The organism is uncultured Halomonas sp., from assembly GCF_947501415.1.
In the GTDB taxonomy this organism is placed as follows: domain Bacteria; phylum Pseudomonadota; class Gammaproteobacteria; order Pseudomonadales; family Halomonadaceae; genus Halomonas.
In genome coordinates, this window is record NZ_CANMVL010000002.1 from 57,672 (window position 1) to 115,342 (window position 57,671).

The 57,671-nt window shown below is 63.6% G+C and carries 51 protein-coding genes (2 of these 51 cut by a window edge); 9 read left to right on the forward strand and 42 right to left on the reverse strand.

The genetic code is table 11. The features are described from left to right. The 18 genes from Q0894_RS01040 to Q0894_RS01125 form a co-directional block, all read right to left on the reverse strand. A protein-coding gene (locus Q0894_RS01040; RefSeq protein WP_299230716.1) for a polysaccharide deacetylase family protein crosses the window boundary here: on the reverse strand, positions 1 to 264 show its 5' end (the start). 720 nt of this gene lie to the left of the window's left edge; the window shows 264 of its 984 coding nt (coding positions 1-264); the start codon lies at positions 262 to 264; the stop codon falls past the left edge of the window. Between the two features lie 26 nt (positions 265 to 290). Beyond that, positions 291 to 1,064: an SDR family oxidoreductase gene (locus tag Q0894_RS01045; protein ID WP_299230718.1), complete on the reverse strand. Its 774-nt coding sequence runs from the start codon at positions 1,062 to 1,064 to the stop codon at positions 291 to 293. Between the two features lie 150 nt (positions 1,065 to 1,214). Continuing rightward, entirely contained in the window at positions 1,215 to 2,132 is a 918-nt protein-coding gene (locus Q0894_RS01050; RefSeq protein ID WP_299230720.1) for a Gfo/Idh/MocA family oxidoreductase, read from the reverse strand. After that, on the reverse strand, positions 2,129 to 2,929 hold the full coding sequence (locus Q0894_RS01055; protein ID WP_299230722.1) for an SDR family oxidoreductase: 801 nt from the start codon (positions 2,927 to 2,929) through the stop codon (positions 2,129 to 2,131). Before Q0894_RS01055 ends, Q0894_RS01050 begins: the two co-directional genes overlap by 4 nt. Continuing rightward, positions 2,926 to 3,627: an acylneuraminate cytidylyltransferase family protein gene (locus Q0894_RS01060; RefSeq protein WP_299230723.1), complete on the reverse strand. Its 702-nt coding sequence runs from the start codon at positions 3,625 to 3,627 to the stop codon at positions 2,926 to 2,928. Before Q0894_RS01060 ends, Q0894_RS01055 begins: the two co-directional genes overlap by 4 nt. A 130-nt stretch (positions 3,628 to 3,757) precedes the next feature. Further along, positions 3,758 to 4,813, reverse strand: a complete 1,056-nt coding sequence (locus tag Q0894_RS01065) for a sugar phosphate nucleotidyltransferase (RefSeq protein ID WP_299230725.1) — start codon at positions 4,811 to 4,813, stop codon at positions 3,758 to 3,760. Between the two features lie 29 nt (positions 4,814 to 4,842). Further along, positions 4,843 to 6,048, reverse strand: coding sequence for a UDP-N-acetylglucosamine 2-epimerase (neuC, locus tag Q0894_RS01070; RefSeq protein WP_299230727.1), 1,206 nt, complete (start codon positions 6,046 to 6,048; stop codon positions 4,843 to 4,845). Next, positions 6,045 to 7,061: an N-acetylneuraminate synthase gene (gene neuB / locus Q0894_RS01075; RefSeq protein ID WP_299230728.1), complete on the reverse strand. Its 1,017-nt coding sequence runs from the start codon at positions 7,059 to 7,061 to the stop codon at positions 6,045 to 6,047. The genes neuC and neuB overlap by 4 nt, the downstream gene beginning before the upstream one ends. After that, complete coding sequence (locus tag Q0894_RS01080) at positions 7,058 to 7,681, reverse strand: NeuD/PglB/VioB family sugar acetyltransferase (protein WP_299230730.1); 624 nt, start codon at positions 7,679 to 7,681, stop codon at positions 7,058 to 7,060. The genes neuB and Q0894_RS01080 overlap by 4 nt, the downstream gene beginning before the upstream one ends. Positions 7,682 to 7,720: 39 nt before the next feature. Then, a complete protein-coding gene (locus Q0894_RS01085; RefSeq protein WP_299230732.1) occupies positions 7,721 to 8,731 on the reverse strand; it encodes an NAD-dependent 4,6-dehydratase LegB in 1,011 nt (336 codons plus the stop codon). Between the two features lie 621 nt (positions 8,732 to 9,352). After that, positions 9,353 to 9,607, reverse strand: coding sequence for a (Na+)-NQR maturation NqrM (nqrM, locus tag Q0894_RS01090; RefSeq protein WP_132045376.1), 255 nt, complete (start codon positions 9,605 to 9,607; stop codon positions 9,353 to 9,355). Between the two features lie 360 nt (positions 9,608 to 9,967). Further along, positions 9,968 to 11,200, reverse strand: coding sequence for an NADH:ubiquinone reductase (Na(+)-transporting) subunit F (gene nqrF, locus Q0894_RS01095; RefSeq protein WP_132045374.1), 1,233 nt, complete (start codon positions 11,198 to 11,200; stop codon positions 9,968 to 9,970). 68 nt (positions 11,201 to 11,268) lie between these two features. Further along, on the reverse strand, positions 11,269 to 11,886 hold the full coding sequence (gene nqrE / locus Q0894_RS01100; protein ID WP_132045372.1) for an NADH:ubiquinone reductase (Na(+)-transporting) subunit E: 618 nt from the start codon (positions 11,884 to 11,886) through the stop codon (positions 11,269 to 11,271). Position 11,887: 1 nt separating this feature from the next. After that, complete coding sequence (locus Q0894_RS01105) at positions 11,888 to 12,556, reverse strand: NADH:ubiquinone reductase (Na(+)-transporting) subunit D (RefSeq protein WP_299230741.1); 669 nt, start codon at positions 12,554 to 12,556, stop codon at positions 11,888 to 11,890. A gap of 2 nt (positions 12,557 to 12,558) precedes the next feature. Beyond that, on the reverse strand, positions 12,559 to 13,377 hold the full coding sequence (locus Q0894_RS01110) for a Na(+)-translocating NADH-quinone reductase subunit C (RefSeq protein WP_299230743.1): 819 nt from the start codon (positions 13,375 to 13,377) through the stop codon (positions 12,559 to 12,561). After that, positions 13,377 to 14,603, reverse strand: coding sequence for an NADH:ubiquinone reductase (Na(+)-transporting) subunit B (locus Q0894_RS01115; protein WP_299230745.1), 1,227 nt, complete (start codon positions 14,601 to 14,603; stop codon positions 13,377 to 13,379). The genes Q0894_RS01110 and Q0894_RS01115 overlap by 1 nt, the downstream gene beginning before the upstream one ends. Beyond that, positions 14,603 to 15,952 (reverse strand): Na(+)-translocating NADH-quinone reductase subunit A, encoded by a 1,350-nt coding sequence (locus Q0894_RS01120; protein WP_299230747.1) that lies wholly within the window; start codon positions 15,950 to 15,952, stop codon positions 14,603 to 14,605. Before Q0894_RS01120 ends, Q0894_RS01115 begins: the two co-directional genes overlap by 1 nt. A 269-nt stretch (positions 15,953 to 16,221) precedes the next feature. Then, entirely contained in the window at positions 16,222 to 17,685 is a 1,464-nt protein-coding gene (locus Q0894_RS01125) for a glyceraldehyde-3-phosphate dehydrogenase (protein WP_299230749.1), read from the reverse strand. Positions 17,686 to 17,897: 212 nt separating this feature from the next. On the opposite strand from Q0894_RS01125, the gene mfd reads away from it, so the two are divergent. Both mfd and Q0894_RS01135 read left to right on the forward strand, forming a co-directional pair. After that, positions 17,898 to 21,347 (forward strand): transcription-repair coupling factor, encoded by a 3,450-nt coding sequence (mfd, locus tag Q0894_RS01130; RefSeq protein ID WP_299230751.1) that lies wholly within the window; start codon positions 17,898 to 17,900, stop codon positions 21,345 to 21,347. A gap of 149 nt (positions 21,348 to 21,496) precedes the next feature. Continuing rightward, positions 21,497 to 22,528: a L,D-transpeptidase family protein gene (locus Q0894_RS01135; RefSeq protein WP_299230753.1), complete on the forward strand. Its 1,032-nt coding sequence runs from the start codon at positions 21,497 to 21,499 to the stop codon at positions 22,526 to 22,528. Positions 22,529 to 22,706: 178 nt separating this feature from the next. Here Q0894_RS01135 and Q0894_RS01140 read toward each other — a convergent pair whose 3' ends face one another. The 8 genes from Q0894_RS01140 to Q0894_RS01175 all read right to left on the reverse strand — a co-directional run bounded on the left by Q0894_RS01140 (position 22,707) and on the right by Q0894_RS01175 (position 32,998). Continuing rightward, positions 22,707 to 22,970 (reverse strand): Lpp/OprI family alanine-zipper lipoprotein, encoded by a 264-nt coding sequence (locus Q0894_RS01140; protein ID WP_132045355.1) that lies wholly within the window; start codon positions 22,968 to 22,970, stop codon positions 22,707 to 22,709. 179 nt (positions 22,971 to 23,149) lie between these two features. Continuing rightward, positions 23,150 to 23,764, reverse strand: a complete 615-nt coding sequence (locus tag Q0894_RS01145; RefSeq protein ID WP_299230757.1) for a L,D-transpeptidase — start codon at positions 23,762 to 23,764, stop codon at positions 23,150 to 23,152. Positions 23,765 to 24,089: 325 nt separating this feature from the next. Then, positions 24,090 to 25,682 (reverse strand): ABC-F family ATPase, encoded by a 1,593-nt coding sequence (locus tag Q0894_RS01150; RefSeq protein ID WP_299230759.1) that lies wholly within the window; start codon positions 25,680 to 25,682, stop codon positions 24,090 to 24,092. 314 nt (positions 25,683 to 25,996) lie between these two features. After that, a complete protein-coding gene (locus Q0894_RS01155; protein ID WP_299230761.1) occupies positions 25,997 to 26,428 on the reverse strand; it encodes a hypothetical protein in 432 nt (143 codons plus the stop codon). 225 nt (positions 26,429 to 26,653) lie between these two features. Beyond that, positions 26,654 to 27,127 (reverse strand): NYN domain-containing protein, encoded by a 474-nt coding sequence (locus Q0894_RS01160; RefSeq protein ID WP_299230763.1) that lies wholly within the window; start codon positions 27,125 to 27,127, stop codon positions 26,654 to 26,656. A gap of 5 nt (positions 27,128 to 27,132) precedes the next feature. Continuing rightward, positions 27,133 to 27,594, reverse strand: coding sequence for a DUF6586 family protein (locus Q0894_RS01165; protein WP_299230765.1), 462 nt, complete (start codon positions 27,592 to 27,594; stop codon positions 27,133 to 27,135). Then, on the reverse strand, positions 27,591 to 30,221 hold the full coding sequence (gene topA / locus Q0894_RS01170; protein WP_299230767.1) for a type I DNA topoisomerase: 2,631 nt from the start codon (positions 30,219 to 30,221) through the stop codon (positions 27,591 to 27,593). Before topA ends, Q0894_RS01165 begins: the two co-directional genes overlap by 4 nt. Positions 30,222 to 30,460: 239 nt before the next feature. Continuing rightward, the gene (locus tag Q0894_RS01175) at positions 30,461 to 32,998 is read right to left on the reverse strand and encodes a DUF3141 domain-containing protein (RefSeq protein ID WP_299231203.1); all 2,538 of its coding nucleotides are present in this window, start codon (positions 32,996 to 32,998) and stop codon (positions 30,461 to 30,463) included. A gap of 307 nt (positions 32,999 to 33,305) precedes the next feature. On the opposite strand from Q0894_RS01175, the gene lipA reads away from it, so the two are divergent. Next, a complete protein-coding gene (lipA, locus tag Q0894_RS01180; protein WP_299230769.1) occupies positions 33,306 to 34,373 on the forward strand; it encodes a lipoyl synthase in 1,068 nt (355 codons plus the stop codon). Between the two features lie 199 nt (positions 34,374 to 34,572). On the opposite strand, the gene lipB is transcribed toward lipA, so the two are convergent. The 11 genes from lipB to Q0894_RS01235 form a co-directional block, all read right to left on the reverse strand. Further along, the gene (gene lipB / locus Q0894_RS01185) at positions 34,573 to 35,241 is read right to left on the reverse strand and encodes a lipoyl(octanoyl) transferase LipB (protein WP_299230771.1); all 669 of its coding nucleotides are present in this window, start codon (positions 35,239 to 35,241) and stop codon (positions 34,573 to 34,575) included. Then, positions 35,241 to 35,552, reverse strand: coding sequence for a DUF493 domain-containing protein (locus Q0894_RS01190; protein WP_299230773.1), 312 nt, complete (start codon positions 35,550 to 35,552; stop codon positions 35,241 to 35,243). The genes lipB and Q0894_RS01190 overlap by 1 nt, the downstream gene beginning before the upstream one ends. A gap of 307 nt (positions 35,553 to 35,859) precedes the next feature. Next, positions 35,860 to 37,071 carry a D-alanyl-D-alanine carboxypeptidase family protein gene (locus Q0894_RS01195; RefSeq protein ID WP_299230775.1) on the reverse strand — a complete coding sequence of 404 codons (1,212 nt, stop codon included), beginning with the start codon at positions 37,069 to 37,071 and terminating at the stop codon, positions 35,860 to 35,862. A gap of 43 nt (positions 37,072 to 37,114) precedes the next feature. Next, a complete protein-coding gene (locus tag Q0894_RS01200) occupies positions 37,115 to 38,080 on the reverse strand; it encodes a septal ring lytic transglycosylase RlpA family protein (RefSeq protein WP_299230777.1) in 966 nt (321 codons plus the stop codon). After that, a complete protein-coding gene (gene mltB / locus Q0894_RS01205; protein WP_299230779.1) occupies positions 38,080 to 39,147 on the reverse strand; it encodes a lytic murein transglycosylase B in 1,068 nt (355 codons plus the stop codon). The genes Q0894_RS01200 and mltB overlap by 1 nt, the downstream gene beginning before the upstream one ends. A 37-nt stretch (positions 39,148 to 39,184) precedes the next feature. Further along, the gene (gene rodA, locus Q0894_RS01210) at positions 39,185 to 40,345 is read right to left on the reverse strand and encodes a rod shape-determining protein RodA (protein WP_299230781.1); all 1,161 of its coding nucleotides are present in this window, start codon (positions 40,343 to 40,345) and stop codon (positions 39,185 to 39,187) included. Positions 40,346 to 40,386: 41 nt separating this feature from the next. Continuing rightward, the gene (mrdA, locus tag Q0894_RS01215) at positions 40,387 to 42,270 is read right to left on the reverse strand and encodes a penicillin-binding protein 2 (RefSeq protein WP_299230783.1); all 1,884 of its coding nucleotides are present in this window, start codon (positions 42,268 to 42,270) and stop codon (positions 40,387 to 40,389) included. A 27-nt stretch (positions 42,271 to 42,297) separates the two neighbouring features. Continuing rightward, positions 42,298 to 42,765 (reverse strand): 23S rRNA (pseudouridine(1915)-N(3))-methyltransferase RlmH, encoded by a 468-nt coding sequence (gene rlmH / locus Q0894_RS01220; protein ID WP_195688298.1) that lies wholly within the window; start codon positions 42,763 to 42,765, stop codon positions 42,298 to 42,300. Continuing rightward, positions 42,762 to 43,124, reverse strand: a complete 363-nt coding sequence (gene rsfS / locus Q0894_RS01225) for a ribosome silencing factor (RefSeq protein ID WP_132041512.1) — start codon at positions 43,122 to 43,124, stop codon at positions 42,762 to 42,764. The genes rlmH and rsfS overlap by 4 nt, the downstream gene beginning before the upstream one ends. 99 nt (positions 43,125 to 43,223) lie before the next feature. Beyond that, positions 43,224 to 43,853: a nicotinate-nucleotide adenylyltransferase gene (gene nadD / locus Q0894_RS01230; RefSeq protein WP_299231205.1), complete on the reverse strand. Its 630-nt coding sequence runs from the start codon at positions 43,851 to 43,853 to the stop codon at positions 43,224 to 43,226. A 47-nt stretch (positions 43,854 to 43,900) separates the two neighbouring features. Next, positions 43,901 to 45,211 (reverse strand): glutamate-5-semialdehyde dehydrogenase, encoded by a 1,311-nt coding sequence (locus Q0894_RS01235; RefSeq protein ID WP_299230788.1) that lies wholly within the window; start codon positions 45,209 to 45,211, stop codon positions 43,901 to 43,903. Between the two features lie 111 nt (positions 45,212 to 45,322). Between Q0894_RS01235 and Q0894_RS01240 the strand changes: the two genes are divergently transcribed. Genes Q0894_RS01240 through Q0894_RS01250 form a run of 3 tightly spaced genes read left to right on the forward strand, consistent with a single transcriptional unit; the run spans position 45,323 to position 48,544 of the window. Continuing rightward, entirely contained in the window at positions 45,323 to 46,192 is an 870-nt protein-coding gene (locus tag Q0894_RS01240) for a hypothetical protein (RefSeq protein ID WP_299230789.1), read from the forward strand. Further along, a complete protein-coding gene (locus Q0894_RS01245; RefSeq protein WP_299230790.1) occupies positions 46,179 to 47,105 on the forward strand; it encodes a GGDEF domain-containing protein in 927 nt (308 codons plus the stop codon). Before Q0894_RS01240 ends, Q0894_RS01245 begins: the two co-directional genes overlap by 14 nt. A 35-nt stretch (positions 47,106 to 47,140) precedes the next feature. After that, positions 47,141 to 48,544 (forward strand): bifunctional DedA family/phosphatase PAP2 family protein, encoded by a 1,404-nt coding sequence (locus tag Q0894_RS01250; protein ID WP_299230791.1) that lies wholly within the window; start codon positions 47,141 to 47,143, stop codon positions 48,542 to 48,544. A 166-nt stretch (positions 48,545 to 48,710) separates the two neighbouring features. On the opposite strand, the gene Q0894_RS01255 is transcribed toward Q0894_RS01250, so the two are convergent. From Q0894_RS01255 to mpl, 3 genes are all read right to left on the reverse strand, one after another. After that, entirely contained in the window at positions 48,711 to 49,334 is a 624-nt protein-coding gene (locus tag Q0894_RS01255; protein WP_299230793.1) for a LysE family translocator, read from the reverse strand. A 73-nt stretch (positions 49,335 to 49,407) separates the two neighbouring features. After that, positions 49,408 to 50,046, reverse strand: a complete 639-nt coding sequence (locus tag Q0894_RS01260) for a flavin prenyltransferase UbiX (protein ID WP_299230795.1) — start codon at positions 50,044 to 50,046, stop codon at positions 49,408 to 49,410. Next, positions 50,039 to 51,418: a UDP-N-acetylmuramate:L-alanyl-gamma-D-glutamyl-meso-diaminopimelate ligase gene (mpl, locus tag Q0894_RS01265; protein ID WP_299230797.1), complete on the reverse strand. Its 1,380-nt coding sequence runs from the start codon at positions 51,416 to 51,418 to the stop codon at positions 50,039 to 50,041. Before mpl ends, Q0894_RS01260 begins: the two co-directional genes overlap by 8 nt. A gap of 370 nt (positions 51,419 to 51,788) precedes the next feature. Between mpl and Q0894_RS01270 the strand changes: the two genes are divergently transcribed. Then, on the forward strand, positions 51,789 to 53,045 hold the full coding sequence (locus Q0894_RS01270; RefSeq protein WP_195688413.1) for a 6-phosphofructokinase: 1,257 nt from the start codon (positions 51,789 to 51,791) through the stop codon (positions 53,043 to 53,045). A gap of 150 nt (positions 53,046 to 53,195) precedes the next feature. Here Q0894_RS01270 and Q0894_RS01275 read toward each other — a convergent pair whose 3' ends face one another. Continuing rightward, positions 53,196 to 54,929 (reverse strand): bifunctional protein-serine/threonine kinase/phosphatase, encoded by a 1,734-nt coding sequence (locus Q0894_RS01275; protein ID WP_299230801.1) that lies wholly within the window; start codon positions 54,927 to 54,929, stop codon positions 53,196 to 53,198. A gap of 248 nt (positions 54,930 to 55,177) precedes the next feature. Here Q0894_RS01275 and ppa point away from each other — a divergent pair, with 248 nt between their 5' ends. Continuing rightward, the gene (gene ppa / locus Q0894_RS01280) at positions 55,178 to 55,708 is read left to right on the forward strand and encodes an inorganic diphosphatase (protein WP_299230802.1); all 531 of its coding nucleotides are present in this window, start codon (positions 55,178 to 55,180) and stop codon (positions 55,706 to 55,708) included. 130 nt (positions 55,709 to 55,838) lie between these two features. Here the strand turns inward: ppa and Q0894_RS01285 are convergent, their stop codons facing one another. Further along, the gene (locus Q0894_RS01285) at positions 55,839 to 57,053 is read right to left on the reverse strand and encodes a DUF2333 family protein (RefSeq protein ID WP_299230803.1); all 1,215 of its coding nucleotides are present in this window, start codon (positions 57,051 to 57,053) and stop codon (positions 55,839 to 55,841) included. A gap of 280 nt (positions 57,054 to 57,333) precedes the next feature. Here Q0894_RS01285 and dsbD point away from each other — a divergent pair, with 280 nt between their 5' ends. Next, a protein-coding gene (gene dsbD / locus Q0894_RS01290) for a protein-disulfide reductase DsbD (protein ID WP_299230805.1) crosses the window boundary here: on the forward strand, positions 57,334 to 57,671 show its start. Its footprint extends 1,528 nt past the window's final position; only the first 338 of its 1,866 coding nucleotides appear in the window; the start codon lies at positions 57,334 to 57,336; the stop codon falls past the right edge of the window.

Sequence of the window (57,671 nt, forward strand, 5' to 3'; positions counted from 1 at the left end):
GCGAGCGTTGAGCAACGGCAGGACGTGGTCGATATGGTCCATGTAGCCATCGTCGAAGGTAAGCAGTAGCGGATTTTCCGGTAATGGCACCGCCTCGGGACCGACCGCGGCGATCAGCTGCTCCATGTCGATGACCGTGTAGTTCCTCTCGATATGGGCTAGCTGACCACGGAAATTATCCAGCTCCAGGGCCTTCAGCTCGGGGTAGCGAGAACCGGCAAGTGGCCTGACGTAGTGATACATGACGATGGTAAGGTTCTGCATTGTCCTGCTCCTTGGAGATCGGTCGTTCACCAGGCACTCAACCCACCGTCGATGAACAGTTCCTGACCAGTGACGTAACGAGAGGCATCCGACGCCAGATAGATCAACGGTCCTACCATGTCCTCATGGCGAGCCATGCGTCGAAGGGGGATCCTTTCAGAGTACCGCTTGACGAACTCGTCATTCTGGCCGCTCTCGACACCCCCGGGCACCAGGGTATTGACCCGAATGCCATGTACGGCCCACTGGGTCGCCAGGTAGCGTGCCAAGCCGGCCACACCGGCCTTGGAGGCGGCATACACCGCTGGCGTATTAATCTGTAGGCCGAGGTACTCCGCCCCCTCGTAGATGCGCGCATCGGCGCCGAGATGGCCGTAGATAGAACCGGTGTGAATGATGCTGCCACCACGCCCCTGGCTGATCATCTGCCTCCCCACGGTGCGTGATACCAGAAAGAGACCATCCAGATTGACGCGCATGATGTGCTGCCATTCGGCAAGGCTGTACTCCTCGCTGGGAGCAAAGAATGCCTCCAGGTCATCAGACTTGCTGGCAGCATTGTTGTGCAGGATATCGATACCGCCATAGGAGCTGACGACTCTATCGACGACGTCGATGACCGCGGCCTCGTCGGCGACGTCACAGGTATGGCCCTCACAGCGGCGCCCGGTGGTGTCACTCAGCTCTTCTGCGTAGCGTGCAGCCGCTTCACCATTGAGGTCGCAGACCACAACGTTCGCCCCGAACTCGGCGAGCACTCGACAGAACTCCCGCCCGAGGATGCCCACGCCTCCGGTCACCAGTGCTACCCTGCCTGTTAGATCGAACAGCCCTCGATATTGTGGATTCCCTCGATATTGCGGCTCCCTTCGATCTTGTTGCAGCTTCATAGTGTCTCCAGAATAGAGTCTCAAGGAATTGGCGCTGGTGTGTTCTGCCAACTGAGTGACTCACAGCGCATCCAGATAGCATTTGCGCCCTTCGCGCAGGGCCTGACTGCCTGCAATAAGGGTTCGGATTGTGTCTCGGGTATCGTCGGGGGCTATGCCGGGCGTTCCAGTCTCGATCATGCGCGAGAACTCCCAGAGCGCCCGACGAAACATGCTGAAGTTATCGGAGATGGTGTGATGGGAGATTTTTTTCTTCCCCATCACGTCCACCTTGAAGACCACAGGGGAGTCACCCAGGGCATCGATGATGATCGGCGTATCGTCGGCGAGGCGTATCAGCACCGACTCATGACCAAGGTTTAGCGGTTCCACCGAGACCGGCCGCGATGGCAATAGCGAAAGGATGGCCTCCAACAGGTGGATGCCATATTTTTCCCAGCCATTGATGACGGTTCCCCGCACCAGCGAGAGCTTGCCATGATCGTTCAGGCGATAGCGCAACTCGTCCAGCTCCATCGCATAGCGCATGGCCGAGCAGGACATCAGTCGGCCCGATTCAAGATAGGGACTGAACGCTTGCAGTTCGTGCTGATTCAGGGTCAGAGGCTTGTCGATAAATACCGGCAGTCCCGCTTCGAGGAACGGCCTGGCCAGGTGGAGATGGCTCTCGGGGTCGTCACGGGCGATGATTACTGCATCGACCTCGCCAAGCATGGCATCGGGTGATGAAACACCATGCGGGATTGATGCGGTATGGCACAGCGCCATGGTAATGGCTTCGCTCTGTGTCCAGGCATGTGTCACACGAAGATTACCAACGCCGAAATCGGCGGGGTGGCGTCGACTCAGATAATCATGAATGCCCGCCCAGCCTGCTTCCACCAGGCCACTGCCAGCGTAGCCATTGATGATTGACGAGAAGGAGAACGGGTGGCCGTTCCCTTCGCTGAGGCCGATGATACCAGTGCGTATCGTCATCTGGCCTTCTCTTCATGTTGAAGCGTCTCTTGTCGGGACGTCTCTTGTTGAAGCTCAGCCTGATCCCCGTTGATCCTATACTTCTCTGGTGCCCTACCCTGCAGCCAATCGATTCCTTCGTGATCCGGAAGTAATGGGATTTCATGTCCCAGCCAGAAGAAACGCCCCGTGGGGCCATCCTTGCCCAGTCGCAGCAGGTAGTCGATCGTGGGATGGCAAACAGAGGGGTCCAGATCTGCGGCAGGTGCCATCCCACTGCGCACCGGGCCCGGACTCATCAAATTGATCTTGATGTTGCGACTTGCATACTCATTTGCCGCTGTTATCGTCAGGGCATTCAGGGCGGCCTTGGAGGCACTATAAGCCCCATAACCGGCGAAGCAATTGAAGGGCGCCCCGGAGGTAATATTGATGATGCGCCCGAAGTCATGCTCATGCATTAACGGTAGAAAGTGTCGCATGATGCCTAGGGGCGCCAGGGCGTTGACCTGCAGCGACTCCGATAGCGCTTCATCTGTGAGCTCGGTGAGCGAGGCGGGTAAGTTAACACCGGCATTGTTGATGATGTAGGGGATATAGCCGTAACGCGTGGATATGGCGTCAAGCACTCCCTGCAAGCCTGAACTTGACTCCATATCAGCGACAATGGGTGTCACTGCAGGGAGTTGTTCTACCAGCTTCGATAGCTTGCGTTGGCTTCTGGCCAGGGCCAACACTTCAAACTCCTCGCAAAGATGATGGCAGAGTGAGGCACCTACTCCGCCCGTTGCCCCGGTGATCAGTACGATATCTTTCATTGCATGTTCTCCCTCATCAACGAAGCAATGGCGAAGTCCATCTGATTATCGATATCGATGGAGCGTTCAGCAGGCATGATGACGGCGCCACGCCGCCCATAGAGCAAACTCTGCCCTTCCTCTTCGAAAAGACGACCGGGGTAGAAGACGTAAACGGCACCGTTGAGCTGGTAGGCCGAGGGCAGTTCCTGACGGGGACGCCAGGGGTTCGCCCCCTCGATAAAGGGGCTAGGCGACGTGCCATCGAGCCGCCAGGCACGATGTGGATTAAGATCGGCCTGCTTGAAGGTCGCTACCGAGTCGAGGTGATCTTCCACCATCCGTACCAGGCACTGGTGAATGTCTTCGTTGGCACGCAGCGGACAGGTGGGCTCGAGCAGGATCATGATATCGGCGGGCTCACCTTCCCGGCGAAGGGTAGCGTAGAGGTCTCGCAGGGCATCGATGACCAGTGCATCATCCGTCGCCAGGTGATCTGGTCGACGGTAGACCTCAGCACCAAAACACTCCGCGACTTCGGCGATCGCATCATCGTCGGTCGATACGATGATGCGATCGATCTCCTCTACCGCTCGGGCCGCCTCGATGGACCAGCCGATCAGGGGCTTGCCTGCCAAGGAGCGAATATTCTTGCCGGGTACGGACTTGCTGCCCCCACGGGCGGGCACAACCGCAATCACTCTGTTACCGGTTATCATGGCGGGTCCCTTACTATTCAGGGGTGGAGCAGATGTGGGGCAGATGCGGAAAGTTGCCACTATTCCGCGATGTCGCATAGTCACACACTTCAGAGCGAGAGTTTCAGCACAAATGATCAGCTCAAGTGTTTCAGCCCAGGCGCGACATGGTTTCGCAGTACTGTTGCCACTCACCGGTGTCCAGCCACGCCTTGTCGCTGATGGGAAAAACGCCGACTCGTCCGCCACGCGCCTTGACCTCCTCGATCAGGTCGGTCAGGTGATAGAACTCATCCCTGGGGACCAGATCCAGCACGGAGGAGCGCAATACATACATGCCGGTGTTCACCATGAAGTTGTAGTGAGGCTTCTCGCGCATGGCGCATAACTGTCCATTGTCGACGATGTCGCAGATCCCATAGGGGATATCGTAATTGCGAACAGAAACCACCATAGTGATATCGTTGTTCTCATTATGGTGATGTTCCACCAGACTGGCGTAATCCGTCTTGATGATTACATCGCAGTTGGTAACGACCAGATCACCCTGCAACTTTCCCGCTAACGCATGGAGTGCACCGCCAGTGCCAAGTGGCTTGTCCTCATAGAGGTAGTTTACCTTATAGTCAGGCTCCAGCTCTTCAAAGTAGGCCTGTATCATCTTCGACTTGTAGTTGACGGATACATAAAAGTCGTTAACGCCACACTCGGCGAATGAACCCATGATAAGCTCAATGGCCGTCTTGTCCCCAACGGGGATCAGAGGCTTGGGCAGCACGCTGGTAAAGGGAGCCAATCGCGTTCCCTTGCCTCCTGCCATCACTACCACGGGTAATGTCAGCGGCTGTGTGGGGAGCTTTTTCTCGCCGTTGTTGAAGACCTGCTCCCAGAACAGCACATCGACGATATTGTGCTCATCATCGATCACCGGTACGGAAGTGTAATGCCCTTCCCGCATCCGTTGTTTGACCTCGGCGAGCTGATAGTCGGCCTTGACGTAGTAAGGTGTTGAGTTGTAGACATCACCGACGTTGCCATCCATGTCACCGCCACCGAGGATCCAGCGTCTTATATCCCCATCGGTGAGGGTGCCCGCGAATCGATCCGCATCATCGATGACATAGAGGATCTTGCACTCCGTCTCTTCCAGTTGATGCAGTGCGTCCAGTATCTTGCGTGGCTTACCGATCAGCAGTGATTCAAACATGGTCATTGCCCTCTTGTGGCCTGCACGCCTTACTCGCCAATGCTGATGTCATGGAACCGCTTCTGCAGCAGTTGCGGAGTGAGTTCGACGGTGGCCAGCATGTCCTTGATGCGCCTGGAGGTACTGCCATCGCCGAAGCGGTCGTATGGGTTGTGCATGTCGAGTAATCCGTCCTTGAAGTCAGCATCCAACGCACGGCGAATCCCCTCCCGAATCGCCTCGGCATCATTGCTCGTGGAGATCACGTTGGCTGCCGCGATGCGCCCTTGCTGGCGTTTTCCTACATTCACCACCGGTCGGCGAAATGATGGCGCCTCGACCAGGCCGCTGGAGGAGTTGCCGACCACCAGATCGAGATGGCGCAGGCAACCGTGGTAGAGCCGCTGGCCCAGGTTGTCGAAGAGGCGGCCCTGCTGCGGGTTGGCCTCGCACCAGGCCTGGAGTTGCGCATTGATGGCCCTGCCCTGGGTGTCGGCATTGGCCTTGGTAAAGACGCACTGCAGTCCCTCGAATGAGGCCAGCGCTTCCAGAAGTGCTGTCACCTCGCCACGGGCATCGCCATGGGTATCGCCTGTAACGGGGTGATAGGTCACCAGGGCGGTGGGGCGTTCCGGGTCGAGGCCCAGGGTGTCGAACAGTGCACTTCGCCCGATGCTTTCACTGTGATGCAGATGATCCAGGCCCGGCGCCCCCAGGTTGAACACCCTGGCGGGATCCTCCCCCATCTGAATGATTCGCCGCCGGTAGGCTTCGGTCGCCGGAAAGTGGAAGCTGGCCAACTTGGTGACGGCATGCCGGAAGTACTCGTCAACCGCCCCGCTGCTGGTCTCCCCTCCATGTAGGTGGGCCACAGGGATACCATGCGCCACCGCCGCCAATGCGACGGGAACAATCTCGAATCTGTCGCCGAGAAGCACGACCATATCGGGTCGGTCGGCGGCGAGGGCTTGTCCACACTCCAGCATGGCAAGCCCCATGGCCGTGGTCATGGCCGTTCGGGTATCCGATGAGAGCAGGATCTCCATGCGCCGGTGGATGGGTAGTCCGGTTTTCTCGATGTCCTGCACCGTCATGCCGAACTCCGGTGACAGGTGGGTGCCCGTGACGGCCAGCATCAGCTCCAGATCTGGATCGTTATCGATCTCACGCAGCAGCCAGTAGAGCAGCCCGAAATCGGCACGGGTCGAGGTCAGTACCCATAGTCGTCTTGCGGTCATAAGGCGTCTTGCGGTCATGCCAGGTCCCCCCACTCGATCAGCTGGTCGACCTCGATCGTGCGTAACGCACGACGCCCGACGACAACATCGAGAAGCATCGGTGACACCCCGGTGCCTGGCCGCTTGAGGGTGAGATGCCGAGTAGTAATCACCTCGCCTTCGGCAATCGTGTACGCCGCCACGATGGACTTGCGCACACTGCCGATATTGGCGATCTCACAGGGAGCGGGCCGCTTGATACCGTCGCCGATGGCCTGCTCCACATGGCGGACCGCCTGCACCATGCGCCTGAACTCCGCGGGTGGCAGTGACGCCGCGTGGTCGGGGCCCGGCAGAGCGGTATCGAGGGTAAAGTGTTTTTCGATGATTCTGGCGCCCATGGCAACGGCCGCAATGGGGATCTCGATACCGGCGGTATGGTCCGAGTATCCCACTTCTCTGCCGAATGCTCGGGCCAGGGTCGTCATCGCCGACAGGTTGATCTCATCGTGAGGTGCCGGGTATTGGGTGACGCAGTGAAGAAGGGAGACGGCTCCCGCGCCTGCTGCGTCCAGGGTCGTCAACGCTCCCTCGACCTCGGCGAGATGACACATGCCCGTCGAGAGGATCACCGGCTTGCCGTAGGCCGCAATATGCTTGAGCAGCGGCAGATTGGTGATCTCACCGGAGGGTATCTTGTAGGTGCGCATGGCCAGGGCGTCGAGAAACGCGGCGCTCTCTTCGTCGAAGGGGCTTGCCAGGAATTCGATCCCACGCGTCTCGCAGTGGGCGTGAATGCAGCGGAAATCGGCCTCCGACATTTCCAGGGCCTTCAGCATCGCGTACTGCGTGTCCTCCCCCGGCACCGACTGCTTCTGATAGGCGGCCTTGTGCGCCTGACGCGTGACCAGCCGGTCGGCCTTGAAGGACTGGAACTTTACCGCATCGGCGCCACTCTCCTTGGCGGCGTCGACCAGCTCCAGGGCCATCTGCAGATCGCCATTATGGTTGACGCCGGCTTCGGCGATGATGAAGGTTGGCGCTCTGTTCATTGGATTCTCCTGGCCGGTGTACCCACATAGATGCCGGGCTGCTCGATGCTGCGAACGACGGTGGCGCCGGCACCGACGACGCAGTCCGCACATAGCCTGATGCCAGGAACAAGCGTTGCACCCGCCCCTATCATGCCATTGTCACCGACCGTCACATCGCCGCAGAGTACCGCCCCGGGTGCCACGTGCACGTTGTCACCGAGACGGCAATCATGGTCGACCGAGGCACGGGTATTGATGATGCAGCCCCGTCCGAGCCGACTCCCTGTCACCACAACGGCACCATCCATGATCTGGGTTCCCATGCCGATGATGACGTCCTGGTGCACGATCGCGCCCCTTGCCTGAATGGTGGGAAAGCGGTAACCGCGTAACGCTAACCGCCCCAGAACTGCCATCCTGGCATGACCCGTTCCCACCTTGCCGATGCCCAGGGCAAGGTCTCGAACGGACAACAGTGGCGCTTCAAGCAGGGCACTATCTGGCCCCATATACGAGGCCTTGGCATGTTCCACGGGCTCGAGGTCGGTATAGCCTGTTACTCGATGGCCCAACGCTTCGAGCACTTCATGCACAACGCGGCCATGGCCGCCGCCCCCCACAATGATGAAATCGGACATGGCGATTACCATCTTGTTGTTTGTTGAATCATCGTCAGGTCAGATGTTGTAGGTGTGGGTCTTGTAGTGCGCCAGATTGCCCGGGGTGGTAAACCAGTCGATGGTCTTGCCGAGCCCTCGACGCAAGCCATCGACACCACCATAGGCCGGAACATGTCCCAAGTAGTGCTCGGCCTTTTCCGTTTTCGCCCACAGACGTTCGACCTCGCTGGCTTCTGGCCGCAACCTGACGTCATCGGTATGGATACGCACCTCCACCCCCATGATGTCGGCGATAAGCCTGACCGTATCCTCGATGCTGATCTCGAAGCCGCTACCGATGTTCACCACCTCTCCGAGCACGTCGTCGCACTCAGCCATCCTGATGAATCCGGCCACGGTGTCGTCGACATAGCTGAAGTCGCGGGTGGGGTGCAGGGCACCGAGCTTGAGGTCTCGCTGCCCGGAAGCTATCTGCGTGATGATGGTAGGAATCACGGCCCTGGCCGACTGCCTGGGGCCATAGGTATTGAAGGGCCGAATCACCGTCACGGGAGTCGAGAACGAGCGGTAGAAGGAGAGCGCGATCTGATCGGCCCCGATCTTGGAGGCAGAGTATGGCGACTGCCCCTGGAGGGGGTGCTCCTCATCGATGGGCACATACCGCGCCGTGCCATAGACCTCGCTGGTCGAGGTGTGCACGACCTTCGACACCCCCAGATCGCGTGCTGCCTGCAGAACGTTCAACGTACCCGTGATATTGGTATCGACGTAGGTTGCCGGTGAGTGGTACGAGTAGGGAATGGCAATCAGGGAGGCGAGATGCAGCACGACATCACAACCCTCCATCGCCTTGCGAACACCGTGGGGGTCACGAATATCGCCGGAAATGACCTCGATATTCTCCTTAACGCTGCTCGGGGCTGAATCCAGCCATCCCCAGCTGTTAAAGGAGTTGTATAGAGCCAGGGCCTTGACCTCTACCCCCATCGACACAAGCGTCTCTGTCAAGTGTGACCCGATGAATCCATCCGCACCGGTAACGAGCACCTTTGAGCGTTGCAATTGCATGATACTGTCCCTTTGTCACACTTTTTTCGTTAGACCCTGATTACGTTAGCCCCTGGTTTCGCCAGCCCCTGGTTTCGTTAGCCACCGGGCAAGAATGACCATGTCAGAGGCTTAGCTGTTGTGGCGTAGCTGCAGAGACGTAGCTGTTGAGGCATAACTACAAGGGTTTAACTGCAGAGGCGCTATTTTCACTTCCACGCTACCGCCCGGGAGTTGCCCCAGGCCGTCCCCGATACCTCACCTCATTACAGGCGTAAACCTAGTATTTCCACGCCTCGGGCCGCCGGGCCATACAAGCCTGACCTTCCATAAGGGCTACAAATTAAATCGTTCTGTTCACATAAGATTACACAGTTTTGCCCATAGTTTCACACACTATTTTCCTCATGCTTTTCGGAATGGATGTTTATCAGTCGCCCATGCGGGGATATGAAAAATCTCATCTCTGCTCGATGAAAAAGCTGCCGCCGCCTTGCCCGCTCGACAAAACGACGCCCATAAACGACCCCCATAAACGACAAGCGCCGCCCCTTGCGGATCGGCGCTTGTCGTTTCAATGTCGCAATTGCCAGAGAAGCTCTGGCGCTGCAGGTAAGGAAGAGGCTAAAGGATGCGCGGGGCTCAGCGACGGGTGGCGTCGTACCCCAGGTCGGCACCGCGGCTCTCGTCGCTGCGCCGGCGGGCGCTGCCGCGCTTGCGGTTTTCCTCTTCACAGACCTCGTCCTTGCCACCGCAGATCTCGCAGCCATCCTTGAGGCCGAGCTGGTTGAGTCCGCCGCAGGAGCCGGCGATGGGCTTGCGGCCCATGATCACGCCGACGGCCATGGCCGCCATGATCAGCAGCATGAAGGCCAGGGCAATAAGCCAGATAGTCATCAGGATCTCTCCTTGGGTGGTGCCCTGCCATCATCGGCTGGGCGATTCACCCGGTAGCATTTGGTCATACACAGCAGACAGTGCAAGTCGCCTCACGTTCCAGCTATACCTGCCCGATATCATTAGAGTTACCGCAGGTTGTTGGTTCAGCAGCTCGGGGCTAACCTGGCGACAAACCCCGGAGCGCCGGACCGACGAGGAGGCGCTGTAAATACCTCCCTGTACGCTACCGACGCCTTCCCTGGCGTAGGACCTCCTCTTCGGCTTGTCCCCAGCGCCCCTGATTCAGAGAACTTATTCTTCATACAACGAGGGCCGACCTTCTGGCCGGCCCTCCTTGTCGCCTGACGGCGGGTGGGATCATCCGCCGAAGTCGTCCAGCAGGATGTTCTCGGGCTCCACCCCGAGATCGAGCAGCAGCTTGATCACGGAGGCGTTCATCATGGGCGGCCCACACATGTAGTACTCGCAGTCCTCGGGAGCCGGATGGTCCTTGAGGTAGTTCTCGTAGAGGACGTTATGGATAAAGCCAGTGGGGCCTTCCCAGTTGTCCTCGGGCTGCGGGTCGGAGAGCGCCAGGTGCCACTCGAAGTTGTCGTGCTCCTCGGCCAGCTTGTCATACTCTTCGTTGTAGAAGGTCTCGCGCCAGGAGCGCGCACCGTACCAGAAGGTAATCTTGCGCTTGGAGTCGAGGCGCTTGAGCTGGTCAAAGATATGGCTGCGCATCGGCGCCATGCCGGCACCACCACCGACGAAGACCATCTCGGCGTCGGTGTCCTTGGCGAAGAACTCGCCGAAGGGCCCCATCACGGTGACCTTGTCGCCAGCCTTGAGGCTGAAGACGTAGGTCGACATCAGGCCGGGCGGGTGGTCGGTGTTGGGCGGCGGGGTGGCGATACGGATGTTGAACTTGAGGATGCCCTTCTCTTCCGGGTAGTTCGCCATGGAGTAGGCGCGGATGACTTCCTCGTTGCTCTTGTGGGAGATGTCGAACAGCCCGAACTTCTCCCAGTCACCGCGGTACTCCTCCTCGATATCGAAGTCCTTGAAGGCGATATCGTAGGGCGGTGCCACCAGCTGCACATAACCACCGGCGCGGAAAGCGACTTCCTCGCCCTCGGGCAGCTTGAGGTTGAGCTCCTTGATGAAGGTGGCGACGTTGGGGTTCTCGATGACCTCGCATTCCCACTTCTTGACGCCGAAGACCTCCTCGGGCACCTCGATCTTCATGTCCTGCTTCACCGGCACCTGGCAGGAGAGACGCCAGCCCTCCTTCTTCTCGCGCATGGTGAAGTGAGACTCTTCGGTGGGCAGGATGGCGCCACCGCCCTCCTCCACGCGGCACTTGCACTGGGCACAGGAGCCACCGCCGCCACACGCGGACGAGAGGAAGATGCCATTGGCGGCCAGGGTATTGAGCAGCTTGCCCCCGGCCTGGGTGGTGATGGTGTTCTCGGGATCATCGTTGACCTCGATCTGCACGTCACCGGTGCTGACCAGCCTGCTGCGGGCGGCCAGGATGATCAGCACCAGGCCGATGACGACCACGGTGAACATGACCACGCCGAGCAAGATAAGTGATGTATCAACCATGTCGGTTTCCTATTGCTTTCGTTGCCTGGTACCCGGCACCTCTCGGTGCCGGGCAAGGACGACCTGCTTCAGAGTTGGATGCCGGAGAAGGACATGAAGCCCAGCGACATCAGGCCCACCGTGATAAAGGTGATGCCCAGACCCTGCAGGGAGCCGGGAACGTCGCTGTACTTGAGCTTCTCGCGGATACCGGCCAGGGCCGTGATGGCCAGTGCCCAGCCAACCCCGGAGCCGAAACCGTAGACCACGGCTTCACCGAAGTTGTAGTTACGCTCGACCATGAACAGCACGCCACCCAGGATGGCACAGTTCACGGTGATCAGCGGCAGGAACACGCCCAGGGCGTTGTAGAGTGCCGGCACGTACTTGTCGAGGAACATCTCCAGGATCTGCACCAGCGCGGCGATGACGCCGATGTAGCTGAGCAGGCCCAGGAAGGAGAGGTCGATGTTCTCGGCCCCGCTGATGCCGGTCCAGGTCAGGGCGCCTTCCGAAAGCAGGAAGGTGTAGACCAGGTTGTTGACCGGCACGGAGATGGTCAGTACCACGATCACCGCGATGCCCAGACCGAAGGCCGCGGAGACCTTCTTGGACACGGCGATAAAGGTACACATGCCGAGGAAGAACGCCAGTGCCAGGTTCTCGACGAAGACCGAGGCAACGAATAGGCTCAGATAATGTTCCATGTTACACCGCCTCCTTCGGTTCGGTGTTGGCCTTGATCTTGAACTCGTTCTCCTCGACCTGCTCCGGATTGAGGCTGCGCAGCACCCAGATGATCAGGCCGATGATGAAGAACGCCGACGGCGGCAGCAGCAGCAGGCCGTTGGGCACGTACCAACCACCGTTCTGCACGGTTTCGAGCACGGTGAAGCCGAACACGCTGCCGGCGCCGAACAGCTCGCGGATAAAGCCGACGGTCATCAGGATAAAGCCGTAGCCCAGGCCGTTGCCGATGCCATCCAGGAAGGAGAGCTTCGGGCTGTTCTGCATGGCGAAGCCTTCGGCACGCCCCATCACGATGCAGTTGGTGATGATCAGACCGACGAACACCGAGAGCTGCTTGGACATCTCGTAGGCGTACGCCTTGAGGATCTGATCGACCACGATCACCAGCGAGGCGATGATGGTCATCTGCACGATGATGCGGATGGAGGACGGGATATGATGACGGATCAGCGACACGAACAGGTTCGAGAAGGCCGTCACGAAGATCACCGCGCAAGTCATGACCAGCGATACGCTCATGCTGGTCGTCACCGCCAGGGCCGAGCAGATGCCCAGTACCTGAAGCGCGATGGGGTTATTCTTGAACAGCGGCGTCGTCAGGACGCCTTTCGGGGTAGCTTCCGACATGATCAGGCTCCTTCCGTTTCGAGTTCAACGTCGGCGCCCTGGGCCTCGTCCTGGCTAACGCCGGAACGGAACTTGGCCAGGTAGTCACCGAAGCCCTCGGGGCTCAGCCAGAACTGCAGCATATTGGTGACGCCGTTGCTGGTCAGGGTCGCACCAGAGAGGGCATCCACCTCGTTCTCGCCGCTGGCGCCGCCCTTGGCCAGGTGGATCGCCGGCGCGACGGCATCGGCCGCGTCGAAGATCTCCTTGCCTTCCCACTGAGCCTGCCAGCGCGGGTTGTTCACCTCGCCACCCAGACCCGGAGTCTCGGCGTGCTCGTAGTAAGTAATGCCGACGATGGTGTTGCCGTCCCCTTCCACGGCCAGGAAGCCGCGCATCAGGCCCCACAGGCCCTGGCCACGGATCGGCAGGATGATCTGCTCGGGATCATCCGGGTTGCCGACCAGGTAGACGGTGGAGTAGGTCTCGACACGGGTCAGCCCCGCCGGGTCCTTCTCGCCGGAGAGGGTCCGTGAAGCGGCCGGGTCACGACGCGCCTCGAAGGCGTTGTAGGTGGCCGGATCATGCTCCTCGGAGTACTCGCCGGTCTCCAGGTTGACCACGCGCGGCGTGATGCTGGATTCGAAGGTCTCGTTGACATCCATGCCGGGCTCGTAGAGGTCGGCAACGTTGAGGATGTTGGTCTTGCGATCCAGCTCCTGGTTGAACTGCTGCTTGGAGCGCAGTGCCACCGCGGCGGTAGAGACGATGACCGAACACACGATGCAGAGTGCGAACGCCACCGTCAGGATCTTCTTGATGGAGTTGTTGCTCTGTGCCATCAGGCAGTCTCCTCGGCCGGCACACCGGTGCGCTTGAGTCGGCGCTTGATGTTGGCCTGAACAAAGATATGGTCGATGAGCGGCGCGAACAGGTTGGCGAACAGGATCGCCAGCATGATGCCTTCGGGGAAGGCCGGGTTCACGACGCGAATCAGCACGGTCATGACGCCGATCAGGGCGCCGAAGATCAGTCGACCCTGGTTGGTCATGGAAGCAGAGACCGGGTCGGTGGCCATGAACACCATGCCGAAGGCGAAGCCGCCCAGCACCAGGTGCCAGTACCAGGACATGGCGAACATCGGGTTGGAGTCGGAGCCGACCAGGTTGAACAGCGCGCTGGTCGCCACCATACCCAGGAAGACACCCAGCATGATCCGCCAGGAGGCAATGCCCGTCCATAGCAGCACGACCGCGCCGATCAGGATCGCCAGGGTCGAGGTCTCACCCACCGAGCCGGGGATGAAGCCCAGGAATGCATCCCACCAGCTGAATTGCTCGGTCAACGCGCTCATGCCGTCCTGGAAGGCGACCGACAGGGCGGTAGCCCCGGTGAAGCCATCGGCTGCCACCCATACCGCGTCACCGGAGATCTGCGCCGGATAGGCGAAGTAGAGGAAGGCGCGGCCGGTCAGTGCCGGGTTGAGGAAGTTCTTGCCGGTGCCGCCGAAGATCTCCTTGCCGATCACCACACCGAAGGTGATGCCCAGCGCCACCTGCCACAGCGGGATGGTGGCCGGCAGGATCAGCGCATAGAGCACGGAAGTGACGAAGAAGCCCTCGTTGACCTCGTGGCCACGCTTGATGGCGAACAGCACTTCCCAGAAACCACCGACCACGAAGGTGACCAGGTAGATCGGCAGGAAGTAGGTGGCGCCCAGCACGAAGTTGGCCCACAGGCTATCGGGGTTGTGGCCCGAGGCCAGCACCATCAGGATCGCCTCGCGCCAGCCGGCCATGGAGCCGTAGCCGTCGGCGATGGCCACGTTGGCCTGCCAGCCGGCGTTCCACATGCCGAAGAACATCGCCGGGAAGGTGCACAGCCAGACCGTGATCATGATGCGCTTGAGGTCGACGCCATCGCGCACATGGGCCGTGGTCTTGGCGACACTGGGCGGCGCATAGAAGATGGTGTCCACCGCTTCATAGAGCGGGTAGAACTTCTCGTATTTGCCGCCCTTGTGGAAGTGCGGCTCGAGATTGTCGAGTGTCTGTCGAATACCCATCATCAGGCCTCTTTCTCGATCGTGGTGAGGTTGTCACGCAGGATGGGACCGTACTCATACTTGCCGGGGCACACATAGGTGCACAGCGCGAGGTCCTCCTCATCCAGCTCCAGACACCCGAGCTGCATGGCGGTCTCGATATCGCCGACGATCAGCGAGCGCAGCAGCTGTGTGGGCATGATATCCAGCGGCATCACCTTCTCGTAGGCACCCACCGGCACCATGGCGCGCTCGGAGCCGTTGGTCGAGGTGGTCGGGGCATAGTCCTTGAGGCCGGTCAGCTTCGAGAGATAGATGCCCATCACCGAATGGCGATTCTTGCCCGGCGAGATCCAGCCCATGAAGGCACGCTTGTTGCCTTCCTCGAGCAGGCTGACCTGATTATGGAAGCGACCCAGGTAGCGCAGGCTGCCTTCGCAGGTGAAGCCGGAAAACACCGAACCGGAGATGACGCGGGTGTCATCCGGTTCGATCACTTCCCCCTTGAGCAGTTCATCGGTGTTGGCACCGATGCGGGTACGCAGCATCCGCGGCTTCTCGGCGCGGGGGCCACCCACGGCCAGTACCCGGCTGACGTCCAGCTTGCCCTCGACGAACAGCTTGCCGAAGGCGGTGACGTCCTGGTAGCCGATGTGCCACACACGCTTGTGCAGGGCGACGGGCGAGAGATGATGAATATGCGTGCCCACCAGGCCGGCCGGATGCGGCCCGGCGAAGGTCTGGGGCGATACGCCGTCGATGTTGCCGCCGGGGATGCTGCTGTCCGGGCCGCTGCACAGGTAGACCTTGCCCTCGGTGAGGCGGGTCAGCACCTTGAGGCCATCCTCGAAGGCCTGGGGCTGCTCGTTGATCACCTTGGCCGGATGGGCCGCCAGCGGATGGGTATCGATGGCGGTGACGAAGATATCGGCGGGCACACCGTCGATGGCCGGCGTACGCGAGTAGGGACGGGTCCGCAGAGCGGTCCACAGCCCCGACTCGACCAGCTGGTCGACCACGGTCTGTCGCTCCAGACCGGCCAGCGAGTCGCGACCATGCGCGGTGAACTCGACGGCTTCCTCGGACTCGGCAACCTCGATTACCACCGAGAGAAGGCGACGCTTCTCCCCGCGGTTGATCTCGATCACCTTGCCGGCTGCCGGCGCCGTGAAACGCACGCCATCGATCTTCTTGTCGGTGAAGAGCAGCTGGCCAAGCTTGACGGTATCTCCCTCCTTGACCTCCATGGTCGGCTTCATGCCGACATAGTCGGTGCCCAGGACCGCCACGTGGCGCACCGGCCGCGCATCCTCGATACGCTGCTCGGGCGCTCCCGTGATGGGGAGATCCAGGCCTTTCTTGACTTCGATCATAGTCTCGCCCAGTTGATGGATCGGATATAAGAGGAAAAGGGGCCAGAGACACGCCCTGCCCACCCGAAAAATCCACCGCATTATAAAGACAAGGCAACGGGATGACCACCTGAGCGAAGGTCGCAAGGGGTGACTTGAAGCAAGGGTAAGATTGTCGCAGACGGCGGCATGCGACGTTTTCCGGCCAGACCACCAATACAGAAAGGGGCAGGAAGATTTCTCTCCCTACCCCTGGGCATCACTCCCGACTGTGCGGGTGGCTGTCGACGTTACGCCTTGGCGCGCGGCAGCTTGAGGAAGCTGACGTTGGACATGTGCTGCAGGAGACGAATCACCTGGCAGCTGTAGCCGAACTCGTTGTCGTACCAGACGTAGAGAACGGCGTTCTTGCCATTGGCGATGGTCGCCTTGGCATCGACGATACCGGCGTGGCGGTTACCGACGAAGTCGGTGGAGACCACCTCGGAAGAGTCGACGAAGTCGATCTGCTTCTGGAACGGAGAGTTCAGTGACATTCCGCGCAGGTAGTCATTGAGCGCGGCGGCATCGGTCTCTTTCTCCAGGCGCAGGTTGAGGATCGCCATGGAGACATTGGGGGTCGGTACGCGAATGGCGTTGCCGGTCAGCTTGCCGTCGAACTCCGGCAGCGCCTTGGCCACCGCCTTGGCGGCACCGGTCTCGGTCAGCACCATGTTGAGCGGCGCACTGCGCCCACGACGGTCACCCTTGTGGTAGTTGTCGATCAGGTTCTGGTCGTTGGTGTAGCTGTGCACCGTCTCGACATGACCATGCTCGACGCCGAACTCGTCGTTGAGCACCTTGAGCACCGGCACGATGGCGTTGGTGGTGCAGGACGCGGCGGAGATGATGCGATCCTCATCGCTCAGGTCGCCATCGTTGATGCCGTAGACGATGTTCTTGATATCGCCCTTGCCCGGCGCGGTGAGCAGCGCCTTGGCCACACCCTTGCACTGCAGGTGCTGACCGAGGCCCGCCTCGTCACGCCAGATACCGGTGTTGTCGACCACCACGGCGTTGTCGATACCGTATTCGGTGTAGTCGACATCGGTCGGCGCGTCGGCGTAGATCACCTGGATGACATTGCCGTTGGCGGTAATGGTGCGTGCCTCGGCATCGACGCTGATGGTGCCGTCGAAGGGGCCGTGAACGGAGTCACGACGCAGCAGGCTTGCCCGCTTCTCGAGGTCCTTGGCGATATCGCCGCGGCCGCGCACGACGATGGCGCGCAGGCGCAGCAGGTTGCCGCCGCCGGCCTTCTCCACCAGCACCCGGGCGAGGATGCGACCGATACGACCGAAGCCGTAGAGGACGACGTCCTTGGGCTCACCGTTGCCGGCGTCCGGGTCGTGGGCATCGACGATCTCGGCGAGCTCCTCGCGCAGGAAGGCCACGGCGTCGCCACCGCCCTGCTTCTTGAAGGCAACACCCAGCTTGCCGATATCGACATGAGCCGGGCCCAGGTTGAGCTCGGTCATCGCCTTGACCAGCGGGTAGGTGTCCTCCACGGAGAGCTCGGTGCCCTCCACCTTCCGTACGAAGCGGTGATCCTTCAGAATACGAATCACGCTACGATTGAACTGCGACCGCCCGTAAAGAGTCGTAACCACGTTGTTATGACGGTAGAGGCTACCGATCATCGGGATCATCTGCTCAACTAGCGCCTGATTGTCGTGCCACTGCTGAAAGACGGTATCGGAGGGGTGCTGACTCACGTGAGGCCTCACTGGTGGATTCGAAGGGTTTCACGGCCATTATCCCGGGGCCGGGGCCCGGCGGCAATCGCTGGATGGTCGCAGCCGTTGTAGGCGGATTACAGAAACCGGCGCTTGACTACAAGGCCCCAAGAGGGCTGGTATGATGAGCACCCGCGAAGCGCCACCCAGGATCCGTCGGGCCGCGCCCGTCGACAGCCCAACACGAGACCATGCCAACTTTCTCTCCGCTCGATCCACCGCGCCCCCAGGGGCTACGCGAGACACGCTACTGGCAGATGCCCCACGGCAGCGCTGCCGCCCTGGCCCTTGCCCACCTGGCCAACGATGCGCCCCTGCTGGTGATTACCGCCGACACCGCCCAGGCCCTGCGCCTCGAGAGCGAGCTGCGCTTCTTCAGCCAGGTGCCGGTACTGCCCTTCCCCGACTGGGAAACCCTGCCCTACGACAGCTTCTCCCCCCATCAGGACATCGTCTCCTCGCGGCTGCGTACCCTGCGCCGGCTGCAGGACGGCGAGCGCGGCATCGTGCTGGTGCCGATCAACACCCTGATGCAGCGTCTGGCACCGGTCGAGTATATCGCCGGGCGGGTGATGACCCTGGAGGTGGGACAGACACTGGACCGCGAGGGCTTTCGCGATGCCCTCTCCCGGGCCGGCTACCGCGCCGTGGAGACGGTCTATGAACCCGGCGAGTATGCCCTGCGCGGCGCCCTTGTCGATCTCTTCCCGATGGGGGTGGAGGCGCCCCTGCGCATCGACCTGTTCGATGACGAGATCGACACCCTGCGCACCTTCGACCCGGACACCCAGCGCAGTGCCGAGAAGGTCGAGCGCATCGAGCTGCTGCCGGCTCACGAGTATTCACTCTCCCGCGGCGCCATCGCCTGTTTCCGCGAGGGCTTCGAGACGCTGTTCGATGTCGACCCGCGCCAGTGCCCGCTCTATGTGGACGCCCTCAAGGGCATCCCCTCCCCCGGACTCGAGCAGTATCTGCCGCTGTTTTTCGAGGAGACGGCGACGCTCTTCGAGCATCTCGCCGAGGGAACACGCGTCGCGCTGATGCCGGAGTGCCTGGCCGCCGCGGAACACCACTGGTCCTCCATCGAGAGCCGCTACGATAACCTCGGGGTCGACCCGACCCGTCCGCTGCTGCCGCCCCATCGCGCCTTCGTGCCGGTGGCCGAGCTATTCGCGGCGATCAAGCGCCACCCTCGAGTCGAACTGACCGAAGAGAGCGACCATCGCCACGCCCTCGCCCCTGCCACCCAGGCACCGCCCAGTGTCGGCATCAATGCCCGGGCCAGGGAGCCGCTGGCCCCCCTGGCCGACTTCCTGGCGCAGCGTGGCGATACCCGCGTGCTGTTCGTGGCGGAGTCGCGCGGCCGCCGGGAAGCCCTGGAGGAGGCCCTGGCCCCCCTGCGCCTGGAGTTGCCCCACGTCGAGAGCTTTGCCGACTTCCTCGCCGGTGACGCGCCCATCGCCATTACCGAGGGCGAGCTCGAGGCGGGCCTGTGGCTGACCGAGCCTGGCGTGGCGGTGATCAGCGAGGCCGAGCTCTATGGCGAGGTGGTGCGCCAGAGTCGCCGCCGCGAGAAGGCTACCGATGCCGACGAGCTGGCCATTCGCCATCTCTCCGAGCTGCGCCCCGGCGTCCCGGTCGTCCACCAGGCTCATGGTGTGGGCCGCTACCGTGGTCTGGAGGCCCTGGAGGCCGGTGGCCAGGCCGCCGAGTTCGTCACCCTGGAGTACGCCGATGGCGCCCGGCTCTATGTGCCGGTCGACAACCTGCATCTGATATCGCGCTACGCGGGCGCCGATGATGAGCTCGCCCCGCTGCATCGATTGGGCTCCGAGCAGTGGGAGAAGGCCAGGAAGAAGGCCGCCGAGAAGATCCGCGACTCCGCCGCCGAGCTGCTGGATATCTACGCTCGCCGCGAGGCACGGGAGGGCTTCGCCTGCTCGCTGCCCGATACCGAATACTCGCGTTTCGCGGCCGCCTTCCCCTTCGAGGAGACACCCGACCAGCGCGCCGCCATCGAGGCCGTGATCGGTGACATGACCGCCCCCCGCCCCATGGACCGCGTGATATGCGGTGACGTGGGCTTCGGCAAGACCGAGGTGGCCATGCGCGCCGCCTTCCTGGCGGTGCACTCCGGCCGCCAGGTGGTGGTGCTGGTGCCGACCACCCTGCTGGCCCGCCAGCACTACGAGAACTTCCGCGACCGCTTCGCCGATACCGCGGTCAATATCGAGCTGATCTCGCGCTTCACCGCCGGCAAGGGCCAGTCCGAGACACTGAAGCGCATCGAGGAGGGCCAGGCGGATATCGTCATCGGCACCCACAAGCTGCTCTCGAAGTCCATGCAGCTGCCGAAGATGGGCCTGCTGATCATCGACGAGGAGCACCGCTTCGGGGTGGCCCAGAAGGAGCGCCTGAAGAGCCTGCGTGCGGAGGTGGACATCCTGACCATGACCGCCACGCCGATCCCGCGCACCCTCAATATGGCGATGAGCGGCATTCGCGACCTCTCGATCATCGCCACGCCCCCGGCGCGTCGCCTGTCGGTCAAGACCTTCGTGCAGCGCCGCGAGGAGGCGGTACTCAAGGAGGCGATCCTGCGCGAAATCCTCCGCGGCGGGCAGGTCTACTTCCTCCACAATGAAGTCAAGACCATCGAGACCGCCGCCGAGACGGTGCGCGAGCTGGTACCCGAGGCCCGGGTCGGGGTGGCCCATGGCCAGTTGCCCGAGCGTGCCCTGGAGCGGGTGATGTCTGACTTCTACCACAAGCGCTTCAATGTGCTGGTCTGCTCCACCATCATCGAGACCGGCATCGACGTGCCCAGCGCCAATACCATCCTGATCGAGCGCGCCGACAAGTTCGGCCTGGCCCAGCTCCATCAGCTGCGCGGCCGGGTCGGCCGCAGTCACCACCAGGCCTATGCCTACCTGCTGACCCCGCCGCCGAAGGCGATGACCCGCGATGCGATCAAGCGCCTGGAGGCGATCGGCGCCGCCGAGGACCTCGGTGCCGGCTTTACACTGGCCAGCCACGACATGGAGATTCGCGGCGCCGGCGAGCTGCTCGGCGACGAGCAGAGCGGGCAGATGGAGGCGATCGGCTATGGCCTCTATATGGAGATGCTCGACCGCGCCGTGTCGGCCATTCGCGCCGGCAAGACCCCCAATATCGAGGCTCCCCTGGACGAGGGCGTCGAGATCAGCCTCAATCTGCCGGCCCTGATCCCCGACGACTACCTGCACGATGTGCAGCAGCGCCTGGTGATGTACAAGCGCATCGCCAGCGCCAACGATGAGGCGCAGCTCAAGGAACTCCAGGTGGAGATGATCGACCGCTTCGGCCTGTTGCCGGGACCGGTGAAGACCCTGCTGCGCCAGACCCGGCTGCGCCAGCGCGCCGAGCGCCTGGGCATCACCCGCCTAGAGGCCGGTCCCGAGCGGGGACGCGTCATCTTCGGCGCCCACACCGGTGTCGACCCCTTGACCCTGGTGGAGCTGATCCAGCGTGAGCCGGGCCGCTATCGCCTGGATGGTGCCGACACCTTGCGCTTCGAGGCCTCCATGGAGAACGAGGAGGCACGGTTCCAGGCCGTGGAGCAACTGCTCGAGACGCTGAACCGCAAGGCGCAGGCGGCATAAGGGGGACGAGGAACGAGGGGCTCGACCCTCGAACCTTACCCCTCGCACCTGCCCTCTATACTGTTATCATACGCCCCATCTCACCGCCCACCGACACCGGTTACAGGAGTCACCGGTGTCCCCAAAGCCCCGGGAGTTCAACGACCCTGATGAGTACCCTGACACTGACCAGCCGCGGCGTTCGCCGTGCCATGGCGATTGGGCTTGGCGCCCTGCTCGCCACCGGCGCACAGGCGGCCACCCCCACCTACGACGAGGTGCATGAACTGCCACGCGGCCACTATGCGCTACCCGAGGACGGCAGCGTCATTGGCGAAAGCTATACGGTGATCGTCGAGGAGGGTGACACCCTGATCGATATCGCCCGTGAGCACAACGTCGGCTACGAAGAGATCCGCATGGCCAACCCGGATGTCAGCATCTGGGCCCCCTATGCCGATACCGAGGTCACCATCCCGGCACGCCGGGTGCTTCCCGATGCCGAGCGCCAGGGCATCGTGATCAACCTCTCGGAGCTGCGCCTCTACTACTACTCCAAGTCCGGCGTGGTGGAGACCTATCCGATCAGCGTTGGCCGTGAGGAGTTCTCGACACCGGTCGGCGTGACCAAGACCACCATCAAGGTCAAGGATCCCGCCTGGTCGCCACCCGCCTCGATGCGCCGCGAGGCTGCCGCGCGCGGTGAGCCGGCACCCTCCATCGTGCCGGCCGGACCCGACAATCCGTTGGGGCGCCACGCCATTCTGCTGGGCATCCCCAGCTACCTGATCCACGGCACCAACAAGCCCGAGGGGGTCGGCATGCGCGTGAGCCGTGGTTGCATTCGCATGTTCCCCGAGGATATCGAGTCTCTCTATGAGCGCGTGCCCAGCGGCACCCGGGTCAATATCATCGACCAGCCCTTCAAGGCCGGCTGGACGGAAGATGGCGAGCTGCTGGCTCAGTCCTACCCCGCGCTGGAGGAGAATCGGGAAGGGTTCGAGCCGCTGATGTTTGCCATCGACAAGCTGGCCCATGTCTTCGGTGACGAGCAGCCGCCGGTAGACTACAAGCGCCTTCGCGCGCTGGTGGAGTCCTCCGACGGACAGGCGATCTCGCTGCTCAAGACGGCCGAGGAGGCGCCCACACCGGCACCCTCCGGGCCGCGCAACCTCTACGAGGCCATCGCCGTCGTACGTTGATGTGCCACGCCTGGCGTCATGCCGTGACGCCAGGCGAGCACAGCGGAGCAGAAGCAGGAAGCCTTTAGAAGAAGCTTCTAGAAAAGGCCTCTAAAAACAGAAAGACCCCGCCTAGGCGGGGTCTTTCTGTTTTGCAGAACCGCCATCGCCCGAGGGCGATGCCAGCACTCCAGCAGTCTTACTTCTGCATGGAGCGGCTGAACATGCGGTTCATCTCGTCACGGTTCTGCTCGGACATCTGCAGAGCCGCCTGGGCGTCACGCTGGGCCTGGTTGGCAGTGTTCTGTGCCTGAACAGCGATGCTGCGAGCTTCGGCAGCGTCGGCCTGGGCAGACTCAGCGGTCATGCGAACCTCTTCCAGAGCACTGGTGGAAGCACAGCCAGCCAGGACAGCCAGAGATGCGGCAGCGGCGGTCAGCTTCAGGGTGGTCTTCAGAGTCATGGTGTTCTCCTTGATCTTCCTTGGTAGTGCATTGAAAGAAACCTGAAATCAGGTGTCTTGCCTGCGACATGCAGGCGCGTCGTAAGCGACTTGTGCCAGGGGCACTGAAGTCAGCGCTGTTTTATTACACGACACAGCGCTTGTCCATCGCTTTCAACGTCCCTTGCGCATGTACCAGCCTAGCGGATCACGACGCGTGTGCCAATGTCGATCAAACCAGACAGTTGCTCGATCTGCCTGTCCGTCACCGCCACACACCCCTGGGTCCAGTGAAACTGGCGATGAATCTCGGGGTCACCCTTGCCGACACCGTGCAGGCCAATGTAGCCACCCAGCGCCGTTTCCTGGGGTGGATGACCATTGAGCCGGTAGTAACGGAAGTAGTCGTCGTAGTCCTGCTGGGTATAGATGCCTTCATCCAGCGCCACCCGAGCATGGGCGGGGGTCGGATAATCCAACCCGATGAACAGGTGCCAGTCACTCTCGTGATTAAAGCGGTTGACGCGAAACTCGCCCTTGGGAGTCGCACCACTGCCCTGCAGACGCATCGGCCTGGCACCACCCCGCCCCAGCGAGATCGGCGAGAAGTGGGCCAGCTCGCGATTGCCTCGGTAGACGATCAGCTTCGCCTCACGGTCATCCACCAGTACCCAGACCTCCTCACCATGACGGGGAAGGTGCGCCCGGGAGAGCTGTGTCTCGATCAGATTGGCCCTGGCCGACTCGATTCCGAGCAGCGCCAAGGGGCTTGCGAGAACGAGTCGACTGAAGCGTCGACGGGAGAGTGAAGACATCGTTTGGCGACTCTTGGTTTGGCAACACGTGGTTTAATAACTCGTGATTTAACAACTCGTGATCTAACAACTAGCAGTTTATCAACTCGTAGTTTGGCAACGCGTGAAACGGCTATCGAGCATTGTCGGGGTTTGGCGACAGCTTGGCGAAAGCGTCGCGATAGTTACGCGACAATGCGGCTAGACCCTTTATAGCGCACCAGCAGGCGCTCTGTCAGGCGCTGCCGTCGGCTGACAGCACCACTCAAGGCTGTTCCGGCGACAGGCCGGCGGGATACCTCCCCCTTATCGTAGCCAATTTGCGACAACCATTCGGCGGTCATGCTCAGGCATATAATCCTTGACTTCTCAGATAGTCGTCGTAGCCACCGCTGAAGTCGGTTATCCCCTTATCACTCATATCGAGGATACGCGTCGCCAGCGACGAGACAAATTCACGATCGTGACTGACGAAGATCAGCGTGCCGGCATAGTTCTCCAGGGCCAGGTTGAGCGCCTCGATGGATTCCATGTCCAGATGGTTGGTGGGCTCATCCATCAACAGCACATTGGGGCTCGTCAGGGCCAGTTTGCCAAATAGCATTCTGCCCTGCTCGCCGCCTGAGATGACGCTGACCGACTTGCCAATATCGTCGCTGGAGAACAGCATCCTGCCCAGGGCGCCACGCACCTCCTGCTCGCCACCGTCGGTCCACTGGGCCATCCACTCGAACAGCGTTGCTTCGTTGGCGAAGTCATCGGCATGATCCTGGGCGAAGACCCCGAGGTCGGCGCTGTCGGTCCACTTGACGCTGCCGGCCTGGGGCGCCAGCTCACCGGCCAGGGTACGCAGCAGGGTCGTCTTGCCGATGCCATTGGGCCCGATGATGGCGATGCGCTCGCCGGCCTCGACGGTCATGCCGAACCCTTCGAACAGCGGGGCCTCGTCACCGAAACCCTGGGTGAGCCCCTCGACGTTGACCGCATTGCGGTGGATCTTCTTCGCCGGCACGAAACGAATGAACGGGCTGACCCGACTCGACGGCTTGATCTCCTCGAGCTTGATCTTCTCGATCTGGCGCGCCCGGGATGTGGCCTGCTTGGCCTTCGAAGCGTTGGCCGAGAAACGGCTGACGAAGGCCTGCAGATCGGCGATCTGCGCCTTTTTCTTGGCGTTGTCGGCGTACTGACGCTCGCGGGCGGCGGTCGCGGCGGTCATGTACTCATCGTAGTTGCCGGGAAAGAGGCGGATCTCGCCATAGTCCAGGTCCGCCATATGGGTGCAGACGCTGTTGAGGAAGTGGCGGTCGTGGGAAATGATCACCATGGTGCTGTTGCGCGCCGTGAGAATGCCCTCCAGCCAGCGGATGGTGTTGATGTCCAGGTGGTTGGTGGGCTCGTCGAGCAGCAGCACATCGGGGTCGGCGAACAGCGCCTGAGCCAGCAGCACGCGCAGCTTCCAGCCGGGGGCGATTTCGCTCATGGGGCCAGTGTGCTGATGGAGCGGAATACCCAGCCCAAGCAGCAGCTCGCCGGCTCGGGATTCGGCGGTGTAACCGTCGAGTTCGGCGAAGCGGACCTCGAGATCCGCCACATCCATGCCATCCTGCTCGGTCATCTCGGGCAGCGAATAGATGCGCTCGCGCTCGGCGGCCACCTGCCACAACTCGCTGTTGCCCATGACCACGGTGTCGATGACCCGCTCCTCCTCGAAGGCGAACTGGTCCTGGCGCAGCTTGCCGAGCCGTGCACCGGCCTCGACCATCACCTGGCCCGAAGAGGGCTCCAGGTCACCGCCGAGGATCTTCATGAAGGTGGACTTGCCGCAGCCGTTGGCACCGATCAAACCGTAGCGGTTACCATTGCCGAACTTGATGGAGACATTCTCGAACAGGGGCCTGGCCCCGAATTGCATGGTGATATTGGCGGTAGAGATCAAGGCAAGCGTCCGTTCGAAGCAGAGTGGGGGCGCGATTGTACCGATTATCGGCGCGTCTCACAGTGCAACGCGTTACTGCCCCGGAGCTATTGCAGATGGCAGCACCGCTCAAGGCTGTTCCGGCGACAGGCCTTCGAGGGGGCGCTGTAAATACCTCCCTGTACGCTACCTCGGCCGTCCCTGGTCCTCGGACCCCCTCTCCGACCTGTCCCCGGCGCCTTTCGCTATCTACCTGACGGTCACGGCGCTAGCCATGGTGACTACCCAGTGCACCCTTCCAACGAAAGACTCGAGCCGGGCGCGCTGGGCCTCGCTTAGTCGAGTCGCTCGACAGTGAAGATGGCCTGCAGCTTGTCCTTCTGGCCGTAGAGATGCACGGTGGTGCGGTCGAAGGGGAAGCGCTCCAGATAGGGGCTATCGTTGTTATAACGCGGCTTGTGGGCATGGATCAGAGCCGCCATGAGGCGCTCGCGATTGGCCCTTCCACAGGGGCCGATAGAGTACCACAGCGCCTCACCGGGCTGCAGGTTCGACTCCCAGCGTGGGCGAGCCTCACCGTGCTGGATGCCGTAACGCGCACTGCCGCTTTCGCCGACATAGAGCAGCTCCTGCACCTCCATATTGCCGGTTTCCGGGTCTTCGGCCGCACGATAGATGCAGTAGATCCCCGGCTCGTCCGTGGCTTGCGCGATATCCTCATCGCTCCAGTAACCGAGCATCTTGGGCGAAAGAATCTGGTCGTTCATGGCAACCTCCTCCGTGGACCACGACCCACCGCACTTCATCGACAGGACGACGCCAGTGGCGCGGACAGCATGCAATGGAGCCGATCCTGCCGGTGTGCCATGCCAACCACTTGCGATGGGCTGATATCTCAAGCGTAGCCAAGCTGGCGGACCGGCGCCTTGCCGGGCATCAACGAATGGTGATGTAGTCGACTCTGATGGCTGAGACGGCTAGGGCTGATACGGCTAAAGCAGCAGGGCCCCTTCGATAGGCACGAAGTCACTGGCCGCGCGAATCAGGGAGTCGGCGCTAAGGGAGGCTACCCCGACGACCGTGACCCTCACTCTGTAACGCTCACGCAGCCGGCTCACCAGCAGGTCGAAGTCGCCGTCGCCGGAGACCAGCACCACATGGTCGACCAGCGGTCCCGCCTCCATGGCATCGAGGGTGATCCCGACATCCCAGTCCCCCTTGGCCGAGCCATCACGGCGCTGGATAAAGGGCTTGAGCTTCACATTGAAGCCGATGGCACGCAGGATCGCCTGGAAGCGGTGCTGACGAGGGTCGCCGCGCTCTACCGCGTAGGCGTTGGCCACCACTATCTCGTGGCCGGCGGCGAAGCGGGCCCAGAAGGCGTTGTAGTCGAAATGGCGACCGAAGGCCTGACGGGAGGTGTAGTAGACGTTCTGAACGTCGACGAAGATGGCCAGGCGTTCCACCCGGCCTACCACTCCTGGCTGGTCTGGCGCAGCGCGGCGATTTCGGCCTTGGCCTGGCGCAGGCAGTCGTCGAGCGCCTGCCCCAGTTCGGCGGAGCCACCCACGGCGATCAGGCCAGCGCCGCCACGTCCACGGCGGGCGGCACCCTCATCGCCATGCAACGCTGCCAGCCTGGCGATGAGCCAGTGAAGCCAGCTGCCCTCCCGGGCAGCCAGCTCGCGCAGGCGCTGCAGTTCGGCAATGCCGGCCCCCTCGGGGCCGAGCAGCTCACGCCAGTCGTAACTGGACAGGCGTGCATGCTCGGTCACCTCTCGAAGCAGCGCCTGAAGCGCCAACTCGGTCAGGGCCAGGGCGCCCTCCTCTGCCGCCATGCGACGGGCCTCGGCGTGCTCGTCATCGCCGGCGGGAACCTGCAACAGCAGTTCGGCCTGATAGAGCAGCTGATTGGTACGAGCGCCTGGGTTCACTTGCGCTTGTCCTCCACCTGCCACTTGCTGCCGTCATAGGTGGCCTTCCAGCCGGTGGCCTTGCCGTTTTCGTCGGTCATCACGAACTGCTCCTTGGCCTTGCGCGAGAAGCGGATCTGGGCGGGCCGGCCATCCGGATCCTCGCTCGGGGCGTCGAGGAGATAGCGGTACTTGTCGGGCAGTTCCTCGGCATGAGCCTTGAGCTCCTTGACCAGAGGCGGGCGAGTCTCGCGGTTCTTGGGGAACTTGCTGGCGGCCAGAAACAGGCCACTGGCGCCGTCCCGCAGCACATAGTGGTCATCGACCTTCTGGCAGGCCAGCTCCGGCATGTCGATGGGGTCCATCTTGGGCGGTGCCACCTCGCCGCTTCTCAACAGCTTGCGAGTGTTCTTGCACTCGCTGTTGGTACAGCCGAAGTACTTTCCGAAGCGTCCGCTCTTGAGCTGCATCTCGCTGCCGCACTTGTCGCACTCGATGGTGGGGCCGTCGTAGCCCTTGATGCGGAACTTGCCCTGCTCGATCTCGTAGCCGTCACAATCCGGGCTGTTGCCGCAGATATGCAGTTTGCGCGTCTCGTCGATCAGGTAGCTGTCCATGGCGGTGCCGCACTTCGCACAGCGATGCTTGGCGCGCAGGGCATCGGTCTCGGCGGCCTCGTCGGCATCGGCGGCTACCGCCTCTTCCCCCGGCAGCAGGTCGATGGTGGTCTTGCAGCGCTCCTTGGGCGGCAGGTTATAGCCGGAGCAACCCAGGAAGACCCCGGTGGACGCCGTGCGGATCTGCATCTTGCGCCCGCAGGTCGGGCAGTCGATATCGGTAGGCACCGGCTGGTTGGGACGCATGCCCTCCTCGCTCTCCGCCACCTCGAGCTCCTTCTTGAACTCGGCATAGAAGGCATCGAGCAGCGCCTGCCAGTTGCGCTCGCCCTCAGCCACCTCGTCGAGGCCATCCTCCATGCGCGCGGTAAAGGAGTAGTCCATCAGATCGGGGAAGGACTCCTTGAGGCGCTCGGTCACGATATCGCCCAGCTTCTCGGCATAGAAGCGACGGTTCTCCAGCTTGACGTAGCCGCGGTCCTGGATGGTGGAGATGATCGCCGCGTAGGTGGAGGGGCGACCGATGCCACGCTTCTCGAGCTCCTTGACCAGGCTCGCCTCGGTGTAGCGCGCCGGTGGCTTGGTGAAATGCTGGCGAGGATCGAGCGCCTCCAGGGTCATGCTGGTGCCCTGGGCGAGGTCCGGCAGTGACTGGTCCTCTTCCTTGCGGCCCATGGGCTTCATTACCCGGGTATAGCCGTCGAACTTCAGCACCCGCCCCTTGGCACGCAGCTCATAGCCATCGGCCTCCACGGTCAGGACGCTGGAGAGATACTCGGCCGGCGTCATCTGGCAGGCCACGAACTGGCGCCAGATCAGCTCGTAGAGGCGCTCGGCATCACGCTCCATGCCGGACAGGTCGGTGGCACGACGGCCTACCTCGGAGGGCCGGATCGCCTCGTGGGCCTCCTGGGCACCCTCCTTGCTGGAGTAGCGAAGCGGGGACTCCGGCAGGTAGCGTGAACCATATTCGCTGCCGATAAAGTCGCGCACGCTCTCCACGGCATCCTTCGAGAGGTTGGTGGAGTCGGTACGCATGTAGGTGATATAGCCCGCCTCGTAGAGGCGCTGGGCCAGGGTCATGGTCTTCTTCACCGAGAAGCCCAGGCGGCCGCTGGCGGCCTGCTGCAGGGTCGAGGTGATAAAGGGGGCGTTGGGTTTCGAGCGGGTCGGCTTGTCGTCCCGGGCGGTGATGGCAAGGGAGGCCTTGCGCAGCGCCGCGATGCGCTCCAGGGTCTCGGCCTCGGAGGTGGGCCGGAAGGCCTTGCCGTTCTGGCGCACCAGCTCGAAGCGCACCGACTCGCCGCTGTCGGCCGTCAGATCGGCATGAACGTCCCAGAACTCCTCGGGCACGAAGGCGCGAATCTCGCGCTCGCGCTCGACGATCAGGCGCATGGCCACCGACTGCACGCGCCCCGCCGAGAGCCCGCGAGCCACCTTGGCCCACAGCAGCGGCGAGAGCATGAAACCTACCACCCGGTCGAGGAAACGCCGCGCTTGCTGGGCCTCGACCCGCGGAATATTGAGGCTACCGGGATCCTCGAACGCCTCCTGGATGGCATTCTTGGTGATCTCGTTGAACACCACTCGCTTGTAGCGTGCATCGTCGCCGCCGATGGTCTCGCGCAGGTGCCAGGCGATCGCCTCACCCTCGCGGTCAAGGTCGGTGGCGAGATAGACGGCATCGGCCTTCTCGGCGAGCTTCTTGAGCTCGGCAACGACCTTCTCCTTGCCGGGCAGTATCTCGTAGTTGGCCTTCCAGCCATCCTCGGGGTCGATCCCCATGCGGCGAATCAGCTGAGCCTGGGCCTTCCGACGCCGATGCTCTGCCTTCTCTTCCGGCGACATCTTGCGAGTGGCGGCGGCCTGACGAGCACGCTCCTTGGGATCGGAGGATGTCTTGCCCGAGCCGCTGGTCGGCAGATCGCGGATATGACCCACACTCGACTTCACGATGAAGTCGCTGCCGAGATACTTGTTGATCGTCTTCGCCTTGGCCGGCGACTCGACGATGACCAGTGACTTGCCCATAGTGCTCCACTCAGTGTCGGTGACACGGGCGCGGTGCCGTGCCTGGCGAATTCCTGCCGCCCTGCCTGGGCGTCTGAAAAATGCGCTTACCCTACCCCAGCACCAGGCATCACGCCAGTGGCACACCGGGCCGGCTCTCTGACCCTAGACCGCTGACCCGCCTCGGGCAAGCCTCTCCACTAACGACGATGCCCCCGTTGCACGAGGCAGCGGGGGCATCACCTGGGCAGGATCACCGATCAGCGAGAGCCCTTCCCACCTTTCGGCTTGCGGCGGGCGGCGGCGCCACGGCGGCGCGATGGAGCCTGCTTGCCAGCGGGCTTGCCCGTTTCAGACTTGGCCGTTTCGGTATTGGCGGCTTCGGTCTTGGCGGCTTCAGTCTTGCCCGCTTCGGTCTTGGCGGCTTCAGGCTTGGCCGCTTCAGGCTTGGCGGCCTCTGGCTTGGCGCCCTCGCTCCGGGGCGAGACCTTCGACGCTGCCTGGGCCTCCATGATCTCCTTCAGCTCACGGTAGGCCTGGTGCTGGGCCTGGGCCTGCTCGCCCACCCAGGCTTCGGCCTCGGCGCGGGACTCCGCTTCGATCCGTGGGGCATGGTCGATGGCGCGCTCGAAGAGCTTGCTCACGCGTGCCATGCGCTCCGCCGATGCTTCGGAGAGCTCGCCACTGGCCGCCAGCACATGCTCGATATGATCGAGATGAGCCGCGATCTGCTCGCCGCTCTGTCCCTCGAGCAGCCTCGGCAACGCCTCGATCGCCGCCTCACGATCCAGCTTGAGAATAAAGAACTGCTCACGCATCAGGCACTTGAAGTCCGCCAGCGAGAGCTTCGGCTCGAGCTCGGCGTGCGAGGCCCGCATCCGCTTGAAGTTGCGCTCATCCGTGGAGGCCGCCCCTCCCAGCACGTAGATCAGGGCCCGGATAATCGCCTCGTGACTGCCACCCTCGGCGATACGCTCGGCAAGTTCGGCACGGCGGCGCTCGACGAAGCGACGATGCTCGGGCTCGGCACCCGGGCGGCGACGGTGGACGTGGGCATCGCCTCCCAACCCGACCAGCGCCTGTAGCAGCGGCTGCCCATAGATATCCAGGAACAGCCGCTCCACACTGCCGTCGCGCAGGTCACGCCAGGCATTGAGGCCACGGGTGATCTGATCCGAGGCGATCGTCTCCAGCACCCGAAAGAGGTTGGCCTCTTCCAGTGCGTGGCGATCGGCACGGATATGTTCGGCCAGAACGGGAATCGAGGCCATCAACGGATTACGATCCGAGAGCAGGCGGTAACCCAGGCGACTGGGGTGCAGGCGACGCATCCAGTGAGCCGACTCGGGCGTCGCCATGGCGCGCACCCAGGGCTGAACGAAGAACCGATAGAGGCCCAGATTGATCTCGGAGATCCGCGCCACGGTCGCGAAGCGGGTGTCGTCCTCGAGGCTTGGCTTGACCACCTTGTCGAGCTCCTCCACGCTGCGAGGCGTGAACTCGAGCAGATAGTCCCGCTCGATCAGCTCGCTATCGTCGCGCTCCTCAGCCTCCGTGACCGTGGTCTCGTAGAGGCCAGGGGGCAGCACATCGATATAATCCATGTTGGCGGTGAACTCGGTGTGCTCCTTGCGCGACACACTGCCGGAAACGAAGATGCCGAGGTGACCGGTGGTGTCGTGAATGCAGTAGACGATGGTCTGCTCATTGGCGAGGATATCGTCGCTGCCCTCGTAGAGGTCACGCACCCAGCCCAGTGCCTGCGGTGGTGGCGTGATGTCATCACCCTGGGAGCAGAACACCACGACCGGTGAGCGCAGGTTGCGCAGGTCGATACGCCGGCCATCGGAGGTCACCAGCTGGGCGGTGGAGAGCCGATTGCCGATGAACAGGTTGTCGACGATATACTGGATCTCGTCGCCCCCCAGCACCACATGACCACCCCACCAGCGTTCGAACTCGAGGTAACGCTCGGCTTCGGTATCCACCTGGGAATAGAGACGATACTGCTTCGCCCAGAAGGTGTTGGCCGGATTGAGGTTCTCGAAGTTCTGCACCAGCCAGGCACCATCGAACTGGCCATTGCCCAGATCGCTGAGCAACGAGGTCATCCAGCTGCCACCGGCCATTCCGCCGGAGTATCGCATGGGGGCCTTGCCGCGCTCGCCCGCCCAGTAGGAGAGCGGCGCGCCGGCCGTCAGAATCGGACCGAACAGATCCGGCTCCAGGGAGGCGGCCATCATCAGCTGCCAACCTGCCTGGCAGTTGCCCACCACCATGGGCTTCTCGGAGAGTTCGGCATGGCGCTCGTTGATGTGTCGCAGGAAGGCGATCTCCGCCTCCACCACGTCCTCGACCTGCTGACCGGGCACCGGGTAGGGCAGGAAGCCGATAAAGTAGCAGGGATGGCCGGCACGCAGCGCCACACCGATCTCGCTATCGGGCTTGAATCCACCGATGCCTGGTCCGTGACCGGCACGGGGGTCCACCACCACGAAGGGACGCATCTGCAGATCCGTGGGCTGCCCGGCAGGGGGCAGGATACGCAGAAGCTCGTAATTGACCGGACGAGGCAGGTCGCGACCGTCCATCAGCACTTCGGAATCGAAGCCCAGCACGCTGAGATTGGTCTGCTCGATATGTTCCAGGTACTGGTTGCCACGCTGGCGCATCACGTCCAGGAAAAGCACGCTGCGCTCGAACGCATCGAGCCAGTAGCGGCCGGCGGCACGCCCGAAGCCGAACGGGTCGACAAGGGAAAGCGCGTCGTCCGGCGCCGAGGGTATCGGAAGGGTCATCATGTGACCTCCTGGTGTTGGCGGTCAGGGAGTGGGAAATTCTGGGTCGGCCATCCGACGTTGTTGCACTGCAATATAACCCAATTGAGTGGTGACGACGAGTTTTGACGCGTTTCGGAAGGTAAAAAGCGACTGCGGCAGCTTGCCACGCGTAAGCCAATACCATGCCGCAAGCGCGCAGCTATGGTAAATTGGCCCCCGTTACCAGCAACCCAAGCGCCAAGGCGGGCCAGGCCGGACCAAGCCCCTAAAGGGGCACCGCGGCCACGTCGGCCCGACAGACGCCGAGCGGAGGGGTTCACACCCTATGAGCGACAGCACCCCGAAAACCACCATTTCCAGCGGCCAGAAGTTTCGCACCGAGCACGGTTTTGCCGCCATCAAGGACGGCATCAAGCAGCGCCGCGAGCATAACGAGCGCAATGAGGGCGGCGTAGCAGCGGGTCGCAAGCCCAAGTGGCTGCGTGCCCAGATTCCCGGCGGCGAACGCTTCGAGGCCGTCAAGCGCAACGTCAACGAACATCGCCTGAGCACGGTGTGCGCCGAATCCCACTGCCCCAATATGGGGGAGTGCTGGAGCAACGGCACCGCTACCATCATGCTGATGGGTTCGGTGTGCACCCGTGCCTGCCGCTTCTGTGCCGTGGACACCGGCAACCCTGGCGGCTGGCTGGATGCCGAGGAGCCGTCCAACACCGCCAAGTCGGTGGAGCTGATGGGGCTGCGCTACGTGGTGCTGACCTCGGTGGACCGTGACGATCTCGACGATGGTGGCGCCACCCACTACGCCGCCTGCATCCAGGCCATCAAGACCAACACCCCGGAGGTGGTGGTCGAGGCGCTGACCCCCGACTTCGACGGCGTTCACTCCGCCATCGAGCGGGTCGTCGACTCGGGTCTGGAGGTGTTCGCGCAGAACGTAGAGACCGTGGAGCGCCTGACCGAGCGGGTGCGTGATCCACGTGCCGGTTACCGCAAGACGCTGGATGTACTGGCTCACGCCAAGGCTCACAACCCTCGCGTACTGACCAAGACCAGCCTTATGCTGGGCCTGGGCGAGAGTGACGAGGAGATCCTGGCCACCTTCGACGACCTGCGAGCCATCGGCGTGGATATCGTCACCCTAGGCCAGTACCTGCGCCCTACCCGCAACCACCTGCCGGTGGAGCGCTGGGTCAGTCCCGAGGAGTTCGACCGCTATCGTCGCCTGGGGCTCGAGAAGGGCTTTATGGAGGTGGCAGCGGGGCCGCTGGTGCGCTCCAGCTATCGCGCCGACCGGGTATTCGAGAAGAACAACCTGGGGCTGGCGGCGCCCGCCGAGGTGCCCGGCCAGGCGCCGGATGCCAACCGCATCGACGCAATCAACGTGGGATAACACATCCTCGCCCCAGGGCTTCCGCAGATAGTCTGGCAGTTCGGTAGCCCGGGGCTGACCTGGCGACAAACCTCCGAGGAGGCGCTGTAAATACCTCCCTGTACGCTACCTCAGCCGTCCCTGGTCCTCGGACCTCCTCTTCGGTTTGTCCCCAGCGCCCCTTGATTCCGGCAACTGCGATAGCTCTGGCCTTCGCCCCTTACGCCTCGTCGTTTTGAAGCTCCCGCCCCAGCTGCCGTGCCAGGCAACGTGCCAGGTGCTCGCCCGCCGCCTCCACTCCGGGGCACTCATCGACCAGATCGGCCAGGCGCGTCATCCGCATGCCGGCATAGCCACAGGGGTTGATGCGCTGAAAAGGTGACAGATCGCCGTCGATGTTAAGCGCTACTCCATGGAAGCTGCCACCGCGGCGAATGCGCAAGCCCAGCGAGGCGATCTTGGCCTCCCCCATGCCCGGCTGCTCTACATAGACTCCGGGAGCATCGGGGCGCGCCCGCGCCTCGACCCCATACTCGGCGAGCATGGTAATCACCGCGTCTTCCAGGGCGGTGACCAGGTCTCGCACACCCAGTCCGGCCCGGCGCACATCGATCAAGGGGTAGAGCACCACCTGGCCCGGGCCGTGGTAGGTCACCTGACCACCACGGTCGGTCTGCACAACCGGGATATCACCGGGCAACAGCAGGTGCTCAGGTTTTCCCGCCTTGCCCTGGGTAAACACGGGGTCGTGCTCGACCAGCCAGAATTGATCCGGCGTGGCGGCATCGCGCTGGTCGGTCAGCTCGCGCATCGAGCACCATACGGGCTCGTAGGGGCGGCGACCCAGGCGGTGCAGTTCGATCGGAGGATGCGCGGCTTGATCGCTCATCACACCACCATATGCACGCGGCCGGTCGCCTTGAGCTCCTCGAACAACGCCTTCAGCTGAGCTTCGCTGGTGGCGGTGATGGTGAGCCGAACCGACTGGAAGCGGCCATTGCGGCTATCGATCACCTGTACGCTGGTGGCATCGAATTCGGGGTCATGACGGCAGGTGATCTGACACACCACCGCCGCGAAGTCATCGGCGGCATCCCCGACGACCTTCACCGAGTAGTCGCACGGAAAGGTGATCTTGGGTGGCTTGCCGGAGACCGGCTGGCTGGGGCGACGCAGATCGCGCAGCGACTTGTCGTTCATGCGGGTTCCAGAGAATCGTGAATAGGCGACCATTTTACTCAAGCCCTGTCCGGGTGACCAATTAAAGGGCCTAAACGACATGGCCATCGCAGTTACCGATAGGGCAATAGTGAAAGGCGCCGGGGACAGGTCGGAGAGGGGGTCCGAGGACCAGGGATGGCCGAGGTAGCCTACAAGGAAGTACTCGTAGCGCCCCCTCGAAGGCCTGTCGCCGGAACAGCCTTGAGCGGTACTTACATCTCCTAAACGACGCGGAGCAAGCCCCCTGGGCTTGCTCCGCGTCGACTGGGCTGGGCAACACAGGTGATCAGCCGAACCAGCCACCGATCAGGTTGGAGAAGAAGCGCTGCACCTGGTCGATCAGCTTCTTGATAAAGCCACCCTCCTCGACCGTCTCCAGGGCCACCAGGGGGCGCTCGCCGACCAGTTCGGCACCCAGACGCACCTCCAGAGTGCCGACCCGATCCCCCTGCTGGACCGGCGCCTCGATATCGGCCTGGATGTCCAGCTTGGCGGTAAGCTCATCGTTTCTCGCCCGCGGCACGGTCATCACCACATCGCTGTCGACGCCGACGCGCAGCTCGTTGATCTCTCCCCCCCACACGCGCGGGGTGTTCAACACCGAGCCGCGGTCATAGAGCTTGAGGGTCTCGAAGTAGCGGAAACCATAGCTGATCAGCTTCTGGGTCTCCTGGGCCCGCGCCTCCTCGGAGTTGGCCCCCATCACCACCGAGATCAGCCGCATGTCGTCACGCTTGGCCGAGGCGACCAGGCAGTAGCCCGCCTCCTCGGTATGCCCCGTCTTGAGTCCATCGACGCTGGGGTCACGCCACAGCAGGCGGTTGCGATTGGGCTGACGGATATCGCTGTAGGTGAAGTACTTCTCGGCGTAAATCTTGTAGTGTTCCGGGTAGTCCTGAATGATGTGGCGCGAGAGCTGGGCCAGGTCGCGGGCCGTGGAGTAGTGATCTTCGGCTGGCAGGCCGGTGGCGTTGCGGAAGTTGGTATTGGTCATCCCCAGGCGGTCAGCATGCTGATTCATCAGATCCGCAAAGGGCGCCTCGCCACCGGCAAGGTACTCGGCCACGGCAACGCTGGCGTCATTGCCCGACTGGATGATGATGCCGTAGAGCAGGTCACGGATTGAGACTTCGGTGCCCACCTCGATAAACATCTTCGAGCCACCGGTGCGCCAGGCGTTCTCGCTGACCGGCACCCGATCGTCCATGCTGATGTTACCGCGATCGAGCTCACGCTCGACTAGATAGGCGGTCATCAACTTGGTGAGGCTGGCGGGCGGCAGGCGCTCGTCCGAGTTATGTTCGGCCAGGATTCGCCCACTGTCGGCATCCATCAGGATCCAGCCGCTCGCCGCCAGCTGGGGTGGCGAGGGTATCAGTGTCTGGGGCCGAGGAGCCGGGACCTCCTGTGCCACGACAGGAGCGGTGACGAACAGTGTCAGACTGGCCAGCAGCACTGCTAGCAGACGGCCACATCGTAGGGAAAACAGCTCTTTCATGGGTGACTCTCGTCAGGTCATTCTGGAAAGGGATTGGGGCCGATTACTCGGCCCCCTTGACAATAAAGCTATCGCTGAAGCCGGCACGCCGCAGCGCCTGGCGCAGTGACTCGAGCTGGTCGGGACGTGCAATGGGGCCCACCTGCACGCGATGGACCCCCGAGCCCCCGGCCACACGAACCGGCTGCGTCAGTTCGCGCTCGAGCCGGGCACGCAGGGCCTGGGCATTGGTAGCAGAGCCCAGCGCCGCCACCTGCAGATAGAGCGGGCGCTCAGTGGAGCGGCCATCCAGCGGGCGGCCTTCCGGGGGCTGATCCTGGATGTTAGACGCCTGGCCAGGCACAGAGGCCACCGGCGGAGTCGTCGCCGGCTGAGCGAGACCCTGCCGCTCATCAGCAGCGCTCTCAGTCGCCCTCTCGGTGCCGTTCTCGGCAAGCCAGCGGTCGACGTCGATGGCCTCGACTCGCACCCGGCCGGTGCCGTTGTCGAGAATGTCCAGACGCGCCGCCGCCGCATAGGAGAGGTCGATCTCGCGCTCACTGTGGAAGGGTCCACGGTCATTGACCCTGACGATCACCGAGCGGCCATTGTCCAGGCTGGTCACCCGGGCATAGGTCGGCAGCGGCAATGAGCGATGGGCCGCCGACATCTTGTACATGTCGTAGATCTCGCCATTGGACGTGGCATAGCCATGGAACTTCTTCCCATACCAGGAGGCCGTTCCCTGCTTCACGTAACCACTGGCGTCAGGCAACACATGGTAGGTCTTGCCCCACACCTCATAGGTAGGCCGGTTGCCGCCGCGCGAGTGCGGCTCATGGCGAGGCTGCGCATCGGGCACCCGGCTGACGTCCGGCGGCTCCTCGGGATAGGCATCACCCGTCATGGCATAGCGCCCTGCCTGAGACACCGTGTCGGCCTGACCCGTACCGGTCGGTTTGTGCCCACCACTGCCGGCACAGCCGGCCAGGGTGATGGCAAGGGCGATGGGCAGCCAGCGTAGCATCATCAACGCACCTCCTCGTCATCGACATCCACCGCCTGGTGCCAGCCAGCCCCGAGGTCACGGGAAGCCGCGATGGCCTCGGCCAGCTCCATTGCCGCCATGGCGTAAAGATGACTGTGGTTGTAGCGGGTAATCACATAGAAGTTGACGTCTCCCAGCACATAGCGCCAGTTGCCCTCTCCCTCCTCCAGCGCCACCGGCATCAAAAGACGCTCATCGGCCAGCGCCATGGGAACCTCGATGCCGGCCTGGCGCAGCGCATCCGCACTCACCGCGGGGCGCCGCGCCGCGCGGTTGAAGTCGATGCTCTCGGGAGGCTGCGCGGGGCCCTCGGCCGCGTACAGTACCGACTCACCGGCCTGCCAGCCGTGCTCGGCAAAGTAGTTGGCCACGCTGCCGATGGCATCCACCGGGTTGTTCCAGAGGTCGCGCAGGCCATCGTCGTCGAAGTCGACGGCATAGGCGCGATAACTGGTAGGGATGAACTGGGGATAGCCCATGGCACCGGCATAGGAGCCGAGGGGCTCCTGCGGCGGGACCTGCTGCTGGTAGGCGATCTCCAGGAAGGCCGCCAGTTCGCCACGGAAGAAGTCGCCGCGTCGCGGGTGGTGGAAGGCCAGGGTGGAAAGGGAGTCGAGCACACGATGTTTGCCGGTGATGCGTCCGTAGCGAGTCTCCACCCCGAGGATGGCGGCGATGATCTCCTCGGGAACCCCATACTCCTCCTCGGCTCGGGCGAAAGCCTCGGGGTGCGCTTTAATAAAGGCGACGCCGGCCTCGATACGCTCGTCATCCAGGAAGATCGCCCGATACTCGTCCCAGCGCAGGCGTCGCTCGGCGGCCCCCGACATGGCGTCGAGAACCTCCTGACGGTAGCTTGCCTGCTGCATGGCACTCTCCAGCCAGGCACGCTCGATTCCCTCACCGGCCAGCTCATTGACCAGCTGCCGGGCCCCGTCATGATGATCGGGAGCAAACTCCTGTGCCGCCAGTGTCGAACTGGCCAGCAAGGCGGCACAGGCCACCGTCGCCAGGCGCTTCTTCCTTCCATGAATGCATGACGACGTCATGTACGCTCTCCCGTGTCGATACCTGACCCAGCCGCGGTCAGCGAGGCAGCAGCCGGCGGTGGGCATGAATGGCCATGAGAATACCGAAACCGGCCATCAAGGTCACGCTGGAGGTGCCGCCATAGCTGACCAGCGGCAGCGGCACGCCGACCACCGGCAGGATACCGCTGACCATGCCGACGTTGACGAACACATAGATGAAGAAGGTCAGTATGATACTGCCGGCCAAGAGGCGGCCGAAGGTCTCCTGAGCCTCGGCAGCGAGCCACAGCCCCCGACAGACGATCAGCAGGTAGAGCAGCAGGAAGGCCAGCATGCCCACCAGGCCGAACTCCTCACCCAGCACCGCAACGATAAAGTCGGTATGCCGCTCGGGCAGGAACTCGAGCTGGGACTGGGTCCCTTCCAGCCAGCCCTTACCCAGTACACCACCGCTGCCGATGGCGGTGGTGGACTGGATGATGTTCCAGCCCGCCCCCAAGGGGTCGCTGTTGGGTTCGAGAAAGGTCAGCACGCGCCGGCGCTGATAGTCATGCATGTTCATCCACAGAAGGGGCAGCGCCGCCGCGACCAGGGCGGCGAGCAGACCGATGATGCGCCAGGAGAGCCCCGCCAACAGCACCACAAAGACCGCCGCGATAGCCACCAGCAGCGAGGTGCCGAGATCGGGTTGCTTGGCGATCAACACCACCGGGACTCCGATGATCAACGCGCACACCGCAAGATCCCGGAGCCTGGGCGGTAGCTCACGGCGACTCAGGTAGGCGGCCACCATCAACGGCATCGCCAGCTTCATCAGCTCGGAGGGCTGGAAGCGAATCACGCCTGGAATCACCAGCCAGCGCTGGGCCCCCATGCCCATGTCCCCCACCAGCTCCACCGCTATCAGCATCGCCACACCGAGCAGATAGGCCGGCAGCGCCCAGCGCATCAGTGTCGCCGAGCTGAACTGCGCGATCACCACCATTACGCCCAGCGCCACGCAGTAGCGGACTCCCTGGGAAATCACCGTATCGATACGCTGACCACTGGCGCTGTACATCACTATCAGGCCGGCTCCCATCAGCAACAGCAGCATGCCCAGCAGCCAGGGGTCCAGATGCACCCGCTCCCAGAACCCGCGGCGGCGCGACATGCCGCTGGCCGGTGCCTTGATCGGATGTGGGCGCCAGGGGCGCGACAGCCCGCTCAGCGCCATGAGCCGGTTCCTTGCCAAACGTTCATGCCACTCCTCCCATACTACCCCTCCAGCTCTTCGCGGATCTGCTCCACATCGGGCTCCTCATCGTCCAGCAGCCAGGCATCGGTCATCGCCCGGGCCAGATGAGCGGCATGCGTACTGCCGCCACCGGCATTCTCGACGATCACCGCCACCGCGATCCGTGGCGCCTCGACCGGCGCGAAGGCCATGAACAGGGCATGGTCACGCAGCCGCTCGGCCAGCTCGTCGGCGTTATATTTCTGGTCCTGCCCCAGCGAGAAGACCTGGGCGGTGCCCGACTTGCCCCCCATGCGATACTCGAGCCCCACTCCCGTCCGCCGTGCGGTTCCCTCACGACCGGAGATCACCTTCTCCATGCCGGAGAAGACGCGATCCCACCACGCCTCATTGCCCAGATCGATATCCTGAGGCGTCTCCGCCAGGGGGGACGGTAGCGCTTCATCGCCGAGACGCATGGCCAGGCGTGGCTTGACCCACTCGCCACGATTGGCCAGCACCGCGGTAGCGGTGGCCAGCTGTAGTGGCGTGACCTGCCAATAGCCCTGGCCGATGCCCACCGACAGCGTTTCTCCCGGGTACCAGGGCTGGTTGTAACGCTCCTGCTTCCACTCCCGGGAAGGCATCAAGGCACGGCTCTCACCGAAGATGTCGTGACCGACCCGCGTGCCGAAACCGAAGCTGGTCATGTTGGCATGGATGCGGTCGATGCCCAGCTCGTGCGCCAGGGTGTAGTAGTAGGTGTTGTTGGAAACGGCGATGGAGCGTTCAAGATCGACCCGGCCATGCCCCCAGCGCAGCCAGTTTCGGTAGCGTCTCTTGTCATTGGGCAGCTGGAAATAGCCAGGGTCATAGATGGTCTGGTCGGGCGTGATCACGCCTTCAGCAAGGCCTGCCAGAGCCAGGAAGGGCTTGATGGTCGAGCCGGGAGGATAGTGACCACGAATCGCACGGTTGTAGAGCGGCAGGTCCAGGTCCTCCTGCAACCCGCGATATGAGGTCACGTCGATGCCGGTAACGAACTGGTTGGTGTCGTAGCCCGGGGCCGAGACCATCGCCAGGATGCCGCCGGTGGCGGGCTCGATGGCGACGATGGCCCCCCGCCGACCATCGAGCAGGTCAAAGGCCAGATGCTGCAACTTCTTGTCCAACGTCAGGGTCAGGTCCTTGCCGGGCGTGGGGTCGGTGCGGCCGAGTTCGCGGAGCACTCGGCCCCTGGCGTTGGTCTCCACCTTGCGCAGGCCGGACTCGCCATGCAGCTCGTCCTCGTAGAAGCGCTCGACGCCGGTCTTGCCGATAAAATGGGTCCCCGCATAGCGCCCCGCATCCAGGCGCTCGAGCTCCTCGGCATTGATGCGCCCCACATAGCCCAGGGCATGGGCCATCACCTCGGCATCGGGATAGTAGCGCAGCAGCTGTGCCTCCACCTCGACCCCGGGCAGCAGGTGGCGATTGACCGCCAGTCGTGCGATCTGCCCCTCGTCGAGGTCGCTCATCAACAGGGCGGGCTGATAGGGGCGCTGACGCTGGCGCGAGCGCACTCGGAAGGCCTCCACCTCCTCGGGCGAGAGCTCGAGAATCTCCACCAGCCGAGTCAGGGTGGCATCGAGATCCTCGGCCCGCTCACGCACCAGCGTGAGGTTGTAGGTGGGCCGGTTCTCGGCCAGCAGCTCGCCGTTGCGGTCGTAGATCAGGCCCCGAGTCGGTGGCAGTGGCTCGACTCTCACCCGATTCTTCTCGGAACGAGTGGTGTAGACCTCGTGCTGCACGATCTGAAGATAGGCCAGGCGGCCCATCAGCAGACCGGTCAGGGCAAACACCACCAGCAGCGCAAGCAGCGCACGCACCCGAAAGATGCGTAGCTCCTGCTCGGGGCTCTTGAGGTTGTGACGTGGCTTGCGCATGGAATTTCCGGTGGGCGAGTCGTCGACTCAGCGATGGTAGGGATGACCAACCATCAGCGTCCAGGCGCGATAGAGCTGTTCGGCTAGCAGGATGCGGACCAGGGGGTGAGGCAGCGTCAGCGGCGACAGCGACCAGCGCTGGTCGGCCGCGGCGGAGAGCTCCGGTGCCAGGCCATCGGGACCGCCGACCAGCAGGGCGACATCACGGCCGGCCAGGCGCCAGGCTTCGGCCTGCTCGGCCAGCCGTTCGGTGCTCCATGCCTTGCCGCCCACCTCCAGGGCGACCACATGCTCATCACCACGCAGCTTGGCCCGAATCCGCTCGGCCTCGCTCGCCATGGCGCGCGCCAGGTCGGCATTCTTGCCGCGCTGCCCGGGCGGGATCTCCTCCACCTGCAGGGAGAAGTCCCTCGGCAGCCGCTTGCGGTACTCTTCGACACCCTCGGTGACCCAGGCGGGCATGCGCGTACCCACCGCCAGCAAGCGCACCCTCATGTGCCGGAAAGCTCGCTTTCACGCTCCAGATCGCTGGGCAGGTCGGCCCAGAGTCGCTCCAAGTCATAGAGCTGGCGAGTCTCGGGCAGCATCACATGGACCACCAGGCTGCCCAGGTCGACCAGCACCCAGTCGGCACCGGCTTCACCCTCGACGCCGCGGGGCTGAAGGCCCTGCTCCTTGGCACGCTCCACGACCCGCTGAGCCAGCGCTGCCACGTGACGGGTCGAGGTACCGCTGGCGATGATCATCAGGTCAGTCACGCTGGTAAGCCGTGAAACATCCAGCTGAACAATATCCTTGGCCTTGAGTTCTTCCAGCGCGTCCACCGCCAGAGTCTTGAGAGCATCGTTATGCATAGGGTCTTCTGTAGGCTGTCGTTGAATAACCATTGTAACGCCTTGACCATCGTCTGACAGGGTTCGTTCAGTCGACTTTTCTTCTGGGTCGACCTTCCCTCACTCCTGACGATAGAGGTCGTGGGCGGTGATGCGCGCCTCCACCGCCTCGGGCAGCAGATAGCGAACGCTGAGCCCGCCGGCGAGACGCCGACGCAGCTCCGTCGCCGAGATCGCCATCCGGGAGGGCAGCCGCAGGCGGAGCAGGCCGCCGGCCGGACGCGCCATCAGGGACTCGACATCCGTACTTTCGCGCCCGGCAATCAGCTCGCGCAGTGCCACCGGCAGCGCCGCCTGATAGTCGGGGCGGTCTACCACCACCAGGTGGGCCAGCTCGAACAAGCGCTGGGGCTCATGCCACTCGGCCAGGCGCAGGAAGGCGTCATGGCCCAGCGCCATGACCAGCCGCGCCTCGCTGCCGAGCTCTTCACGCAGTGATGCCAGCGTATCGGCGCTGTAGGAGGGGCCCTCGCGCCCCAGCTCGCGGCCGTCGGCGAACAGCCCCGGCGTATCGCCGATACCCAGTCGCAACAGTGTCAGACGCTCGGCCGGTGATACGCTCGGCTCGCCACGCAGCGGCGGCGCCTTGGCAGGGATCAGGTGGACGCGATCGAGCCCCAGCGCTTCACGTAGCTCGACCGCGCTGCGCATGTGCCCCAGATGTACCGGGTCGAAGGTACCGCCCAGCATGGCGATGCGCGCCGGGCGACCGCCCTGCCCCGAGGAGTGCCACTCGCTCACTGGCGAACCTGACCGTCGCCCAGTACCACGTACTTGCGTGTCGTGAGCCCCTCGAGACCCACCGGGCCGCGGGCGTGCAGCTTGTCGGTCGAGATGCCGATCTCCGCCCCAAGGCCATACTCGAAGCCATCGGCGAAGCGGGTCGAGGCGTTGACCATCACCGAACTGGAGTCGACCTCGGCCATGAAGCGCCGTGCGAGACTCCAGGACTCGGTGACGATGGCATCGGTGTGGTGGGAACTGTAGCGCTCGATATGCGCCATGGCGGTCTCGATTCCATCGACCACGCGAATCGCCAGCACCGGAGCCAGATATTCGGTTTGCCAATCCGCCTCGTCGGCCACCGCAACTTCCGGAAGTAGCTCGCGGGTACGTTCGCACCCCCGCAGCTCGACGCCATGCTCGGCGTAGGCCGCCGCCAGCTTCGGCAACAGCGACTCGGCCAGGGGGGCATCCACCAGCAGCGTCTCCATGGTATTGCAGGTGCCGTAGCGGTGGGTCTTGGCGTTCACCGCGATCGCCAGGGCCTTGTCGGGATCCGCCGTTGCATCCAGATAGACATGGCAGACACCATCGAGGTGCTTGATCACCGGCACGCGAGCCTCACGAGAGATGCGTTCGATCAGCGACTTGCCGCCTCGTGGAATGATCACATCGACAAACTCGGGCATCGCGATCAGGCGGCCCACGGCGGCACGATCGGTGGTGGCCACCACCTGCACGGCCCCGTCGGGCAGCCCCGCAGCAGCCAGCCCCTCACGGATGCAGGCCGCAATGGCGGCATTGGAGTCACGCGCCTCGGAACCACCGCGCAGGATGGCGGCATTGCCCGACTTGAGACACAGGCTGGCCGCTTCCAGGGTGACATTGGGGCGCGACTCGTAGATGATACCGATCACCCCCAGGGGGACACGCATCTGGCCGACCTGGATACCGCTGGGACGCGCACGCAGGCCATCGATCTCACCCACCGGGTCAGGGAGCGCGGCCACCTGGCGCAACCCCTCGATCATGGCATTGACACGCTGATCGTCCAGTGCAAGTCGATCGAGCAGGGCATCGTCCAGGCCGGTCTCCCGCCCGCGCGCGAGATCACGAGCATTGGCCGACAGCACCTCCTCACGCGACGCCTCCAGACTCTCGGCCATGGCCAGCAGCGCGGCATTCTTGGGGCCGGTGGGCGTACGACGCAGGATCGCGGCGGCCTTGCGGGCCGACTGGCCGAGGCCAGTCATGTAGGCATCGATGTCGCGGATCTCCTCGGCGCCTGCAGCGGCGGCGCCGTCACGCTGGACTTGAGCTGTCATGCCAGAAAGTGTCTCCTGTGAGCGTGGCCTGAACGAACCGATACGGCGCTATACTGGCGCGCGATGGGCACGTTGCGGATTAGGGAGTCATAGTAAGCCACCATGCAGAACATGTACAAAGTCAGCCTGCTGCGTCTCAACCTGCTCCTGGCGGCGCTGCTTCCGGCACTGATGGTGCCCTATGCCCACGATCACTCGGAGGCCATGCTGCTGGGCCTGACCGCTGCCTGGCTCGCCATCAGCGCCGGCCTGGTGGAGTTCAGCCACCGTCGTCCACCGCTGATCCCCTGGCAACTCCTGCCGAGCCTGTTGCTCGGTGCCCTGCTATGGTCCTCGGCCGACCGCTACCCCTACTGGCTCTGGGCCTGGGCCGCCCTGATCATCCTGCCTCAACCGACCTGGATGGCCGTCCTCAACCTTATGCTGGCGACACTCTCCCTGGCCTGGGTGGCGCGACAGCTGCCCATCGAGCAGGCCATGATGACCGGTCTGGTGCTTATCCCGATGCTGGTACTCGGGCTCGTTCGCACGCGCCGGCTGACCCCACTGTTCGCCCAGGCCAGGGGTCGGGTCAGCCTGGTGCCGGGCGAGCGGCTCTGGCCCCGAGCCAGGCTGGCCGGTGATCTGGCCCGAGAGGAGGGTCGTGCTCAGCGCGACGGCACCCACACCGAGCTCGTGCTGGTACGAACGCGACGCCGTCATCTATGGAGTGTGGCGCAGCAACTGTGCGAGATGACCCGGGGCTTCGAGCACTGCTATCGCCTCGACAAGCGCACCCTAGGAGCGCTGCTGATCAGTCGCGACGCTACTCAGGCGGAACCACGTCGCCGACGGCTGCTTGAACACCTGAGCGAGGTGGAACGAGCGCGGGTCGTCGCTCTGCCGCATGCCCGTTCGCTCGCAGAGGAGCTGCGCGCCCTGGAACGGCAGCAACCGCCTTTCATCTCTACGCCAGGGACGACGACCAATGCTGACGCCTGATACGCCACGCCTGCTGGCGTGCCTCTTTGCACTGGGGGCCGTGCTGCTGTTTGGTCAGGCAGTGTGGTACTACCTGGTCGGTGACTACACGCGAATTCTTCTGCCGGCCCTGTTTGCACCACTGGTATTGACCGCTGCCCTGATGCGACTTGGACAGCAGGAGACGGCACGCCTATCGGCCTACCTGGTACTGGCCTGCAGCTACCTGCTGGTCGCCACCAGTCTGCCGCAGGACGATTCCCCCCCACTGCTGTGGCTGGGACTTCCCCCGATGCTGACCCTGCTGCTGCTGCCACTTGGCCAGGCCACCCTGCTCAACCTGGTGCTGGCACCGATCTGGCTGCTGCTGGCCGACCTCACCCCACCGGCCCCCCAGGCGCTGGGCTATGTGGCGCTGGTCGCTGCCGCTGGGTTAGCCCCCTGGGGCATACGCCATCATCATGCGTTATGGCTCGCCACCGATCCCCGAGACCAGGAGTGTGCCGCCCTGAAGGCAGCGCCGCTGCTCGAACGGTTGGAGAGCGAGGCGGAGCGTGCCGACCTCCTCGATCAGCGACTTGCCGTGGCCGTGCTGCACCTTCCGCAGCTGGAGATGGCCGGGGAGCAGTTCGGAGGCCTCGCTCGACAGGCACTGCTGAATGCCTTCTGCAGGACAGTGAGCGAACATAGCCGTGATCACGATCTGCTGGGACGCATCGGGGACGCCGACTTCTGGCTGGTGATGCCCGGCACCAGCGAGAACGGAGCTCTGCTGGTACGACAGCGTATCGAGGAAGCCGCGTCTGTCGCCACGCTGCACGATACCGGCGGCATTGAGATTCGTGGCGCCATCTGCTCACACCCTGCGGGGGAGCCCTTCAGGGAATTCAAGCGTCGACTGGAGACCACCACCCAGCGCCTCGCCGATTGCTGACAACCAGACGGCCTCGACAGGGATGACCTCTTGCCATGAACCTTGCTCAGCTGCTGAGCCAGCTCACGCCGTCACCGGGTGTGCTGCTGTTGATTATTGCCTGCATCGCCATGCTGGAGTCACTGGCCGTGGTGGGGGTTCTGGTGCCCGGCGTGCTGCTGATTACCGCCGCTGCCTCCATGGCCGGCCACCAGGAGCTGGCGCTGCCGGCCCCACTACTTGCCGCCTTTATCGGCGCGGTAGCGGGTGACAGCGCCAGCTTCGTACTCGGTTATACCCAGCGTGAACGCGTCACCCGGTGCTGGCCGTTCTCACGCCACCCCGAGTTTCTCGCCCGGGGGGCTCGCTTCTTCCAGCGCCAGGGGGTGCTGTCGGTGTTCCTGGGCCGCTTCGTGGGCCCCGTCAGGCCTATCGTGCCGCTAATTGCCGGCATGCTGCACATGCCTCCACGCACCTTTCTCTGGGCCAACCTGGCCTCCGCGGCACTGTGGGCACCGGCCTATGTGCTGCCAGGCTACCTCCTGGGACGGACCTGGGATCAGTTGCTCGAGGTGCCCCCGGCCCTCCACCAGCCGCTGACACTGCTGGGCGTGATGCTGCTTGCTCTGGTAGTGACGTTCTCCTGGCTACGCCACCACGCCAGCCGGGATGGCCGCGCCTATCGGTTTAGCGCCGGTCTGGCTCGGCGCCATCCGGTGCTGCGCAATCTGTGGCTGCGCCAGAGCAGCGACGGAGAGGTTCCCCTGGGCAGCCTGCTGCTGCTGATTCTGGCGTTGGGCGGCGTGTCTGGCTGGACTCTGCATGTCCTGCAACATGGCTTGCAGGGCCCGCTGCCCGTCGACCGCCAGATCCAGATGCTATTCGAGGCGATCGCCACCCCGTCCCTGGTCCTCGTCGGCCAGGGGCTGGCACGCTTCGGCGACCTGCTTGGCGTGGTGGCACTCGCCCTGCCCTGGGGCGTGTGGCTGCTGTGGCGGCGGCGTCTGGATGCCCTCTGGCACGTTACCGCGGGACTGCTCGGCATCTCACTGCTCAATGTCGTGGGCAAGGCACTGTTCGCGCGGCCGCGGCCCGATACCCCGGCCCATCTCGCCGACTCCTTTTCCTACCCCAGCGCTCACACCTCCGGCGCCGTGGTACTGTTCGGCCTGGCGGCCGCCTTCGCCGCCCGGGAGCTCGCCCCCGCCTGGCGCCACTGGGCCTACTGGGCGGCGACGCTCGCCGTGACACTGATGGCGCTTTCACGGCTGATGATCGGCGTGCACTGGTTCAGCGACCTGGTCGGCGGTGCCCTGCTGGGGTTGGTCGTCTGCGCCCTGGTGCAGCTCTCCTGGCAGGCCCGAGCACGTCCCGCCCTTGCTCCCTGCCCGTGGCTCCGGCTAGCCGTCGCTTCTCTCGGCCTGGCGGCGGCACGAATCGCCTGGTTGCCGCCTATCTGACCGGGCTTTGCCCGGAGCTGTAAGCTGGAAGCTGGAAGCTGGAAGCTGGAAGCTGGAAGCTGGAAGACAGCATGAGCCCGCCGCTATTGGGGTCAAGAGTTTTCTTCCAGCTTCAAGCTTAAGCCTGCGAAGCAGGCTCTCTTCCAGCTCCCGGACGAAGTCCTGGTTAGCCCAGCGCCAGCCATATCCCCACCCCGACCATCAGGGTGCCGGCGATACGGTTGAGCAGTCGCACGCTGCCACCGTGCGCCAGCAGACGACGCAGTCGGCTGCCGCCGGTGGCGTAGAGCAGCAGGCAGATGAACTCGATAATCAGTATCAGCGCCACCAGCACGACGAGCTGGCCGGCCAGCGGCCGTCCGGCGTCGAGAAACGGGGGCAGCAGCGCCACGAAGAAGGCCCATCCCTTGGGGTTGGCCACGGCGGTCACGAACCCTTGCATGGCCAGCTGACCGCGGCCGGCGGGCGCCACCTCCATCCCCTCCTCGGGGATCGCCATGCGCCCACGGGAGCGCCACATCATGATACCCAGGTAGGCCAGGTAGGCACCCCCGAGCCACTTGAACAGCGCAAAGAGCTCCGGTTGACGAAGCATCAAGGCCGCCACGCCAACGCCCGCCGCCGCGGCCACCACCCCCACACCGACCAGCTCCCCGGCCATCATCCACAGGCTGCGGCGAACGCCCTGCGTCATGCCCAGCACCATGGCCAGGGTCATACACATCCCGGGCGTCAGGGAGACGAGAAAGAAGGTCGGCAGGAATACCGACAGCAAACCCGGATTGATCATGCGAGAGACCTCCATGTCACGGCTGTTTCAGGCGATAAAGGGCCAAGCAACCGAGCGGGCAAGTACCGTGCGCCTAGTGGCCAGGCACCGAGTGGCCCGGCTCTCCCCAGCGCGGCATCAAGCGGTGTTCTATCCCTAGCTGGTTGAGGATGCGCGCGACGATAAAGTCGATCAGGTCGTCGATCGACTGAGGGCGGTGATAGAACCCCGGCGCGGCTGGCAACACCACCACCCCCTGGCGGGTGAGGTCGAGCATGTGCTGGAGATGGATCGCCGAAAGCGGCGCCTCGCGCGGCACCAGCACCAGGGTGCGCCTCTCCTTGAGTGCCACGTCGGCGGCCCGCTCGATCAGGTTGTTGCTCGCCCCGGTGGCCACCGCCGAGAGAGTGCCGGTCGAGCAGGGACAGATCACCATGGCCGAGGGAGCGCCGGAACCGGAGGCCACCGGGGCCATCCAGTCCTCGCGGCCGAAGCAGCGAATCTGCCCCGGCCGCGCCCCGCTGCGTTCGACGAGACTCTCGGCCAGCCGCTCGGGCCGGGCGGGCAACTCGATATCGGTCTCGGTGGCGATCACCAGATGAGCCGCCTTGGAGATCATCACCCACACCTCATGATTCGCCGCCACCAGGGCGTCGATCAAGCGCAGTCCGTACTGCGCACCGGAGGCGCCGGTCAGCGCCACCGTGACCGGCGAAGCAAACTCCTCAGCCATGAGCCGCCTCCAGTGCTGCCAGCAACTTCTCGTGAATACCGCCGAAACCGCCGTTGGACATCACCACGATCCGATCATAGGGCCTCGCCTCGGCGACCAGCGCCGATACCAGCGACTCCAGGTCCTGTTCGAGTCGCGCCGGTATCGGACTCTCCGCGATAATGGGCTCCAGGGGCCAGTCCAACCCCTCCGGTCGATACCAGAAGGCCACATCGGCGTCGGACACGCTCGCGGCCAGGCGGTCACGCAGGGTACCCAGGCGCATGGTATTGGAGCGAGGCTCGATCACCGCCAGCAGCCGACCCCGGGCGGTAGCGGCGCGTAATCCCTGTAACGTGGCAGCGATCGCCGTGGGGTGGTGGGCGAAGTCGTCGATCACCTGGATATTGGCCACCTCTCCCCGCACCTCCTGGCGTCGCCGCGGGGACTCGAAGCGCGCCAGGGCGGCGGCCCCCCGCACCAGGCTCACCCCACAGGCATGGGCAGCGGCGAGCGCTGCCTGGGCGTTGCGGGCGTTGTAGAGGCCGGTCAAGGCCCAGTCGACCACCGCATCCTCGTTGGCCTCGGCATCCTGGTGGATGACCCGAAAGCGAGAGGCGTCATCACGCTCAAGCTCGAGCCGCCAGGCGCTCGTGGGGGACTCGCCGAAGCGCACCACCGGGCTCCAGACCCCCATGCTCAGCACACGCTCCAGGGCCGGTTCACCGTCGCCTACCAACAGCACTCCTCTGCCCGGCACCGTGCGCACCAGATGGTGGAACTGACGCTCGATCGCGGCGATATCGTCAAAGATATCCGCATGATCAAACTCCAGATTGCCCAACACGGCGATACTGGGGCGGTAATGAACAAACTTGGAGCGCTTGTCGAAGAAGGCGGTGTCGTACTCGTCGGCCTCCACCACGAAGGGCGCATCCGCGGCGCCGAGGCGCGCCGAGACACCGAAGTTGCGCGGCACGCCTCCAATCAGAAACCCCGGCGCAAGCCCCGCCGACTCCAGCAGCCAGGCGACAAGGCTCGCTGTGGTGGTCTTGCCATGGGTACCCGCCACGGCGATCACCCGCCGCCCGGGCAGCACATGCTCGGCCAACCACTGGGGGCCCGAGACGTAGGGCAGACCGGCATCGAGCACCGCCTCCACTTCGGGGTTGCCCCGCGACAGCGCATTGCCGATCACCACCAAGTCGGGGCGTGGCTCAAGATTGGCGGGCGAGTACCCCTCACACAGCGCGATACCAGCCTCCTCCAGCTGGGTGCTCATGGGGGGGTAGACCCCCGCATCCGAGCCACTGACCGTGTGGCCCAGCTCGCGCGCCAACAGCGCCAGGCTGCCCATGAAGGTGCCACAGATACCAAGGATATGAAGGTGCATGGAACTCGCTCCAGCATGGGTCCGATGAGTGCGCCAGCCAAGGCGCGAGGAGAGGCGAGACTAGCATGCCCCCGACGAGCCCCTCCAGCTCTACCGGGTGCAGGCAGGGCTGTCGCAGTTACCAGAACCGAGGGGCGCTGGGGGCAAGCCGAAGAGGAGGTCCTACGCCAGGGAAGGCGTCGGTAGCGCCCAGGGAGGGGTTCACAGCGCCTCCTCGTAGGCTTGTCGCCAGACCAGCCCCGAGCTTCCGAGCTGCCAAGCTTTCTGCGATACCTCTCGGGTGCAGGGCAAGGGGGTTTCGGCTAGAATCCCCTCCACCTTCACCCTCTTCCATCCCAACAGTAGCGACGACCAGGAGCAGAATAGCCCCATGGCCCATAACGCCTTCTACGCCCAGTCCGGCGGCGTCACCGCCGTGATCAACGCCAGCGCCTGTGGCGTGATCGAGGCCTGCCGCCGTCATCCCGACCAGATCGGCAAGGTCTATGCCGGCCACAACGGCATCATTGGCGCCCTCACCGAGGAGCTGATCGACGTCAGTCGAGAGTCAGACGAGGCGATCGCCGCACTGCGCCACACACCGGGCGGCGCGTTCGGCTCCTGCCGCTACAAGCTCAAGGACATCGAGACCCACCGCGCCCAGTATGAGCGGCTGATCGAGGTGTTCCGCGCCCACGATATCCGCTACTTCTTCTACAACGGTGGCGGCGACAGTGCCGACACCTGCCTCAAGGTCTCGCAGCTCTCCGAGAAGCTCGGCTACCCGCTCACCGCGATTCACGTGCCCAAGACCGTGGACAACGACCTGCCGATCACCGACAACTCGCCGGGCTTCGGCAGCGTGGCCAAGTATATTGCCACCTCAACCCTGGAGGCCTCCCTCGACATCGCCTCCATGTGCGCGACTTCCACCAAGGTCTTCGTGCTCGAGGTGATGGGTCGCCATGCCGGCTGGATCGCCGCCGCCGGCGCCCTGGCCGGCCAGGGCGAGGGTGAGCCGCCCCACCTGGTGATCTTCCCCGAGATCGCCTTCGACCGCGAGGCGGTGATGGCTCGCGTCGACCATGCCGTCAAGACGTACGGCTACTGCGTGATCGTGGTTTCCGAGGGGGCGCGCTACGAGGATGGCACCTTCCTGGCCGATGCCGGCAACACCGACGCCTTCGGCCATCGTCAGCTGGGCGGCGTGGCGCCGACCCTGGCCGGCATGGTCAAGCAGGACCTGGGCTACAAGTATCACTGGGCGGTGGCCGATTATCTGCAGCGCGCCGCCCGCCACCTGGCCTCCGCGACCGACGTGGAGCAAGCCTACGCCGTCGGCGAGGCGGCGGTGGAACTGGCCATCGAGGGCAAGAATGCGATGATGCCGGCCATCAAGCGGGTCTCCGAGGCACCCTACCAGTGGCGCATCGAGCCGGCCCCGCTCGCCGAGATCGCCAACCGCGAGAAGTTCATGCCCCGCGACTACATCAGCGAGAATGGCTTCGGCATCACCCAAGCCTGCCGTGACTACCTGCTGCCATTGATTCAGGGCGAGGACTTCCCCCCATTCGATAACGGCCTGCCCCGGGTGGCAAAGCTTGCCAAGCACCGCGTCGAGCGCAAGCTGCCCGACTTCGAGCTTTAAATAAGGTCGCGCGATAAACCCTATCGCGCGATGCAAACCATCGCTCAATAAATTGCGCTCCTACAAGACAGTAGAGCCAGACCGTGACGTAGGAGCCCAATTTATCGGGCGATACAAGCCATCGCGTATCAGTGGTGGCGGTGGCCGCCGCTATCGCAGCAACCAGGAAAGCACCAGCAGCAACAGCAGTATCGCGGCCACCCCCTGCCAGAACTGGCCGGCATCCCGGGATCTCCTCGGGGTGCCGAGCACCTCCGGTTCGCGGTGCAGAGTTGCCAGCGGCTGGCGCAACTCACGCAGGAACTCCGACATGCGTCGATAGCGTAGCGCTCGCTGGGGATCCAGTGCCCTACGCAACGCCTCGTCGAGTGCCTGGGGGACCTCGGGGTTACGCTGCCGCGCGCTGCGATAGGCCAGCTGTTCGAGGTCGGTATGCCGCAGCAGGCGGTTGGGGGGCACCACATAAGGCAACTCACCGGTCAACAGCCAGTAGACCGTGGAGGCATAGGAGTACTGGTCACTGCGCCGACCGATCCCGTCACCCAGCGCATACTCGGGAGCGCTGTGTTCGGTGAGCCCGACCTGACGCAACAGTTCGTGGGCATCCTTGAGCCCCGCCCCGTCACGCCTCCGGCAGGCGCTGAAATCGGTCAACACCACCTTCCCATGAGGATCGATCAGCACGTTGCCGGGATGAATCAGCTGATGCAGCAGCTCCCGATGATGCAGAGCCTGCACCGCCTTGCCCAGCTGGTTGGCGATATCCAGGCGCTGGGCAAGGCTTGCCTGGGGGTGGCGTCGCGCCCAGTCGGCCAGCGTCTCGCCCTCCACATGATCCATCAGGTAGTAGAGGTAGCGCCGTGGCCGCGACGGCTCCATGATGCGCGCCACGAAGGGCGACTTGACGCGCTCCACCACCCACTGCTGCAGCAAGAAGTGCTCCAGATAGATATTGCGCAGGGAGAGTTCGGGGCTCGGCGCCTTCATCACCATCACACGCCCGCTCTGGAGGTCGCTCACCCGGTAGACACGTGACTGGGCGGTACGCGACAGCACGGCCTGCACCTCCAGCCCCTCGAGGCGGTCCCCGGGCGAGAGCTCGGGCGGAATCGGCAGTTCGCCATACACCTTCGCCGGGTTGTCCGACTGCTCCTCGGGAAGCTCATCGATACGCAGCAGCTGAAAGCAGAACTGATCGGCCCCGTAACCGCGGGACTGGGCACGCTCCACCGCCGCCTCGGCCAGCCGGTCGCAGGCGGCATGCAGATCACTGGCGTCCTGGCGGATCAACTGCACATACTCGGATGGCATCAGGGTGCCCAGCACCGCCTGGGTGGTGAACAGGAAGAGGTCCCCCTGCTTGACCGGAAAGCGGACGTAATCGATATCGATGCTGTTATCCATGCCCAGCGCACGCGAGGGGTAGCGATACCCCCCCAGGTCGGTGACATGGTCTCGCGTAAGCTGCTCGAACTCCGCCCCGCGTAGCCGGAACACCAGGGTGTCTCCCATATGGAAGAGATGGCCCTCGGTGCCGCGCAGCACCAGCGCCGACAGCGAGGTGACGTAACTGCCGTCCGTCACCTGACGACTCTGGCTATAGGTCCAGGCATTGAGCGCAAGCAGCACGCGAGTAGCCGAGGTCTTGATGTCCCAGTGGTCGGGGGTGGAGTAGTAGTCGCTCAGGAAGCTGCGCACACTGAGATCGCCAGCCTGCTTGGCCATGCTGTTGCGCTGGGTCGCATCGCTGATAAGCGCGCAGGCACCCTTGGCGTTGAGCTGAGGGGGCTCGGGTAGGCATACCGACATGGAGCTGCGGTGCCGCCGGCGATCCGGCGCCACGAAGGCCTGACCAAAACTCAATGACAGCTGCGCGGGTGACACTCGCCTCTCCTTACCCGATGAATCATGCGCGGCCATGATACACGCCGTGGCCCGGCACGGGTGCAACAGCATGACCATAATGACACCTTCTGAGCACCGAAAAGGGCGCCGGCACCTATGTCGAATTGGTATTCGGTCGGGCTGGCCCGTATAATTTTGCGGATTTTTTCTTCCAGACGACGCGCCAATATCTTCTGCCAACCACCTCTTCTACCACCCCCTTCTTTTACCAACCCAAGGAAGCGACGATGAACTTCGATAATATCCCCGCCGGCAAGGAGCTCCCGAACGACATTTATGTGGCGATCGAGATTCCGGCCAACCACGCGCCGGTCAAGTACGAGATCGACAAGGACATGAGCGCCCTGCTGGTCGACCGCTTCATGGCCACCCCGATGTTCTATCCGGCCAACTACGGCTTCATCCCGCACACCCTGGCCGACGACGGTGATGCCCTGGACGCCCTGGTGGTTACCCCTTGCCCTGTCCAGCCCGGCAGCATCATTCGCGCCCGTCCGGTAGGTATCCTCAACATGACCGACGAAGCGGGCGAGGACGCCAAGCTGGTGTGCGTGCCGCATCAAAAGCTGTCCAGCCTCTATGACGACGTTCAGGAGGTGACCGACCTGCCCGAGCTGCTGCGCCAGCAGATCGCCCACTTCTTCGAGAACTACAAGGATCTCGAGAAGGGCAAGTGGGTCAAGGTGGAGTCCTGGGAGGGCGCCGAGGCAGCCCGCAAGGCCATCGAGAAGGCATCCGACGCCTATCACAAGGCCTGATTCAGAAAGCACTCCAGACCTCTGCACTCTGCCCTCCGGGTCATGAGTGTTGAGCATAAACGCAGCGGGCCGCCCTAGAGGCGGCCCGCTGCGTTTGATGGGCATTGGAAACCCTGTCAAGTAAGCAAGTTCACTGCTCGGCAGCCTGACCCTCTTGCGTTTCCGACCCCACCTGGTCGTCCAGACTGGGCGTCTGATCTTGCTCGGCCCCCTGCTCAGTCCCCTGCTCGACCTCCTGTTGGTCGGCAGCTTCCTGCTCAGGCTGGGCGTTGCGCTCCACATCGAGTACCTCAGGTTCGCTGGCGGGTGCTTGCTGGACTGCCTCTCCGGCCACCTCCTGCTCGGCACTCTCGGCAAGACGAGTGATGATCGACTCGACCAGGTCGCGGGCCCGGCTGATGTGATGTGCCATCACCAGCGTATGATTGGCAAAGGGACCGAAACCCTGGCCGCTCATCACCACCGGGCTCCACAGGCGACGCTGGGTCATGGCAAGCTCAGCCCGCAGCCGCTCCCACTGCTCGACTACCTCAGCCGCCCCCAGCACATCGGCCTGATCACGCTGCACCCCCTCCAGCATCTGCACCAGCGCCCAACCAGTGCCGCGCGCCTCGAAGAAGACGTTGTCGACCCGATACCAGGGGGTGCCCTCGGGGAGCGCCTCGCCATCGATGGCGAGCTCCTGCAGCAACTGATGACCCCCGGCACCCGAGGCCAGTCGCAACGACAGGTCGTCGAGATCTACGCGAACATCGGCGAGCCAGCGGCGCAGCCCCGCTCCGGGCACGAAGCCTTCGGCCTCCATGCCGCTCAATGCCATCAGCTGGCGGTCCAGGGCAGTCACCGCCGACATCAGGCGATCCTCGGTGGCGGGTCGATACCAGTCGAGACCGTCGCCCGCCAAGCCGCGAACCGCCTGCTCGAGATGCTCGACCTCGCCCGGATTCATCGAGGGCAGCGCCCGCGCCAGGTTCTTGGCCTGGTTCAGCACGCCCTGCTCCCAGCTCGGCATGTTGTCCAGCCACAGACCGGGCGGGAGCCGGTCATTACGCAGATAGCCGCCAGGCTTGTCGTAGAGCGTCTCGACGATGGAGGCCAGGGTCGCGACCGTTACCACCCCTCTGGCGGCGGGCTCGCTGCCGGCATCACCGCGACGCTCCATGGGCACCCGCTCGACGCTGTGCGGCGCCGGTGTGCGACTCCACCAGATCCCGAGCGCCAGCGTCACCACCAGATAGATCACCAGCAGTGCCAGCAACGGTTTCCAGATCCACCCGTAGTCGGGCCGCTCCAGCGCTTCGATCTTCTTGCGACGCTTGGCGTCGCTGCTGCCCATCCAAGCCATGTGCAGGTTCCTTTCCTATACGAGACTTTCCCATATGAGACATGGAGCGTGCGACAACGTGGCACACCAGATACCACGCTCCTCGATGAAGACACGCCCTCCCCTTGCGTTATCCTAGCACCCGACCAGCACAAGCGGTCAGCTCGACCTTGCCCGGACTACAGGCCCCTGATGCGAAAGCCCTGCTGGATGCATCGTCACGACAGGGCACGCCTTGGAACCCCACACGGCAAGCGAGGTCTGATCGCCAGCCACACTACCAACCAAGGACAGGACTTTCGTGATCCGCATTCAACGCCTTGCTCTGACTGCCCTGCTGCTGTTGCTGCTGCCGATCGCCGCCCAGGGACAGTGGTTCTCCAACGATGACTCGGAGTTTCTGCCGGTGCTGGAGGCCTTTCAGCCCAGCGCCTGGCATGATGGCGAGATCCTCTATATCGGCATGGAGGCGGAAGAGGAGCACTATCTCTATCGCCATCAGTTCGCGGTAAAGAGCGATGCGGTAGCACTGGGTGAGCCCGATATCCCCGAAGGCACCTTCACCAGCGACGAGTTCCTCGGTGACGTCTACACATTCCGCGACAGGGTGGTCTTCGAGGTTCCCCTCGAGGAGGAGGT

Bases quoted from the DNA above. Each gene is read 5' to 3' on its own strand.
- Q0894_RS01145 (WP_299230757.1), bottom strand. From the start codon at position 23,764: ATGTCTTCACTCTCCCGTCGACGCTTCAGTCGACTCGTTCTCGCAAGC.
- nqrM (WP_132045376.1), bottom strand. From the start codon at position 9,607: ATGACTATCTGGCTTATTGCCCTGGCCTTCATGCTGCTGATCATGGCG.
- Q0894_RS01255 (WP_299230793.1), bottom strand. From the start codon at position 49,334: ATGATCAATCCGGGTTTGCTGTCGGTATTCCTGCCGACCTTCTTTCTC.
- Q0894_RS01085 (WP_299230732.1), bottom strand. From the start codon at position 8,731: ATGCAATTGCAACGCTCAAAGGTGCTCGTTACCGGTGCGGATGGATTC.
- mrdA (WP_299230783.1), bottom strand. From the start codon at position 42,270: ATGCGCAAGCCACGTCACAACCTCAAGAGCCCCGAGCAGGAGCTACGC.
- Q0894_RS01140 (WP_132045355.1), bottom strand. From the start codon at position 22,970: ATGACTCTGAAGACCACCCTGAAGCTGACCGCCGCTGCCGCATCTCTG.
- Q0894_RS01050 (WP_299230720.1), bottom strand. From the start codon at position 2,132: ATGACGATACGCACTGGTATCATCGGCCTCAGCGAAGGGAACGGCCAC.
- topA (WP_299230767.1), bottom strand. From the start codon at position 30,221: ATGGGCAAGTCACTGGTCATCGTCGAGTCGCCGGCCAAGGCGAAGACG.
- Q0894_RS01065 (WP_299230725.1), bottom strand. From the start codon at position 4,813: ATGTTTGAATCACTGCTGATCGGTAAGCCACGCAAGATACTGGACGCA.
- mpl (WP_299230797.1), bottom strand. From the start codon at position 51,418: ATGCACCTTCATATCCTTGGTATCTGTGGCACCTTCATGGGCAGCCTG.
- Q0894_RS01285 (WP_299230803.1), bottom strand. From the start codon at position 57,053: ATGGCTTGGATGGGCAGCAGCGACGCCAAGCGTCGCAAGAAGATCGAA.
- Q0894_RS01250 (WP_299230791.1), top strand. From the start codon at position 47,141: ATGAACCTTGCTCAGCTGCTGAGCCAGCTCACGCCGTCACCGGGTGTG.
- Q0894_RS01135 (WP_299230753.1), top strand. From the start codon at position 21,497: ATGAGTACCCTGACACTGACCAGCCGCGGCGTTCGCCGTGCCATGGCG.
- Q0894_RS01115 (WP_299230745.1), bottom strand. From the start codon at position 14,603: ATGATGGGTATTCGACAGACACTCGACAATCTCGAGCCGCACTTCCAC.
- mltB (WP_299230779.1), bottom strand. From the start codon at position 39,147: ATGACGTCGTCATGCATTCATGGAAGGAAGAAGCGCCTGGCGACGGTG.
- lipB (WP_299230771.1), bottom strand. From the start codon at position 35,241: ATGAGCGATCAAGCCGCGCATCCTCCGATCGAACTGCACCGCCTGGGT.
- nqrE (WP_132045372.1), bottom strand. From the start codon at position 11,886: ATGGAACATTATCTGAGCCTATTCGTTGCCTCGGTCTTCGTCGAGAAC.
- neuB (WP_299230728.1), bottom strand. From the start codon at position 7,061: ATGAACAGAGCGCCAACCTTCATCATCGCCGAAGCCGGCGTCAACCAT.
- Q0894_RS01080 (WP_299230730.1), bottom strand. From the start codon at position 7,681: ATGTCCGATTTCATCATTGTGGGGGGCGGCGGCCATGGCCGCGTTGTG.
- Q0894_RS01240 (WP_299230789.1), top strand. From the start codon at position 45,323: ATGTACAAAGTCAGCCTGCTGCGTCTCAACCTGCTCCTGGCGGCGCTG.
- rodA (WP_299230781.1), bottom strand. From the start codon at position 40,345: ATGGCGCTGAGCGGGCTGTCGCGCCCCTGGCGCCCACATCCGATCAAG.
- neuC (WP_299230727.1), bottom strand. From the start codon at position 6,048: ATGACCGCAAGACGCCTTATGACCGCAAGACGACTATGGGTACTGACC.
- nqrF (WP_132045374.1), bottom strand. From the start codon at position 11,200: ATGGTTGATACATCACTTATCTTGCTCGGCGTGGTCATGTTCACCGTG.
- ppa (WP_299230802.1), top strand. From the start codon at position 55,178: ATGAACTTCGATAATATCCCCGCCGGCAAGGAGCTCCCGAACGACATT.
- Q0894_RS01055 (WP_299230722.1), bottom strand. From the start codon at position 2,929: ATGAAAGATATCGTACTGATCACCGGGGCAACGGGCGGAGTAGGTGCC.
- Q0894_RS01235 (WP_299230788.1), bottom strand. From the start codon at position 45,211: ATGACAGCTCAAGTCCAGCGTGACGGCGCCGCCGCTGCAGGCGCCGAG.
- Q0894_RS01195 (WP_299230775.1), bottom strand. From the start codon at position 37,071: ATGAAAGAGCTGTTTTCCCTACGATGTGGCCGTCTGCTAGCAGTGCTG.
- lipA (WP_299230769.1), top strand. From the start codon at position 33,306: ATGAGCGACAGCACCCCGAAAACCACCATTTCCAGCGGCCAGAAGTTT.
- Q0894_RS01155 (WP_299230761.1), bottom strand. From the start codon at position 26,428: ATGAACGACCAGATTCTTTCGCCCAAGATGCTCGGTTACTGGAGCGAT.
- Q0894_RS01110 (WP_299230743.1), bottom strand. From the start codon at position 13,377: ATGGCACAGAGCAACAACTCCATCAAGAAGATCCTGACGGTGGCGTTC.
- rsfS (WP_132041512.1), bottom strand. From the start codon at position 43,124: ATGCATAACGATGCTCTCAAGACTCTGGCGGTGGACGCGCTGGAAGAA.
- Q0894_RS01190 (WP_299230773.1), bottom strand. From the start codon at position 35,552: ATGAACGACAAGTCGCTGCGCGATCTGCGTCGCCCCAGCCAGCCGGTC.
- Q0894_RS01175 (WP_299231203.1), bottom strand. From the start codon at position 32,998: ATGACCCTTCCGATACCCTCGGCGCCGGACGACGCGCTTTCCCTTGTC.
- Q0894_RS01260 (WP_299230795.1), bottom strand. From the start codon at position 50,046: ATGGCTGAGGAGTTTGCTTCGCCGGTCACGGTGGCGCTGACCGGCGCC.
- Q0894_RS01105 (WP_299230741.1), bottom strand. From the start codon at position 12,556: ATGTCGGAAGCTACCCCGAAAGGCGTCCTGACGACGCCGCTGTTCAAG.
- Q0894_RS01270 (WP_195688413.1), top strand. From the start codon at position 51,789: ATGGCCCATAACGCCTTCTACGCCCAGTCCGGCGGCGTCACCGCCGTG.
- rlmH (WP_195688298.1), bottom strand. From the start codon at position 42,765: ATGAGGGTGCGCTTGCTGGCGGTGGGTACGCGCATGCCCGCCTGGGTC.
- Q0894_RS01120 (WP_299230747.1), bottom strand. From the start codon at position 15,952: ATGATCGAAGTCAAGAAAGGCCTGGATCTCCCCATCACGGGAGCGCCC.
- Q0894_RS01060 (WP_299230723.1), bottom strand. From the start codon at position 3,627: ATGATAACCGGTAACAGAGTGATTGCGGTTGTGCCCGCCCGTGGGGGC.
- nadD (WP_299231205.1), bottom strand. From the start codon at position 43,853: ATGCTGGGCGGTACCTTCGACCCGGTACATCTGGGGCACATGCGCAGC.
- Q0894_RS01200 (WP_299230777.1), bottom strand. From the start codon at position 38,080: ATGATGCTACGCTGGCTGCCCATCGCCCTTGCCATCACCCTGGCCGGC.
- Q0894_RS01245 (WP_299230790.1), top strand. From the start codon at position 46,179: ATGCTGACGCCTGATACGCCACGCCTGCTGGCGTGCCTCTTTGCACTG.
- mfd (WP_299230751.1), top strand. From the start codon at position 17,898: ATGCCAACTTTCTCTCCGCTCGATCCACCGCGCCCCCAGGGGCTACGC.